At 61.4% G+C, this 40,615-nt stretch carries 39 protein-coding genes, 1 tRNA gene and 1 pseudogene; 27 read left to right on the top strand and 14 right to left on the bottom strand.

Annotation, left to right across the window (positions count from 1 at the left end):
* The first annotated feature begins 359 nt into the window (after positions 1 to 359).
* Positions 360 to 1,754, top strand: a complete 1,395-nt coding sequence (gene glgA, locus NW848_RS14315; RefSeq protein ID WP_049749844.1) for a glycogen synthase GlgA — start codon at positions 360 to 362, stop codon at positions 1,752 to 1,754.
* 126 nt (positions 1,755 to 1,880) lie between these two features.
* Complete coding sequence (locus tag NW848_RS14310) at positions 1,881 to 2,498, top strand: hypothetical protein (RefSeq protein WP_011431432.1); 618 nt, start codon at positions 1,881 to 1,883, stop codon at positions 2,496 to 2,498.
* Here the strand turns inward: NW848_RS14310 and rsmD are convergent.
* The 4 genes from rsmD to NW848_RS14290 all read right to left on the bottom strand — a co-directional run bounded on the left by rsmD (position 2,495) and on the right by NW848_RS14290 (position 7,694).
* A complete protein-coding gene (gene rsmD / locus NW848_RS14305) occupies positions 2,495 to 3,046 on the bottom strand; it encodes a 16S rRNA (guanine(966)-N(2))-methyltransferase RsmD (RefSeq protein WP_011431433.1) in 552 nt (183 codons plus the stop codon). The genes NW848_RS14310 and rsmD overlap by 4 nt on opposite strands.
* Before the next feature lie 5 nt (positions 3,047 to 3,051).
* The gene (locus tag NW848_RS14300) at positions 3,052 to 3,942 is read right to left on the bottom strand and encodes a Sll0314/Alr1548 family TPR repeat-containing protein (protein ID WP_414508983.1); all 891 of its coding nucleotides are present in this window, start codon (positions 3,940 to 3,942) and stop codon (positions 3,052 to 3,054) included.
* 60 nt (positions 3,943 to 4,002) lie between these two features.
* Positions 4,003 to 4,767, bottom strand: coding sequence for a HEAT repeat domain-containing protein (locus NW848_RS14295; RefSeq protein ID WP_228375357.1), 765 nt, complete (start codon positions 4,765 to 4,767; stop codon positions 4,003 to 4,005).
* Between the two features lie 515 nt (positions 4,768 to 5,282).
* Entirely contained in the window at positions 5,283 to 7,694 is a 2,412-nt protein-coding gene (locus tag NW848_RS14290) for a DEAD/DEAH box helicase (protein WP_414402509.1), read from the bottom strand.
* 195 nt (positions 7,695 to 7,889) lie between these two features.
* On the opposite strand from NW848_RS14290, the gene NW848_RS14285 reads away from it, so the two are divergent.
* The 3 genes from NW848_RS14285 to NW848_RS14275 are packed head-to-tail and all read left to right on the top strand — an operon-like array spanning position 7,890 to position 9,923.
* Positions 7,890 to 8,543, top strand: coding sequence for an anthranilate synthase component II (locus NW848_RS14285; RefSeq protein ID WP_011433980.1), 654 nt, complete (start codon positions 7,890 to 7,892; stop codon positions 8,541 to 8,543).
* Complete coding sequence (locus tag NW848_RS14280) at positions 8,540 to 9,358, top strand: MBL fold metallo-hydrolase (RefSeq protein WP_414402510.1); 819 nt, start codon at positions 8,540 to 8,542, stop codon at positions 9,356 to 9,358. The genes NW848_RS14285 and NW848_RS14280 overlap by 4 nt, the downstream gene beginning before the upstream one ends.
* Positions 9,359 to 9,362: 4 nt before the next feature.
* Positions 9,363 to 9,923, top strand: a complete 561-nt coding sequence (locus NW848_RS14275; RefSeq protein WP_414402511.1) for an ankyrin repeat domain-containing protein — start codon at positions 9,363 to 9,365, stop codon at positions 9,921 to 9,923.
* 7 nt (positions 9,924 to 9,930) lie between these two features.
* Here the strand turns inward: NW848_RS14275 and NW848_RS14270 are convergent, their stop codons facing one another.
* Complete coding sequence (locus tag NW848_RS14270) at positions 9,931 to 10,926, bottom strand: deoxyhypusine synthase family protein (protein ID WP_011431440.1); 996 nt, start codon at positions 10,924 to 10,926, stop codon at positions 9,931 to 9,933.
* A gap of 124 nt (positions 10,927 to 11,050) precedes the next feature.
* Here NW848_RS14270 and bioB point away from each other — a divergent pair, with 124 nt between their 5' ends.
* The 4 genes from bioB (at position 11,051) to NW848_RS14250 (ending at position 14,834) form a co-directional block, all read left to right on the top strand.
* A complete protein-coding gene (bioB, locus tag NW848_RS14265) occupies positions 11,051 to 11,983 on the top strand; it encodes a biotin synthase BioB (RefSeq protein WP_011431441.1) in 933 nt (310 codons plus the stop codon).
* Between the two features lie 132 nt (positions 11,984 to 12,115).
* Entirely contained in the window at positions 12,116 to 14,197 is a 2,082-nt protein-coding gene (locus NW848_RS14260; RefSeq protein WP_414511343.1) for an ATP-binding protein, read from the top strand.
* A 38-nt stretch (positions 14,198 to 14,235) separates the two neighbouring features.
* A complete protein-coding gene (locus NW848_RS14255) occupies positions 14,236 to 14,724 on the top strand; it encodes a DUF4126 domain-containing protein (RefSeq protein WP_414511342.1) in 489 nt (162 codons plus the stop codon).
* Positions 14,622 to 14,834 (top strand): hypothetical protein, encoded by a 213-nt coding sequence (locus NW848_RS14250; RefSeq protein WP_240531069.1) that lies wholly within the window; start codon positions 14,622 to 14,624, stop codon positions 14,832 to 14,834. Before NW848_RS14255 ends, NW848_RS14250 begins: the two co-directional genes overlap by 103 nt.
* A gap of 9 nt (positions 14,835 to 14,843) precedes the next feature.
* Here NW848_RS14250 and NW848_RS14245 read toward each other — a convergent pair whose 3' ends face one another.
* From NW848_RS14245 to petG, 3 genes are all read right to left on the bottom strand, one after another.
* Entirely contained in the window at positions 14,844 to 15,881 is a 1,038-nt protein-coding gene (locus NW848_RS14245) for a hemolysin family protein (RefSeq protein ID WP_414402512.1), read from the bottom strand.
* Between the two features lie 196 nt (positions 15,882 to 16,077).
* Positions 16,078 to 17,700 carry a bifunctional pantoate--beta-alanine ligase/(d)CMP kinase gene (locus tag NW848_RS14240; protein ID WP_011431446.1) on the bottom strand — a complete coding sequence of 541 codons (1,623 nt, stop codon included), beginning with the start codon at positions 17,698 to 17,700 and terminating at the stop codon, positions 16,078 to 16,080.
* A 71-nt stretch (positions 17,701 to 17,771) separates the two neighbouring features.
* Positions 17,772 to 17,885, bottom strand: a complete 114-nt coding sequence (petG, locus tag NW848_RS14235) for a cytochrome b6-f complex subunit V (protein ID WP_011431447.1) — start codon at positions 17,883 to 17,885, stop codon at positions 17,772 to 17,774.
* 222 nt (positions 17,886 to 18,107) lie between these two features.
* On the opposite strand from petG, the gene NW848_RS14230 reads away from it, so the two are divergent.
* Positions 18,108 to 19,514: a 2-succinylbenzoate--CoA ligase gene (locus NW848_RS14230; protein WP_011431448.1), complete on the top strand. Its 1,407-nt coding sequence runs from the start codon at positions 18,108 to 18,110 to the stop codon at positions 19,512 to 19,514.
* Here NW848_RS14230 and NW848_RS14225 read toward each other — a convergent pair.
* On the bottom strand, positions 19,511 to 20,092 hold the full coding sequence (locus tag NW848_RS14225; protein WP_011431449.1) for a DnaJ domain-containing protein: 582 nt from the start codon (positions 20,090 to 20,092) through the stop codon (positions 19,511 to 19,513). The two genes, NW848_RS14230 and NW848_RS14225, sit on opposite strands and share 4 nt — an antisense overlap.
* Before the next feature lie 350 nt (positions 20,093 to 20,442).
* Here NW848_RS14225 and NW848_RS14220 point away from each other — a divergent pair, with 350 nt between their 5' ends.
* The 5 genes from NW848_RS14220 (at position 20,443) to NW848_RS14200 (ending at position 25,953) form a co-directional block, all read left to right on the top strand.
* Positions 20,443 to 21,198 (top strand): ankyrin repeat domain-containing protein, encoded by a 756-nt coding sequence (locus NW848_RS14220; RefSeq protein ID WP_099812733.1) that lies wholly within the window; start codon positions 20,443 to 20,445, stop codon positions 21,196 to 21,198.
* Positions 21,199 to 21,928: 730 nt separating this feature from the next.
* The gene (locus NW848_RS14215; protein WP_011431451.1) at positions 21,929 to 22,279 is read left to right on the top strand and encodes a hypothetical protein; all 351 of its coding nucleotides are present in this window, start codon (positions 21,929 to 21,931) and stop codon (positions 22,277 to 22,279) included.
* A 282-nt stretch (positions 22,280 to 22,561) separates the two neighbouring features.
* Positions 22,562 to 23,482 (top strand): L-lactate dehydrogenase, encoded by a 921-nt coding sequence (locus NW848_RS14210; protein ID WP_414402519.1) that lies wholly within the window; start codon positions 22,562 to 22,564, stop codon positions 23,480 to 23,482.
* A gap of 157 nt (positions 23,483 to 23,639) precedes the next feature.
* Positions 23,640 to 24,272 (top strand): tRNA (guanosine(46)-N7)-methyltransferase TrmB, encoded by a 633-nt coding sequence (gene trmB, locus NW848_RS14205; protein WP_041439245.1) that lies wholly within the window; start codon positions 23,640 to 23,642, stop codon positions 24,270 to 24,272.
* 67 nt (positions 24,273 to 24,339) lie between these two features.
* Positions 24,340 to 25,953 (top strand): CPBP family intramembrane glutamic endopeptidase, encoded by a 1,614-nt coding sequence (locus NW848_RS14200; protein WP_011431455.1) that lies wholly within the window; start codon positions 24,340 to 24,342, stop codon positions 25,951 to 25,953.
* Positions 25,954 to 25,965: 12 nt separating this feature from the next.
* Here NW848_RS14200 and NW848_RS14195 read toward each other — a convergent pair whose 3' ends face one another.
* From NW848_RS14195 to NW848_RS14185, 3 genes are read right to left on the bottom strand one after another with little or no spacing between them, the layout of a single operon-like run.
* On the bottom strand, positions 25,966 to 26,991 hold the full coding sequence (locus NW848_RS14195) for a J domain-containing protein (protein WP_011431456.1): 1,026 nt from the start codon (positions 26,989 to 26,991) through the stop codon (positions 25,966 to 25,968).
* Positions 26,949 to 27,875, bottom strand: a complete 927-nt coding sequence (locus tag NW848_RS14190; RefSeq protein ID WP_414402514.1) for an ABC transporter substrate-binding protein — start codon at positions 27,873 to 27,875, stop codon at positions 26,949 to 26,951. The genes NW848_RS14195 and NW848_RS14190 overlap by 43 nt, the downstream gene beginning before the upstream one ends.
* Before the next feature lie 30 nt (positions 27,876 to 27,905).
* Entirely contained in the window at positions 27,906 to 28,760 is an 855-nt protein-coding gene (locus NW848_RS14185) for an inositol monophosphatase family protein (RefSeq protein ID WP_414402515.1), read from the bottom strand.
* A gap of 297 nt (positions 28,761 to 29,057) precedes the next feature.
* Between NW848_RS14185 and NW848_RS14180 the strand changes: the two genes are divergently transcribed.
* From NW848_RS14180 to coaD, 6 genes are all read left to right on the top strand, one after another.
* Positions 29,058 to 29,660 carry an FHA domain-containing protein gene (locus tag NW848_RS14180; protein ID WP_228375359.1) on the top strand — a complete coding sequence of 201 codons (603 nt, stop codon included), beginning with the start codon at positions 29,058 to 29,060 and terminating at the stop codon, positions 29,658 to 29,660.
* 20 nt (positions 29,661 to 29,680) lie between these two features.
* Positions 29,681 to 29,752, top strand: a tRNA-Gln gene (locus tag NW848_RS14175).
* Positions 29,753 to 29,963: 211 nt separating this feature from the next.
* The gene (locus NW848_RS14170) at positions 29,964 to 31,445 is read left to right on the top strand and encodes a cobyric acid synthase (RefSeq protein ID WP_414508985.1); all 1,482 of its coding nucleotides are present in this window, start codon (positions 29,964 to 29,966) and stop codon (positions 31,443 to 31,445) included.
* Between the two features lie 68 nt (positions 31,446 to 31,513).
* A complete protein-coding gene (gene galE, locus NW848_RS14165; RefSeq protein ID WP_414508986.1) occupies positions 31,514 to 32,524 on the top strand; it encodes a UDP-glucose 4-epimerase GalE in 1,011 nt (336 codons plus the stop codon).
* A 71-nt stretch (positions 32,525 to 32,595) separates the two neighbouring features.
* On the top strand, positions 32,596 to 32,931 hold the full coding sequence (gene cutA, locus NW848_RS14160; RefSeq protein ID WP_414401745.1) for a divalent-cation tolerance protein CutA: 336 nt from the start codon (positions 32,596 to 32,598) through the stop codon (positions 32,929 to 32,931).
* Positions 32,932 to 32,956: 25 nt separating this feature from the next.
* Positions 32,957 to 33,439 (top strand): pantetheine-phosphate adenylyltransferase, encoded by a 483-nt coding sequence (coaD, locus tag NW848_RS14155; RefSeq protein WP_414401744.1) that lies wholly within the window; start codon positions 32,957 to 32,959, stop codon positions 33,437 to 33,439.
* On the opposite strand, the gene psbQ is transcribed toward coaD, so the two are convergent.
* Complete coding sequence (gene psbQ / locus NW848_RS14150) at positions 33,428 to 33,850, bottom strand: photosystem II protein PsbQ (protein WP_414508987.1); 423 nt, start codon at positions 33,848 to 33,850, stop codon at positions 33,428 to 33,430. The genes coaD and psbQ overlap by 12 nt on opposite strands.
* Before the next feature lie 163 nt (positions 33,851 to 34,013).
* Between psbQ and NW848_RS14145 the strand changes: the two genes are divergently transcribed.
* The 4 genes from NW848_RS14145 (at position 34,014) to NW848_RS14130 (ending at position 38,804) form a co-directional block, all read left to right on the top strand.
* On the top strand, positions 34,014 to 35,192 hold the full coding sequence (locus NW848_RS14145) for a TRC40/GET3/ArsA family transport-energizing ATPase (RefSeq protein ID WP_414390718.1): 1,179 nt from the start codon (positions 34,014 to 34,016) through the stop codon (positions 35,190 to 35,192).
* A gap of 342 nt (positions 35,193 to 35,534) precedes the next feature.
* Positions 35,535 to 36,890 (top strand): FADH(2)-oxidizing methylenetetrahydrofolate--tRNA-(uracil(54)-C(5))-methyltransferase TrmFO, encoded by a 1,356-nt coding sequence (gene trmFO / locus NW848_RS14140; RefSeq protein WP_414347011.1) that lies wholly within the window; start codon positions 35,535 to 35,537, stop codon positions 36,888 to 36,890.
* A gap of 57 nt (positions 36,891 to 36,947) precedes the next feature.
* Complete coding sequence (locus tag NW848_RS14135) at positions 36,948 to 38,159, top strand: acetate kinase (protein ID WP_099812726.1); 1,212 nt, start codon at positions 36,948 to 36,950, stop codon at positions 38,157 to 38,159.
* A gap of 174 nt (positions 38,160 to 38,333) precedes the next feature.
* Entirely contained in the window at positions 38,334 to 38,804 is a 471-nt protein-coding gene (locus NW848_RS14130; protein ID WP_099812725.1) for a hypothetical protein, read from the top strand.
* 227 nt (positions 38,805 to 39,031) lie between these two features.
* Here the strand turns inward: NW848_RS14130 and NW848_RS14125 are convergent.
* Positions 39,032 to 39,248 (bottom strand): annotated as a pseudogene (locus NW848_RS14125) (RNA-guided endonuclease TnpB family protein); the annotation flags it as partial.
* Between the two features lie 107 nt (positions 39,249 to 39,355).
* Between NW848_RS14125 and remA the strand changes: the two are divergent.
* Positions 39,356 to 39,625 carry an extracellular matrix/biofilm regulator RemA gene (gene remA / locus NW848_RS14120; protein ID WP_011431477.1) on the top strand — a complete coding sequence of 90 codons (270 nt, stop codon included), beginning with the start codon at positions 39,356 to 39,358 and terminating at the stop codon, positions 39,623 to 39,625.
* A gap of 94 nt (positions 39,626 to 39,719) precedes the next feature.
* On the top strand, positions 39,720 to 40,373 hold the full coding sequence (gmk, locus tag NW848_RS14115) for a guanylate kinase (RefSeq protein ID WP_011431478.1): 654 nt from the start codon (positions 39,720 to 39,722) through the stop codon (positions 40,371 to 40,373).
* Positions 40,374 to 40,615 lie beyond the last annotated feature (242 nt).

Genomic DNA, 40,615 nt, shown 5'->3' with positions numbered 1-40,615 from the left:
CGACGATGTCGAACCATCCTCGCTCCTGGCGCGCGCGCCCTACTGCGATGGTCATAGGACAATTTTCTCCAGAAAAAGACAACCAACCAAAAATGCAGTGCAGCACCGCCCCCAGCATTTCTGAGCGGCACCGCCCTTCTATCTTACGAAAAATTAATAAATTGCAACACTTCTCAGGATGAGGCTCTGCCCCAGCTTGGCCGGCACAGGGATCCCTTGTGTTTTAGGATGGGAAGGGTTTTGCCGGGATCCGCTTGCCTCAGCAGGACGAGGGTCATCGCAACACGGAGGGCATTGTGGTGCAAGCCAGGATTTTGTTTGCAGCGGCGGAGGCTGCCCCCATTGCCAAGGTGGGGGGTATGGCGGATGTGGTGGGATCCCTGCCCGTCGTTTTGCGCAAGCTGGGGCAGGATGTGCGCATCATCATGCCCCTGTACGGGTTTCTCTGGGACAAGTTCGGCCCGGAACCGGGGCAATACCCCCGCTCCAAGGATCCCATCTGGTCTAAACAGGTCATGGGGCAGGTGGCCGATATTTACGAAAGCGTTTTGCCCGGCACCGATGTGCCCCTCTACTTGGTCAGCCACTATTGTTTTGCTCCCCACCGCATCTACTACGGCGAGGACGAGTTCTGGCGCTTTACTTTTTTTGCCAACGCCGTGGCTGAATTTGCCTGGACCTACTACCCTTGGAAACCCAACATCATCCACTGCCACGACTGGCACACCGGCATGATCCCGGCCTGGATGCACCAGGCTCCCGATATCGGCACCGTCTTTACCATCCACAACCTGGCCTATCAGGGGCCTTGGCGTTGGCAACTGGAACGCATGACCTGGCTGCCCTGGTATTTTTCCGCCCACAACACCATGGCTGCCGGGATCCTCTACGCCGACCAAGTGAATACGGTTTCGCCCACCTACGCCATGGAGATCCGCACCAGCCTCCATGGAGAGGGCCTCCAGGATCTGCTGGCCTGGAAAGGGGAGCGCCTGCGGGGGATCCTGAACGGCATCGACACCGAGAAGTTCGATCCCCGCACCGATCCCGCTCTCGAGGCCAACTTCAGCATCGACGACCTCAGCGGCCGGGCGGTGAACAAGGCGGCGCTCCAGTCTCGCTTGGGTTTGACCGTTAACCCCGACGTGTTCTTGATGGGCATGGTAGCGCGTTTGGTGGAACAAAAGGGGATCGATCTGCTTATCCAAACCCTGGATCGCTTTTTGGCCTATAGCGATTCACAATTTGTCTTGCTGGGCAGCGGGGAAGCCTACTACGAGGGGCGGATCCGGGAGATGGCCGAGCGGCACCCGGGCAGAATGGCCTATCAACAGGGTTACCAGCCGCAACTGGCTCAGTTGATCTATGGAGGAGCAGACGTCTTTTTGATGCCCAGCCGCTTTGAGCCCTGTGGCATCAGCCAGATGATCGCCATGCGCTACGGCTGTGTGCCCATTGCCCGCCGCACGGGAGGGCTGGTGGATACGGTCAGCCATCACATTCCCAGCAAGGGGATCGGTACGGGCTACTGCTTTGATCGCTACGAAGCCCTGGACTTCTACACCTGCTTGGCGCGGGCTTGGGAGGCCTTTCAGCACAAAGACACTTGGCAGGCGCTGCAAAAGCGGGGCATGGCCACCGACTTCAGTTGGCAGCGCTCGGCGCTGGAATACCTGCGCCTGTACGAGCTGATTATGAACTTGCCGCTGAGGCCGGAAAAGACCTCCTCTGAGAATCAGCCCGCCCCCACTTAGCTCTACTCCGTCCAAACAGCCAGCCTCCCAGCAACTTCTGGCTGAGGGGATCCCTGAGCTGCGGCGGAGGCACCCAGAGTGAGATAAAGTAGAACGGGTTAACGAGGTTTTGAGGACTGCCTGCCAATGTTCGGACGACGTCCCGCTGTTATTGGCCAAGGTCGGCGCCAAGACGCCACTGTCCAAGGGCTCAACTTTCTGCGCCGTTCTTGGGCGCGGTTGGCTTTCGGCTTGTTGCTTGGCCTTGTCCTGGGCGTCGGCTCGACTCTCTGGGCCACGGCTCAAGAGCTGCCCCCTGGCCAGCAGCTCATTCCCAACCCGCAGCAGTTTCGGGCCCTAGAACAGCCCAACAATGCCCTCAGCGTGTTGCGGGCTGAACAACTGGCCGCCGAAGCCGATGCCGCCATCCAAGCGCAAAACTACGACCGGGCCATCGAGCTGCTGCAACAGGTGTTCAACGCCTACAACCAGCGCTCCAACTACCACCAAGATCTCTCCCGGGCTTTTGCCGGGATCCAAAACCGCATCTCCGAAGAGCAGCGGGAGCTGGCCCGGGTTGCCGCCCAGGCCCGAGATGAGGCTGCCTACGATCTGGCCGTGGTCTATCGGGCTGCCGGGCGCCCCGAGGAGGCCGTAGCCTGGCTGATTCAGGTCATCAAGAGCCAGACCCCAACCCGGGAGCTAGGCACCCAGGCCTACCAGCAGCTTCTGGAGATCGGCTTCGTCAGCACCCCCTTCCCCTAGCGCTCCTCTCCCAGATGCCGGTAGAAAGCCAGCGCTGTTTGCCCGTAGGCCCGCTGGTCAAAGCGCAGCAGGGATCCCACCTGGTCGGGCAGCTCGTGGCTGCTGCGGTGCTCGACGATCAAAGTTCCGCCTGGCTTGAGGAGGGGCGGGATCAGCGGCAGCAGGGGGGCATACAGACCCGCCTCGTAGGGGGGAGCAAAGTAGACGTAATCAAAGGGATCCAAACCCAAGCCTCGGCTGAGCAGCTTGCGGGCATCTCCCTGGATGACCTGGAAAGATTGCCCCGGCTGCGCCACCTTGGCCCAGTTGGCTCGGATGATGCGACAGGCAGGGGCGGCGATCTCGATCCCGGCCACAAAGGCCGCCCCATGGCACAGGGCCTCTGCCCCCACTGTGCCGGCTCCACAGCAGAGATCCAGCCAGCGACAGCCCTCCACCTGCCCCCGCAAGATGTTGAACAGGGCCTGCCTCACCCGCCCAGGGGTGGGTCGAGTGCCCAGGCCGGCAGGGGTCTGCAGCGCTCGTTTGCCGCTGATACGCAGGCCCATTAGTGTTAGGGGGAGGGAGTCGGTGTAGGCAACTGGCCGGTTAACCCGCTGCGCTGGGCGGCACGATCCCGTTCCATCTGGATCTGCTCCACCAAAGCTTCAGGCAACTGGGCAGCAGCCTGCAGGGCTTGGTCGAAAAGGGGAACTGCCTCCCGGTCTTGGCCCTTGGCAACCAAAATTTGCGCCTTGAGGTAGTAGAGCTCAGGGTTGTTGCAGGAAGCAGCAATGGCCCGCTCCACCGCCTCCAGCGCCTCGTCAAAGCGTTTCATATCCCGATAGGCCAGGGCTTGGCCGCGGTAGGACAAATAGTCAGGCGCTGCCAGGCGAAATTGATTCAACGCTTTCTCCCGATAGGTCAGCAGCAAATCCATATAGCCGTTGAGGAGATTCAGCTCTGGGTCGCTGCTGTCCACGGCCTGGGCGGCCCGGATGGACGCAAACAATTGATTGAGGGTGGGCAATGCCTTGGGCAGCCCGATCACCACCCCCTCCCGCACCACAGTGTTGGCCGCCTCCAGCCCATAGCCCACGCCCTCATACAGGTTGCCGCGCAAGGGATCCGTCTTTTTCAGCTCGGCAGCCACTTGTCGGGTTTGGGTGGCCAACTGGGCAAAAGCATCCAGATCCCCCTCCTGGTAGGCCAGCGCCCCCAACAGGGCATAGACCATTGGCTCGTCGGGGGAAGCTTTCTTGGCTATTTCCAGCTTCTCTCGGCTCTGGGTGTAGCGGCCTGCGCAGAAAAACTCCTCAAACGCCGCAGCCACCTCAGGGCTGATGGGGCGGGCATTGGCCCCGCTGCGAAAAGGATCCTGCGCCCAAACCGGCAAGGCGGATCCCCACACCCAACACAGGATCCCTGCGAGCTTGGCCCCTCTGCCGAACTTGTCGCTTCTCATCCCCTGGCCTCAGCACCCACTACGAACTTTTAGCGAATCGACGCGTCCTTGACCTGCTCTTCAGCGCAGCATTTGCGCAATCGCAGCAATGGCTGCGTCCTGAACCAACTCATTGGTCTCGTGGGCCAGGAGAGCGTGCAAGGGATCCAGGGCGCGCGGATCCCCGATTTGGCCGAGGGCGCGGGCTGCCGCCTCCCGCACCGCCGGTTCGCCGTCAGAAAGCTTGGTCAGCAAAGCCGGCACCGCCTCAACTGCACGCATTTGACCCAACTGATAGATGGTTTGCAGTTGGGCCTCAAGAGGGGTTGTCGCAGCTGTAGGAACAGAGCCGTACACAGAGATGCCAGGAGAGTAGCCGTAGGAGCCCCGGCCCGCCATGGCGATGGCCGAAAGGGCCTGCAACGCCTCTAGGGCATGATACCGCTCTGCCTCGTTCATATGCGGCAATTGGGCCACCAGGTTGTCAAAGGCTTGCTGTACAGGGTCAGCAGCCGCAGCCTGTTGGACAATGCGAGCAAGGTTTTGGTCGGCCCGCATCTGTTGCCAAGACTGGAGCATCGCCAAGCCGGCAACCACCAAAGCAGCATCGGCCAAAACAGCCAGCAGTGCCATCCCGCCCCAAATCTTGCTGCGACGGCTGAGCTTTCGCATCTGCTTATCCAGGTAGACGAAAGCCTGGTGCTGCCGCTCCCAAAAGTCAGGGGCCACCTGCAGAGTTTGGGCGCTCAGATCAGGAGACAGAAGGTTTTCCTCGCGGGCCACCTCCAAGCTTTGCAGCCTCTGGTTTAGGCGAGAAAAGTGTTTCGTCCAGAGCCAAGTAAACATCAGATCCCATCCTCTCTCCGAGCCTGCCAATGGAGCCAAATCTCCCTGACACAGCAATCTAGGGACTCGTGCTTGCATCCGTTAAGCGACAGGATAACAAAAGCCTCGGCCCCCCACCACCCGCTCTCGAGCGAAAAAGCGCAGCGCGGAAGCAAGCCATGGCTGCGGTGAAGCGCTCGGTGGTGACCCCCCCATAGACAGCCGCCCGCACCTTAGGCAGGCGGGAGCATAATCCGCTCCGAAAGACCTAGGAACACCGGGTACTGAGCACAGCCGAGCACCGTTCAGCGCTGCATCGAGATCGTCATCCTTCTCTAAGCGATCTTTCTGGCAACGAAGCAATTTTCGGCCCGGCGGCATTTCCCGCCGGAGCAGCATCGCGTTTGCGCCAGCAGACTGTGGGCCCTACGCAATTGGCTGGACGGACAAAACAACCTGTCTTGTCCACTTCCAGTTCCCCAAACAGAGGATTCCCAGGGGCAACCGAATCCTGGCAGATTCCTTACAATCTACGCTCAGATCAGCTCGCTTACCGGGAAGCGATCCAGCAGTTTTTGGGCTTCGCGAGCGTTTTCCCGCAACTCGGCTGGCAGATGGGGTATGTAGGGAATCTGGGAGAGCAAATCCAGCGTGCGGCGAATCAGGCGCACAATATCCCCAGCATCCAGGTTGGTGCTGGCCTCTAGCTGTTCCCAAGGGATCCCTTGCGCCCAGTGTTCCACGATCCCGGCCAAGCCAGGCTCAAACCCAATCGGCACGTGAAACACCTGGTGTTGCCGCTGGCTGCGGAACAGTTGCCGCCGCAAGCCTCGTAAGCCATGCAGCACATCCTCGACTAGCCCGGAAGTACGCAGCCGGCTGTAGGTACCCGAACGGGGAGGCTCGGCCACCAGGGCAGCGATCACCCCAGCGAAGTGATGGGGAGCACAGCCTAGACATTCGCCAGAGAGCAGAGCTAGACCCAGCCAGAGCTCGTTATCCCCTCGCAGAGCAGCCACCACCTCCCCACTAACTGTTGGCTGATACCCTTGCAGACAGTCGAACTCCTGCAGCACGCCCACCAGGGCCATAAATTGCTGCCAGCGCAACTCCTGCACAGACTCACTCTGGCGCTCCAAGTGCTGGAGGCGCTTGAGCAGACGCTGGCGCTTTTCCTGTAAACCTAGCAGCTTTTTCCCGACCCTATGGGCAGGGTTGACGCGGATGCGGGCTTCTAGGGCGCGGATTTTCTCCTCTTGGGCTTGGATGTGGGGAAAGGCCAATAGGCGCAGGGTGGGATCCGGCTCGGCTTCTCGCTGTTTGAGCAGGTAGCGCAAGATGCGCCGCTCTTCCCGCCGTTGCGCCTGCATTTTCTCGTAGCGGGCGATATCTTCGTCGGAAATCCCCTCCAGGAGGCGGTCAATTTCCTCCAGCTCGGCGCGAGTGCGCTGGAGCTCCTGTTGTTCGGGCAACCTTTGCAGCGAGAGCAAATACTGGCCAAAGCTGCGGTTAATGAGATCCCGGGCCGCCTCCAGAGAGTGCTTCTGCAGCAAGTTCAGCACCATGCCATAGGTGGGGGTAAACTGGCTCACCAGGGGATCCGCTCCTGCCGTGGCCAGCCGCGCTGCCTCCTGCGCCCCCTCAAAGGGAGATTGCAAGGTCACCACATGCCCAATCACATCTTTGCCCCGTCGTCCGGCCCGGCCCGACATTTGCATAAACTCAGAGGCAGTCAGGAGGCGATGGCCGTCGTCGGTGCGCTTGGAGAGGGAGGAAATCACGGTCGTGCGGGCGGGCATGTTGATCCCGGCGGCCAAGGTCTCGGTGGCGAAGACCAGCTTCACCAACCCCTGCTGAAAGAGGTGCTCCACCAGGCCCTTCCAGGCGGGCAACATGCCGGCATGGTGGGCGGCAATCCCCCGGTAGAGGGCATCCAGTTGATCCCGACGCACGGCTTCCGGCGTTTCCCGGCAAAAGCGGTCGATCTGCTCGGCCAACTGCTGCCGTTCTGCCTCGCTGGCGATCAAGTCCAAGTTCCCCACGCTGGCCACCGCCAGGTCGCAGCCTTTGCGGCTGAAGATGAAATAGATGGCCGGCAACATGTCCCGCTGGCGCAGGTTTTCCACCACCTGCACCATATCCGGCACCCCCCCATAGGAGGACTGGCCGGACTTGGGGAGTTTGCTTTTTAGGCGGCGATTGCAAACCCACTGGCCCGACTCCGTTTGTTCCAGCAGGGGGAACAGCCCTTTGCGATTGGCAAAGTGAAATTGCAGCGGCACCGGGCGATGGCTGGAGTCGATCAGTCGCGTGGGGCCATGCACCTGGTTCATCCAGTCGGTGAGCTGGTCGCTGTTGGCCAGCGTGGCCGAGAGGGCAACAAGCTGGATGTGGGCAGGGCAGTAGATGATCGCCTCTTCCCAGACGGTGCCTCGCTGCTGGTCGTTCATGTAGTGGCATTCGTCCAGGATCACCGCCTGCACGTCTTGCAAGGGATCCCGGCTCAGGGCCTCCGCCTCCTCCCAAGGTTCCATCCCATCGCCAGAGGCTCCTCTCTGAACGGCCAGAGAGAGCGGCGTGCCATAGAGCATGTTGCGGAAGATCTCGGTGGTCATCACCAAGATCGGCGCCTCCCGGTTGATGGAGATGTCGCCGGTGAGCAGGCCAACCTGTTCTGGGCCGAATTGCTGGCCAAAATCCCGGAACTTTTGGTTGGAGAGGGCCTTCAGGGGCGTTGTATAGAAAACCCGCTTGCCCTGGGATAGGGCCCGATAGATGGCATACTCTCCGATCAGGGTCTTGCCGGATCCCGTGGGAGCACAGACCACCACCGATTCCCCAGCAGCCAGAACCTGAATGGCTCGGATCTGAAAGTCGTCCAGCTCGAAGGGGAAAAGCTGCCGCAACTCGTCCAGCAAATCGGTTGCCGGGGAGAGAAGCGCACTCATGGGATCCAAATCAACATTGGGAAACCTGGAAACCCGCCCAATTCACTGCTTCCTGTGGGTTGTACCTTCTAGGATACAAGCTTTCTTGGGGCGTCGACTGCTCCCCTGCAAAAAGCGCCAGTTACTCTGCTTCTTTGGATCAAGAACAGCAGCTCAAGCAAGTGCTAAAATGGGGTGCCGTTGCCGGATGCTATCGTGCTGGTCGTCATCGACAACTACGACAGCTTTACCTACAACTTGGTGCAGTACCTGGGGGAGTTGGGAGCTCAGCTTCAGGTTTTTCGCAATGACCAGCTCTCCGTTGACGACCTGCGCCGAATGCAGCCGCAAGCTGTAGTTATCTCTCCTGGGCCAGGGCGGCCGGAAGATGCCGGGATCTCCCTGGAGTTGATTCGGGAGCTGGGGCCAGAGCTGCCGATTTTGGGGGTTTGTCTGGGGCACCAGTGCATTGGCCAGGTCTATGGTGGTCAGATCGTGCGCGCACCTGAGCTGATGCATGGCAAAACCTCGCTCATTTACCATCGAGGGGTGGGGGTGTTTGAGGGGTTGAGCCAGCCTTTCACGGCCACCCGCTACCACAGCTTGGTGATCGAGCCTTCTACGTGTCCTGATGAGCTGGAGGTGACGGCTCAAACAGGCGATGGGATCATCATGGGGGTACGCCACCGCCGCTATCCCCACGTTCAGGGCGTGCAGTTCCACCCGGAGAGCATCTTGACTGCAGAGGGCAAGCGCTTGTTGAGCAACTTCCTGCGCAGCGCCAAAGCCTCAACTGCTGCTCAGCCCAATGTTTCGCAGAAACCTCAGGAAACCGTTGCCGTTGTTACATCAGGGATCCCCACTCCATGAAGCGTCGCCAGCTTCTGCAAGCCAGCGCTGGGCTGCTGGGATCGATGGCCGTGAACCTGGCCAGAGGGCGCAAAGCGGGCGCTCAGACAGCGCCGGCACAAGGTTCGGAAACGCCAACAACCCCAGGGTCTATAGAGTTCACTCCCGGCTCCAGCTCGCAGGGGCTGCAACTGACTTGGCTGCACCACAGTTGTGTTTTGTTCGAGGGGGAGGGCCGACGGTTTCTGGTCAACCCGTTTCGGCCGGCGGGCTGTACGGCTGGCTATCCTGCCCCACGAGTTGCTGCCGATCTGGTGTTGCTCAGCAGCCGCTTGTTGGATGAAGGGGCTTTGGATGTGGTGCCCGGCAACCCCAAGGTGCTGTTTCAGCCGGGAGACTATCTGATTGACGGGATCCGGGTGCAAGGAGTACGCATGCCCCGTGGCCCTCGCTTTGGCGTAAACGTGGGTTGGCGCTGGCGCATGGCTGGGATCGACATTGTCCATTTGGGAGGGGCGCTGCAGCCAATTACGCGGGAGCAGTCCATCCTGCTTGCTCGTCCCGACCTGTTGCTGGTGCCAGTGGGGGGTGGGCCGAAAAATTACGATCCTGCTGGGGCCAAGGCGGCCATTGAAGCGCTGCAGCCGAAGTTGGTCATCCCCACCATGTATCGCACCGTCGCCGCCGCCGACTCCCAATGCGATCTGGTGCCGCTGCAGGAGTTTTTGCGTCTCTTCCCCGCTGCTGCCCCGCAACCTGCCCTCAGCAACCCGTTGCTGCTCTCGGCCCAGGCTCTGCCCAGGCAGGGGCTCGCCATCCTTTTCTTTGAGGAATAGGGCTATGCGAGGTCAGGTCCTAAAAATCGCTGTCGGACTGGGATCCCTGCTAGTGGGGGGTCTGGGATTCTATGGATACTCCCTACCAGAAGATCCACAAGCCTTGGCCCAAGCCAACCCGCTGCGGCTGCAACTGGCTCTCTGGCTGGGGAAAGACGCCAACGCTGTCGATGAGCGGGGCAAGACAGCCCTGTTTTTCGTGGAGAGCGGCCTCAACGCCCGTCTTTTGCTGGCAGCGGGGGCGGATCCCAACCGGTTGGATCGCGGCGGGGCCAGCCCCCTGCACCAGGCTGCCCGCCTGGGCAACGCTGAGGTCACCCAAGCCTTGCTGGAGGGAGGGGCTGACGTCAACGCCTGCTTCGGGGCCGGCGGCTTGGCCCTGCATTTTGCCGCTTGGTCGGGCAACCCTGAAGTGGTGCGGCTGCTGCTGGAACATGGCTCTGAGATCGACGAGCCGGACGGCTACGGCCTCACCCCTTTGCAAATTGCCCAGGACATGCGCCGCTGGGAAGCGGCGATTCTGCTTTCCCAATGGCCCCGCCCCAACCATAAGGACAATCCCTGAGCCAGCCCTACCACCCCAGCACCCAGGCGAAGATCAAAGGCGCCACGATGGTGGCATCCGACTCGATGACGAACTTGGGCGTGTCGACCCCTAACTTGCCCCAGGTGATCTTCTCGTTGGGCACCGCCCCCGAGTAGGAGCCGTAGCTGGTGGTGGAGTCGCTGATCTGGCAGAAATAGCCCCACAGAGGGATCCCCTTGCGGCCCAGGTCTTGGTGCAGCATGGGCACTACGCAGATGGGAAAATCCCCGGCAATGCCGCCGCCAATTTGGAAGAAGCCGATGGAGCACTCTGCCGAGGTGCGCGTGTACCAGTCCGCCAGGTGGATCATGTACTCGATGCCCGTGCGGACGGTATGGACATGGCGGATCTCGCCGCTGATGCAGTGGGCAGCGTACATGTTGCCGGTGGTGGAGTCCTCCCAGCCCGGTACGTAGATGGGCAAGTCGGCCTCCATGGCCGCATAGACCCAAGAATCCCGCGGATTGATCTGGTAGTAGGGCTCCAGCCGGCCGCTGCGCAGGATGCGGTAGATGAACTCGTGCGGGAAGTAGCGCTCCCCCGCCTGATCGGCAGCCGTCCACTCTTCCAGCAGAGCTTTTTCCAGGCGCCGCATCGCCTCTTCTTCGGGAATGCAGGTATCGGTTACCCGGTTCAGGTGCCGCTCCAGCAGCTCCTGCTCCTGCTGCGGGCTGAGATCGCGGTAGTGGGGCACCCGCTCGTAGAAGTCGTGGGCGATGAGGTTAAAGATGTCTTCCTCCAGGTTGGCGCCGGTGCAGGAGATGGCGTGCACCTTGTTCTGCCGAATCATCTCGGCCAGAGAAAGGCCCAGCTCTGCCGTGCTCATGGCGCCGGCCAGGGTCACCATCATCTTGCCGCCTTTCTCCAGGTGAGCAGCGTAGCCCTTGGCGGCATCCACCAGGGCGGCGGCGTTGAAGTGGCGAAAGTGATGCTTAAGAAATTGGCTGATAGGACCTTTGGCCACTGCTTCTGCGGTTATCATGGTTGGGTTTCTAAGCAAGGCGGGTTCGCCTTCCCAAGGCACAGACTCCGTATCATAGCCAAACCTAAGAGCGCTGGCAAGCTTTTAGGGATCCCTTCAACCTTTTGTTTTGGACATTGCCGGCATGGCCATTGCTCTAGAGTACGTTCGCGAGATCTACTATCGGCCGCTGCTGCAGTTGGTGTACGAGGCGCAAACGGTGCATCGGCAGCACCATCCGCCTGGCCGGGTTCAACTCTGCGCCCTGGTCAACATCAAGTCGGGCCGCTGCCCGGAAGACTGCGCCTATTGCCCCCAAAGCGCCCGCTACTCGACAGGGATCGAGACCTACCCCTTGATCTCGCTGGAGTCGCTGCGTCAGCAGGCCATGGCCGCCCAAAGGGCCGGCGCCACCCGGCTGTGTATGGGCGCTGCCTGGCGGTCGGCCCCGGCAGGGGAGGCGTTTGAGCGGGTGTTGGAGATGGTGCGCCTGGTGCGCAAGCTGGGGATGGAAGCCTGTGTCACCCTGGGGATGGTGTCGGCTGCCCAGGCGCAGCAATTGGCGGCGGCGGGTCTGACGGCCTACAACCACAATCTGGACACCTCGCCGGCGTTCTACCCCCGCATCATCACGACGCGCACCTATCGGGATCGCCTGGAGACACTGGCCCATGTGGCGGCAGCCGGCCTGCAGATCTGCTGTGGCGGCATTGTCGGCCTTGGGGAAAGCGACGAAGACCGCATCGGCCTGCTGCACGTTCTGGCCAACCTGACGCCGCCCCCCACTTCAGTGCCCATCAACGCTTTGGTTCCCGTGGCCGGCACGCCCCTAGGCCAGCTTCCCCCGCCCGATCCGCTGCTGCTGGTGCGCACCATCGCCACGGCCCGCCTGCTGCTGCCCACCGCCCAGATCCGGCTCTCGGCAGGGCGAAAAAACCTGTCCGAGAGCGAGCAGGCGTTGTGCTTCTTGGCGGGGGCCAACTCCATCTTCACCGGGGAAAGGTTGCTGACCACGCCCAATCCGGGCCAGGCTGCCGATGCGGCTTTGCTCGAGAAGCTGGGCCTGCAACCTCTGTAGAGGCATCTCCCCTTGCCCTTTCGGGATCCCTGCTTGTAACAATCTTTGCAGAAAATCGAACCCTCTTAACCCTGTCGGCAGCCATGCCAGAATGGTGGCGACAGTGTTCTTCAGGGTTGTCACGTCGGGTTCATGTCTCCTGTCAGCACTGCCGAGCCCCTTGCCGAAGTCCAATCCCCTGAGGCGGCTGCTGCTTCTCCTCCCCAGCCCTTGCCGGGGGAGACTGGGGAGCCGTCAAGGGGGGGGTTCTTTTGGGGATCCCTGCGGCGCTGGTGGTCTCGCTGGAAACAAAAGCTGCGCCTGGAGACCCAGTTGCTCTTTGTGGCCACGCTGGTGGTCTCGCTGGTGGTGAGCAGCTTCACCTTCTGGGCCGTCAGCACCGTGCAGCAGGATGCGCGCTTTAACGAAGCCCGCTTTGGCCGGGATCTGGGGCTGCTGTTGGCGGCCAATGTCGCCCCCCTGATCGCAGAAGATCGCATTGGCGAAGTGGCCCAGCTGTCGCGGCAATATTTTGAGAGCACCAGCAGCATTCGCTATTTGCTCTATGCCGACCCGGAGGGGAACATCTACTACGGGATCCCGTTTTCCAACCAGGAGGTGAAAACCTCCCTCAGCCTTACCCGTCGCATCCAACTGCCGGACAACCGCCCGCCTGCCGAGGGTCAGCCGCTGGTGCGCGCCCACCTCACCCCTGCCGGGCGGGTGACGGACATTTTTGTCGGCATCTATCATCAGGGCCGCTTTTTGGGCACCCTCGGCCTTGGCATCAACCCCAACCCCGCCCTCGTGCGCTCGACGCAACTGGCGCGGGAGGTCGCGATTGGAGTGTTCTTGGCGGTGTGGGTTCTGGCCATCCTGGGAGCCGTGGTCAACGCCCTCACCATTACTTACCCCATCAAAGCACTGGTCAAGGGCGTCCAGGAGATCACCAAGGGCAACTTCAAGCAGCGCATCGACCTGCCCTTTGGGGGAGAGCTGGCCCAGCTCATCGACAGCTTTAACGAGATGGCGGAGCGGCTGCAGAGCTACGAGGAGCAGAACATCGAAGAACTGGCCGCCGCCAAGGCCAAGCTGGAGACTTTGGTTTTCTCCATCGTCGATGCCGCCATTTTGCTGGACGCTGAGTTTCGCGTACTCTTGCTCAACCCGGCGGCTTCCCGCATGTTCGGCTGGGAGGGCGAGCCTGTTTTGGGCAAGCCCTTGCCGGAGCTGTTGCCCGAGGATCTGCGGCAGCAGTTGGCCCGCCCCCTGATGCAAATTGCCCGCGGGGATCAAGAGGCAGAGGAAATTCGCGTCAACCTCAGCGGCCCCACCAAGCGCGTCATCCGCATCCTGCTGTCGCCGGTGTCGGATCCGCGGCGGCAAAACCTCAAGGGGATCGTGATGACGGTGCAGGACATCACCCGCGAGGTGGAGCTCAACGAGGCCAAGGCCCAGTTCATCAGCAACATCAGCCACGAGCTGCGCACCCCACTCTTTAGCATCAAGTCCTTCATCGAGACCCTCTACGAGTACGGCGAGCAGATGTCGCCAGAGGAGCGGCTGGACTATCTGGAAATTGCCAACCGCGAAACCGATCGCCTCACCCGCCTGGTCAACGATGTGTTGGATTTGTCCCGTCTGGAGTCGGGGAAACAGTACCACTTCGAGGCTGTCGATATTGCAGCGGTGATCGAGCAAACCCTGCGCACCCACCACCTGCAAGCCCGCGACAAAGGGATCCAGTTGCGCAAGTTCGTCGATCCGGATCTGCCCCTGGTGTGGGGCAACTACGATCTGCTGCTGCAAGTGATGACCAATCTCTTGGGCAATGCCCTCAAGTTCACGCCCTCGGGAGGGCTGGTGACGGTGCATGCCCACCCGGTCGTGCAGGCGGATGGATCCCCGCAGGCGGTGCGGGTGGCGGTGGCCGATACGGGCATCGGCATTGCCCCGGAGGATCAGGAGCGGATCTTCGACCGCTTTTTCCGGGTGGAGAACCGCGTCCACACCCTGGAGGGCACCGGCCTGGGCCTGGCCATCGTGCGCAACATCCTGGAGAAACACCACACCCGCATCTGCCTGGAAAGCAAGCTGGAACAGGGATCCACCTTCTGGTTCGACCTGCACCTCTACACCGAAAACGGGCCGCTGGAGTTTGCCGCCCAGCCAGGCGAAACGGATCCCCCCAGTTGCCGCTGGCGGGAGGACTCCCGTCACACCCATCAATCTTGAGGAGCAGAAATGGACAGCCTACCGGCAATTTTTTGGGATTGGGCCTCAGCGCTGCCTGCGGCTTTCGCATTTTTGTGCCGCTGTTGGTGATGAACCTGGCAGCTCGCTCCGGGCATCTGCCGTTGGCTCCCGATCTGCAGTGGATTGGGTCGGAAGAGGCGCTGTCGGTTTTTGCGGTGGCTACCTTTTTCGAGGTTGCTGCCTACTGTGTACCCTGGGTGGATAACCTGCTGGACGTGGTGGCAACGCCGGTGGCGGTAGCGGCCGGGATCCTGGTGATGTCGGCGGCAAGGGATCCCTCTACACTGGAGAAGGTTTTGAGTTGTGAGGGGTTGCTGCCATGCCGCCTCGCTGGCCCCGGAAGCCCTCCCGTCGGGATCCTGAGTTTCGCAAGCTGGATGACCGCTACACCTACGCGGCGCATCTGGCTGTTTTTCTCTGCAGCGCGTCGGGGCTGGTGTTTTTCCAGCAGCTGTATCGGGCGGATTGGCCGTGGCTGCTGCCGCTGTTGGGCGGGTGGGGCCTAGGCCTGGGGATCCACAGCTTCTGGATCTTTTTTGTGGCCCGCTATCCTGCCGATCCGGGTTTGGTGGAGCTCCCCCCCGAAGCCAACGAAGACTCTGCAGAAGCCGGCTAGCGGCCTCCTTCAAGGGGAGCCAGAAGAGAAGAGGCGCTGTCGTCGTTGCCGCTGCAGCAGCAGGGGGGAAAGGTCGCTCTCGTCGTAGATATCCCCCACCAGCTCTTCCAAAATGTCCTCCAGCGTAATGAGGCCGGTGGTGCCGCCAAACTCATCCACCACGATCCCCAGGTGTTGGCGGGAGCGCAGCATCTCTTTGAGCAGCAGGCTGACGCGCTTGGTCTCGGGCACAAAAAAAGGCGGGGACATGGCCTTGGTCACCTCGGCATTGCCCTTTTGCTCCAGGTAGCGCAGGGCCTGCTTGAGGTGGATGACGCCGACGATCTCGTCCTTGGATTCCCCCTGCACGGGGATGCGGGAGTAGCCCGTCTCCAGGCAGAGCTTCACCACATCCTGCAGCGTTTTGTCGTGGGAAATGGTCTCCATTTTTACCCTTGGCTTGGCCACATCCCCAGCCTGGAGCAAATCCAACGCCAGCGCCCCGCGAAACAGGCGCCGTTTTTGCCAATCCAGTAGCCCTCGCTGCCCCAGCACATCGATCAACAGCTCCAAATCCTTGAGGGAAGCGGTGGCTGTCAGCGGCGAGAGCTCCAACAGGTTGAACAGTCTGCTGACAACCCACTCAGAGGCAGCGGTAAAAGGGCGCAGCAGCACCGAGAGGACATGGACAGGCCGCACCACCCAGCGGAACACTGCCAGCGGATGGCTCACCGCCAAAGACTTGGGCGCCACTTCCCCCACCAGGAGCACCAGGATCGTGGTGGGCACGGTGGCGGCCAAAGCTCCAAACTGGGATCCCAGCAGCTCAATAGAGATGGTGGTGGCCAGGGCGGCAATGCCGATGTTGACAAAGTTGTTCACCAACAACAGGGTGGTGATCATCCGTGAGCGCTGTTGTTGAGCCAGTCGATAGAGGCCTTGCGGATCCCCTTGTTCTTCGATCAGGGACTCCAAGCGCAGGTTGTCCATAGCCGTGATGGCGGTTTCCGCTCCGGAGCAGGCCCCTGAGAGGAGAAGCAGAAAAGCCAGGAGGAGGACATTACCCATAGTGCTCGCGGCTACCCAGAGCCGGATACGAGTGATTTGGGCCGAGGGGGAGCAGGGCAGGCCAGTATCTCTTCGTCAACAGGATTCCTACCTTAGCGGTTCTGGCCAAGCGCATCGCCCCCCCAAGGCTCAACACCTCAGAATTGAATTGGCCCCATCTCGCAAGCTTGAGAAAATCTTCAGGGTTCAGATAACTTCAGATAATATCGAAATGGGCTGCCCCGGATCGCTCCAAAAGCTGCCGGTACAGCCTCACAATTTTGTCTTCCACCTCAGCTTGGCTCAGGTGATCCGTGTCGATCAGAATGGCATCGGGGGCAGGCCGCAAGGGAGAGATAAGCCGCTCGCTGTCGCGGCGATCCCGCTGCTCGATCTGAGCTTTTAACTCTTCGAGGGACACCACTTGTCCTTGGGCTTGCAGTTGGTGTTGCCGGCGCTGGGCCCGCTCCCCCACCGAGGCGGTCAAAAAGACTTTCAGCTCGGCATCAGGAAAAACATGGGTGCCGATATCTCGCCCCTCCAGGACGGCCCCCCCATCCCGTCCAATGAGGCGTTGCCGCTTCACCAGCTCCTGCCGTACCCCCGGCACTGCCGCCACCTGAGAAACCCAGCGGGTCACCTCTGGGGAACGAATGGCCTGGGTAACTTCCTCACCGTCGGCCCAGATGCGGGTGGGTTCGTCGGCCGAGGGGCCACTTTGTAGGGTTAGTTGGGTTTGGGCAGCCAGTTGGGTCAGTTGCTCGGCGTCGTCCAACGGGATCCCCCGCTGCAGCGCCAGCCAGGTGATGGCCCGGTACATCGCCCCCGTATCCAGGTACAAGAGCTGCAGTTGAGCGGCCACTGCCCGCGCTACGCTGGACTTCCCGGCCCCTGCCGGGCCGTCGATGGCAATCAGCGGGCGACGCCCCCTTTTCGGGGAAGGAGGCACTGCACTCTGCTGTTCTTGGGGCAAGGGATCCACCCCTTCCGGGGAAAGGAGCAGGTTGTCGATGAGGCGAGTTTGCCCTACATAGGCGGCGATGGCCAGTAGCCCCTTATCTTTCACCTCCGATAGGGGCTGGAGGGTTTGCGGATCCACCAATTCCAGATATTGCACGCGCAGCTCGGGGGTGCGCTCCAGCTCAGCACGGGCGGCGGCCAGGATCCCTTCGGCGGAGGGATCCCCGGCTTGCCAGTGGTCGTAACCTCGGCGCAGGGCGCGGTACAGGCTGGCGGCCACCTGCCGCTCCACTGCCGAAAGGTAGCGGTTGCGGGAGCTGTAGGCAAGGCCGTCGGCTTCTCGCACGGTGGGGCAAGGGACAATGGTGGTGGGAATTTGCAGATCTTGAACCAGCCGCTGGATAATTGCCAGTTGCTGGGCATCCTTTTGGCCAAAATAGGCCCGCTGCGGCTGCACCAGGTTTAGCAGTTGCAGCACAATGGTGGCCACGCCGCGAAAATGCCCCGGTCGGTGGGGGGCGCAGAGGGTCTGCAAAAGGGACTCAGGAGGCATGACCCAGGTGCGATCGCCGGCAGTGGCCGGGTCGGCCCCCATCTCCTGCGGGTCGGGGGCAAACACCACATCCACGCCCGCGGCTTCACACAGAGCCCGATCCCCTTCCTCGTCGCGGGGGTAGCGATCCCAGTCTTCGTTGGGGCCAAATTGGAGGGGGTTGACAAAGATGCTGACCACCGTGTGGTCACACTCTTGGCGGCAGCGGCGAATTAGGCTGAGATGTCCTTCGTGCAGGGATCCCATCGTTGGCACCAGGCCTATGGTAGATCCCCGCCAGCTCGCTACCTGCTCCCGCAAAGCCGCCACCGTGCGCAGCCACTGCATCGCCATGCCACCTCACCTGCTGAGCCACTCTCTTGCCGACGGTTTGGTGCCAGCTTTTTCCTCCCTGGCTTTCACAGACCCATCTTATTGCCGCGCTGATACTGTCTGTAGGCGGCCACAAACAGGCCTGCCAAGGTAACCAGCACCATCCCCAAAACGATCCCCAGCAAAATTGGCTCGATCACAACCTAGGCCTCCTACTTCAAACCTAGATCATGATAAGCCAAGCCCAAACTCTTCCTCACCTTGCCCGGGGGGATCCCTGCCAAAAGTCAAAACAACGAAGGTACAGGGGACGCCCCCAATTGCCTCGGTGGAGGGTCAAGTCTCCACGGCTATGGCTTGCTCTTTGATCGCTTTGATCGCTTCGTTGAACCTGCAACTGTCCCGCCCGAACTTGCCGAAAGATGTTTCCCAACCACAACTGCTCTCCCGCTTTGAAGGAGTGTCTGGCTGGGCTGGAAGAGCAACTGCGCCCTCTGGCGGACAAGGCCGTTCCCCTGTTGGTGGCAGACTCGGATCCGCTGCAAGTGTGGGCTGCCGTTTTGGCCTGCCAACACCTGGGGATCCCCCTCTTCTTGGCCAATCCCCACTGGGGAGGACGAGAGTGGGGGCAGGCTCTGGCCAGCCTGGGATCCGCTTGGCGCTGGCGGCGAGGGCAGTTGCAGGAGGGTTCTGCCTCCTCCCACCCCCCTCTGCAGCATTGGCAACAGATCCTACCCAGCGCCGATTGGCCAGTAATCGGGATCCCTACCGGTGGCTCCGGCGGCCAGGTGAAATGGGCAGTGCACTCCTGGCGTACCCTCAGCGCCTCTGCCAGAGCCCACCAGCAGCACTTCAGCGTGGATTGCGTCCATAGCTATTGTGTCCTGCCCCTGTACCACGTCAGCGGCCTGATGCAAGCTGTTCGTTCCTGGCTGAGCGGCGGCCAGTGGATTGTCTGGGATTGGAAACGACAGCAGCAGGCCGAGGCCTGGGATCCGCCTTTGCCGGGCAGCTTTCTGTCGCTGGTGCCCACCCAGTTGCAGCGGCTGTTGCTCAACGCCCAGCCGGGAGTCTTGGAGAGCCTGCGCCAGTTTCGAGCCATTCTGGTTGGCGGCGGCCCCACCTGGCCCAGTTTGCGGCAACAGGCCCGGCAACTGCACCTGCCCTTGGCCCTCACCTATGGCATGACCGAAAGCGCCTCCCAGGTGTGTACGCTCCTGCCGGAAGCCTTTTTGCAGGGGAGCGATAGCCTGGGGCGGCCCCTGCCCCACGCCACCCTGGAGATCCGCGGCGAAGCAGGGGATCCCTTGCCCGCCCAGACGGCGGGCCACATCCACGTGTGGGCGGAATCCCTGGCGCTGGGCTACTACCCTTTGGCGAGGGAGGCTGATGGCCTGGGCAAGTGGCAACAGCGGGGCTTCACCCCTGGAGATTGGGGCTATCTGGACTCAGACGGCTATCTCTACTGGCTGGGCCGCGCCGACGACCTGATCCTGACCGGCGGGGAAAAGGTGATGGCGGCCGAGGTAGAAGGGGAGATCCGGGCCAGCGGCTGGGTGGAGGATGTGTGCGTGCTCGGCCTGCCCGACGGCGAGTGGGGCCAGCAGGTGGTGGCGGTGGCCGTGCCCAAGGCTGGGATCCCTGCCCTCCCCGTAGAGCTGGAGAGGCACCTAAAGCAACACCTGAGCCAACAACTGAGCCCCTTCAAGCACCCTAAGCAATGGCTATGGTGTGCCGGGATCCCGCGCAACGCCCAGGGCAAAGTCAGCCGCCAACAGCTGCGGCAGTGGGCGGCCCAGCAGTTGAGACTGGCAACGCCAGGCAGCTAGCCGGATCCCTCCCGGATGCCCAGACGGGCCAAGTCTCGCCAGATTTCAAAGGCCAACTCGCGGTTGTGTGGCTCTGTGGCCAAAGCTTTTCTCAAGTAAGCCTCTGCCTGCTGGTAGCGACCCTCGCAGATTAAATGATTGCCGAAGCGCTGATAGGCCAAAGCCAAGATGTGGATGGCTTCCTTGGAGTTGGGAAACCGCTTCAGCAGCGCCTCCGCCAGAGCCACTGCCGTGGGCAACTTACGCTCGCGCCAAGCCGCCTTGACGCGGGCAATCCCTGCCTCAAGGGATTCCCGAGCCGGTGGTTCTGCTGAGATGGAGCCTGACCCAGTGGTGCGTACAACCACGCGCCTTTCCCCCCTCACAGAACTGGGTGGAGAGTGTCGTTGGGCGTCGTAGCGCCGCCGCTCTTCAGGGTTGCTCAGCACTTGGTAGGCCTGGTAGATCTGCTCAAATCGTTCTCGGGATCCCTCTCCTGCCACATCGGGGTGAAACTGCCGCGCCAACCGGCGAAAGGCTCGCTTGATATCTTCGCTGTTCGCTTGGGGAGAGAGGTTCAGGATTGCATAGTAGTCCATGAGCGGCAGCAGAAGAGAGGGTGAGGGGCTGCTGAACCTGGGCGAAGAGTCAGCTCTGGCTCGGAGCTACGCCGATCATGCCATGCCAACCTGGGCTGAACCAAGGGATCCCCTCGGCGCTCATGCAATTTAGATCCAATCTAGTAGAGAATCATTCTCATGTTGAGGCATGGTGCTGCATTGACCATTCTGACTGAGCGCTAAGAGGCATCTCTTCGCACAGCTACCTCAGAGGCAGGGATCCAGTGCTAGACTTTGCCCAAGTTGTAAATTCCAGACTTTGCCTAACTCTACTCCTAACTGTTCTCAAAGTACTTTTAGCTGTCTCTAAGTCCTATTTCTGAGTGACTATGAGCGAAGCACTGCACCGCGCCCTTGCCAATGAAGACCCGCAAGGATTGCTGGCTTACTTGCAGCAAGGGGGAGATGTGAATGCTCCCGATTCGCAGGGGTTCACCCCGCTTCACAAAGCAGTACTCATCGGCAATCTGGAGCTGTTGGACTTGCTTTTGGCTTATGGCGCTTCCGTCGACTCGATGGATTCCACAGGGGCTACGCCGCTCCATTTGGCTGCTGCCAGCGGCCAGGTGGAAGTGGTGGAGCGGCTTCTCAAGGCAGGCAGCGATATCGATCTGCTAGATCGCTATGGATACACTCCTCTCCATCGGGCTGCCCTAACCGATCAGGCAGAAGTTATTGGTCTGCTGATCCAAAAAGGGGCAAAAACCTGTGGCGTTCTCCACTGGGCTACAGCTACGGGTAGGAAAAGCGTTCTCGCCCGCTTGCTCTCCAAGGGGGCACCGGTGGATGCCGTTGATGAGACGGGGCGAACTCCTCTGCACGAGGCGGCCACACAAGGACACTTGGGCATCGCTCGCTTTCTCATTTTGTACGGGGCCGATGTCAACGCGCGCAACCGCTTCGGGGCGACACCCATGCACTGGGCTGCCTGGGAAGGGCATATCCAGATCCTAGAGCTGCTGTTGGAAAATGGGGCCGAATTAAACCCCCGCAATCACGATGGACACACTCCCCTCGCCTATGCCCAGAAACGTCAGCACAGGCTAGCTGCCCAATGGCTGCAAGACCGAGGCGCAACCCTTTAGTTTGGCTTAAGGGATCCCTACTTCTTGGGAGACGGGAGATAGAGTTGGAAGGAATTCCACAGAAAAAGGAGAGAGGATGTTAGATTTCCCCTCTCCGATCTCTTCGTCGCGGTTAGCGTTAACGCCATCTAGATTCTAATCGATAACTCGCATCTGGTTCAATTCCTTTCTCCAGATTTTAATCTTCTTCCAACATCATTTTTTAGAGAACAAAACAAAGACGGAACAGCTAGCTTGTTCCGAAAACATCCGTTTATCTCCTTACTTTCTAGAGGATTGGTAGCCATTCCAAATAGCTCAAGATACTTCCCCAGCGCTTCACGCCGCTTTCGCTTGCTGGCCCGCCGACGCAAGCGCGATCACCCTCGACTGCTACCTCCTACTTCAACACGATGTTGGCGGAAAACCTCCCCCTCTCCCATTAATTGATATTTAGTCTCATTAACTTTGTGGAGAAAAAGGGATCCCTGCCAAGCGCAGGATGGCCAGTTCCGCCGGCGCGGGATCCCTGCTGCGTCCAAGACAAGAGAGGAAGACTGATGGATATGACTCCACCACTCAACCGGGTGACAGTATAGCACTATTGAGATTAAGTTGCAATATATTCCATGACACATCGGTTCCTCTTTGATAAAGACTTGCATCAAACCGAGTGAGTCTGGTAGAGTACCTAGCTAAAGTAGTTGGAAAAATTTGCAGCTAGGTCTTCGCAGGTTGCGGAGTGGTGAGCATGACATGGCAACAGGTTCAGGCGGGCGTGTGGTGTCGGCAGTTGGGGCAATTGGCGCCCCAGTGGTGGCTGGGGTGGAGTCCTGAGCAGGGCTTCCGGCTCTATCGCCAAGAGTCCCTACCTTCTCTCTCTGCTTTGCGGATTCGCTGCCAAGAGCGAGATGGCTGGCTGGATGTGTTTTTGGGAGAAGCGGAGCAACATCTCCAGCGGCGGCGCAGTCTCTTAGACGCAACGGCGCGGGTGGCTTTGCACTACTTGCCGGAAGAGCTGGTTCAGATTCGGTCTCTTCCACGTCCTCATGAGCGCATTCCTCTGGAGCTTTGGCAGCGGCTAACCCAGCAACGGAGTTGAGGTCTACCCAAGAATTCTTAAAAAACCATTAAAACCCTTACTGAGCTGCATTCAAAGTCACTTCACCCCGCGGGGATCCGAGGCGACCGGGAAGGCGGAAGTTCTCTTCCCTTCCAGCCTTTCTTGCTCTGGGGAGCGATAGCCCCTCTGCTCTTTTTCTCTCCGCCTGGCCAGGCTTAAGCTGGGAAGGGAAGTGCAGCGGCTGAAGCCATGACCGTTTCTGAGCACCAACCCAAGCCACGCTTTGAGCAGCAAGCCGGTGGGCTGACTGCTCGCCGCCTTTTGAAGGGATCCATCATCGGCGCCGGGCAGGTGGGCATGGCCTGCGCCTACGCGATGCTTATCCAGAACACCCTCGATGAGCTGGTGATCCACGACATCGACCGCGCCAAGCTGGAAGGGGAAGTGATGGATCTGGTGCATGGGATCCCCTTTGTCGAGCCGACGCGGATCTGGGCAGGGGAGCTGGCTGACTGCGCCGGGTCTGATGTGGTGATTTTAACGGCAGGGGCCAAGCAGCGGCCTGGAGAAAGCCGCTTGGATTTGGTCCACCGCAACGTCGAGATCTTCAAAAGCCTGATCCCGGCCCTGATGGAGCATTGCCCCAGCGCCATTTTCCTGGTGGTGAGCAACCCCGTTGACGTCATGACCTATGTTTCCCTGAAGTTAGCGGGGCTGCCGGCGGGGCAGGTGCTGGGGTCGGGAACGGTTTTGGATACGGCTCGCTTTCGCTATCTGTTGGCCCAGAGGCTGGGGGTGGATCCGCGCAGCCTGCACGCCTACATCATCGGCGAACATGGGGATAGCGAGGTGGCCGTCTGGAGCAAGGTGAACATCGCCGGCACGCCGATTGGCCAGCTCTCGCCGGAATGGGATCCCGCCCATTTGGGCGATATCTTCGAGCAGGTGCGCAATGCCGCCTATGAGATCATCCGCCGCAAAGGGGCCACCAGCTATGCCATTGGTCTGGGGGTGGCACAAATTGTCCAGGCCCTGGTACGGGATCAGCGGCGCGTTTTAACCGTGAGCAGCCTCACCCAGGGAGAATATGACCTGCCGGAGGTCTGCCTTAGTTTGCCGAGAGTGGTCGGTCGGCAAGGGGTGGAGCGCACGCTGGCCATGTCCCTCACCGAGAGCGAGCGGCAGCAACTGCACCGCTCTGCCCACATCTTGCGGCAAGTCATCGACAGCATCCGGTGGTAGAGCTGGGCTGCCGGATCCCGTTTGTTTTGGATCCACCGTTGGGTTCGCTACGGCTGTGGCTGACGGCAGGAGGTGGTCTGTGGAAGCGGACGTGCAGCGAGCACAGCAGGCCCAACTTGAGAAAGGCTCCTCTGTTCCCCCCTGGACAGGGATCCCGCTGCAGAAGGGTCTCGGCCAGCGACTGCGGCAACACGTCAACCCCCTGCAGGCTCAGTACCAACAACCCACCCCCCCACCCCACTGGGAACGGGTGTATCGGCGACTGGGGCAGCCCTTGCATTTGGATATCGGCTCAGGGAGCGGACGCTTTTTGCTGCGCATGGCCCAGGAGCAGCCCGACTGGAACTTTTTGGGGGTAGAGATTCGACAGCCGCTGGTGGAGCGGGCCAATGCTTGGCGGGACGAGCTGGGGCTGGATAACGTCCATTTTCTGTTTGCCAACATCAACGTCTCCCTGCGGCATCTGTTTGCGCCGGGAGATCTCAGCCGGGTCACCATCCAATTTCCGGATCCCTGGTTTAAAAAGCGCCATCACAAGCGGCGGATCGTCCAACCGCGACTGGTGGCGGATCTGGCCCTGCTGCTGCAACCGGGCAGCCCCGTCTTCCTGCAGTCGGACGTGCGGGAAGTGGCCGAGGAGATGGTCGATCGTTTCCTAGAGCATCCGCAGTTTTGGAATCCCTACCAGGGGCCCATCGATGACAACCCCTTCGGCATTCCCACCGAGCGGGAGTGGCAGTGCCTGCAGTTGGGTCTGCCCATCTACCGTTATTGGCTAGAGCGACGCTGACCCCTTTATCCGGCTGAAGCCAATAGAAGCTAGGATATAACCCGCTGGAGTTGCCTCGGTTGCTGCCATGTCTCCCTCTGAAGCCACGGCCTCTGTCGATCCCTTTTCCGCTTGGCTTTCTGTTCGCCGAGGGATCCTCAACCTGCTGAGCCTATTGGCCCTTTTGATTGTCGGGCTTTCGCTTTCCAGCAGTTGGTTTCAGCCGCCGCCGCAAACGCAGTTGGATCTGTTGCAAACCAATCTCGCCCTGCAGGCTGCCCGCACCCTCGACGATCCCCGCTATCAGGACCTGGCGCGGGCTCTGCTGGGGCAGAACGTTTTCGAGCTGGCCCACAATCGCTACCAGCAGGTGGCCGACAACTACGCCGAACGCCTGCAGCGCCTCAAACGGATGGCACGGCTGGAAAGGGCGACTTCCTCGGCAGGGGGCAAACCCGAATTGGCCAGGGTATCAGATGCGGTGGGGCCGGCCTCAACCCCAGAAGAAGTGGATCCCGTCCTCCTGGCTTCTGTCCAGGATCTGCAGGCGGAGCTGGACGCCCTGCGGCTGCGCCTGGGTCTGCTCTACGTCTACCAGGAGGATCTGGAGGCAGCCCAGCAGCAGTGGCAAGAGGTAGTCGATCCAGAACGTCCCTTGGAGCTGGAATCCGGCCAGAAGAGGGTGGCACAGGTTTTACAAGGGCTGTGGGGAACGCCACGGCGCATCTTGCCAGAGGCCGAGGTGCAAATCCGCAACCACCTGGACGGTTGGTTTGAGGCGGTGGCCCTGCAGCAGCTCTACCGGCTGCAACAGCGCAGCGACAGCCTCAATGCCCTCAACCAGCAGCAGGAAAAATTGGCCTTGGCAGCCCTGTTCCGGCTGGCGGTGGTGGGCGGGATCCCGCTGCTGGGGGCGCTGCTGGGGCTGGTGCTCTTGTTGGGCTGGCTGGGCTGGAGCTTCTGGCGCCAACGTCCTCTTGTGGGCCCGCCGTGGGAGGTGCCTTGGCCGGGGATCGGGGCGCAGGCGGTCCTGACCGGTTGGTTTTTGGGTTTCATTCTCCTCAATGCGCTGGTGCCTCGCCTTTACACGGTCGGGCTCGGCCTGGGGACGCAGCAGCTCAGCCCTTGGCATCAGGCGGTGGCCCTGTTTCTCACCTACAATGCGGGCGCTCTGCTGGGGGCGGCGCTGTTGTACCGGCTTCTTCGGCTCTATCCCGGTTGGCAGAAGGTGCTGCAGGTGCGGCTGTGGGGCCCTTGGATCCTCTGGGGCCTGGGCGGCTACTGGGCGGCCCTGCCTTTGGTGGTGCTGGCAGCGGCGCTGTCGCAGTTGCTGCTGCCCCAGGCAGGGGGCGGGAACCCCATCTTGCCTCTGCTGCTGGAGAGCCATGGCTGGGGGGCGCGCTTGGTGTTTTTGGCCGTGGTGTCTGTCTGTGCCCCTGTTTTTGAGGAGGTGCTGTTCCGGGGCTTTTGGCTGCCGACGCTGAGCCGCTACTTGCCGATGGGGGCTGCCATCTTGCTCAGCGCCTTCACCTTTGCCCTTGCCCACCTCAACCTTTCCGATCTGTTGCCTTTGACCATGCTGGGGGTGGTGCTGGGGGTGGTGTACAGCCACAGCCGCAACCTGCTGGCCCCCATCCTGTTGCACAGCCTCTGGAATACGGGATCCCTGGTCACGCTGCTGGTGTTGGGGGGCGCTTCCTGAGGGGAGTTTGGCCTACTTTTTCTTGCCGAAGAGGCGGCTCCAGAAGCCGCCGCTATCCTCTTTGCGCGGCGGTGGCACGATTTTCTGGGCCTGGGAGGTCTGACGGCTGGCCGAGGGAACGGGAACCGGCTGTTGGGTGGTGACCTGCTGCAGCCAGCGGCGCACCTCGGCCATCAACTCGGCGTTGGCCGGCTCGAGGCGGCTCGCCTGCAGGAAGTCGGCCTTGGCCATGCCAGCGTTGCCCTGCTTGAGGTGGGCGATACCTCGGTGCAGATAGTAACGGGCCACGTTGGGCTGGGCGCTGATGGCGAAGTTTAAATACTGGATGGCAACCCGGTACTGCTTGCGCTCGATCATGTCCAGCGCCTGCAGGAAACGGGTCTCAGCGGGGCTAAGTTGCGGGGTTGGGGGCGAAGGAGGGGCGGGCTGGACAGGGGGAGCGGTGGGTGGAGCAGCCGGGATCCCGCCCAAGGTGGTGCGGCTGGGGGAAGGGGTTGGGATCCCCGTCGGGGTGGTGGTTTTGGCAGCAGGGGCGGGGATCCCTTTGTAGCCGGCCTTGAGCAGCAGGTAGGCTAGGTTGAGCTCGCTCAACTGCTCGGTTTTCTCCAGCAGGGTGGCCATAGAGCTGTATTGCTCTTTGGCCAGCTTCTCCACCCGCCGGACATATTCTTCCTGCCAATCGGCGCGCTCGGCCAGGTCTTTGACAGCTTCTCCAGTGGGCCACAGATCGGGGGGTGGCGACTCCAGCAGGCGTTGAACGCGCAGCTTGAGCACAGTCTCATATTCTGACCGCTCTCGCTCCTTGGCCAGCACCTCGTTGGCCGGGCTGACCAGCTTGGCGAAGAGGACGTTGGCCCGCTCTGCCCCTTCCGGATCCCCGACAAAGCGATCCGGGTGCAGAGCCTTGGCCGCCTGCAGGTAGCCGCGTCGGATCCCTTTGGCATCGGCGGTGAGGGGCACGCCCAAGATGGCGAAATGGTCGGTCTCGTAGCGGGCTAGCCCTCGGGTGAGGCGGGGGACATCAGAGTTGGATCCCATAGTTGCCACTTCTCCAAGATGCGTTGCAAAGTTCCGTTTTCGGTCAGGACTGCGATCGCCCCATCCACGGCTTCCTTCAGGGAAGGATGCTGTGAGGATACCACGCCCACCAAAGGAATCGGGAACAGAGGCGGCCCCGCCAGGCGCAGCCGGGATCCCGCCTGGCGCAGGCTCAGGGCGGCAACGGGCTGATCGACGAGCACCGCATCCAACTGGCCAGCCTGGAGCTGGGCAAACAAGCGATCCGGGTTGCTGGTGGCAAAAAGACGAATGGCGTTGCCCCGCCTCTCGTTGTACGCCTCCAACAGAGCGGCTCCCGTACTGTTAACTACAATGCCCACTTTGCGGCCAAAGAGTTGCGACAGCGCCTCAATGGGAGCTTCCTCTGGCCCGGGATCCCGTACCACCAAGCGCTGCGGGCTGAGGTAGTAGGGTCGGGTGGCGAGAAACTGCTGCGGATCCAAGCCCAAAGCTTCCCGCGCCCCCCAGATGAGATCCACCTCATCCGCTTGCAAAGCCGCCAACTGCTCGCTCCAAGCCACATAGACGGGCTCCACTCGCACCTGCAGCGTCTGGGCAAGCGCCTCCAGGATATCCCACTCGAAGCCGGCGTAGGTTTGCCGCTCCAGGTCGGTGTAGAGGTAAGCCGGGCCCAGGCTGGGATCCAGGCCAACCCGGATGCGCCCCCGCGCCTGAATCTCGGCCCAACGGGAATCGGGAACCTGTGCTCGCTCGCTGGCAGGAGCGGGCAGGGTCGGCTTTGGGGCAGGCTGAGGGTAGGCCGGGATCCCCAAGAGCAGCGCCAGGCCAAACCCTGCCGCCCAACAACGACGCCGGAGTCTTTTCCCGACTAAGTTGCCTCCCTTGCTTTGCAAAAGCGCCATGACTTGCTGGCCTTTACGTAGACTTTGACTTTAGCTGCTGCGCTCTCCGAGCTGGCGATTCCGCCGCAGCGGGAAGGAAACCGGCAGGGGGCTGACCTGGGCCAGTTCTTCTTGGAGAGCAGCATGGAGCCAGCCGTTGCTGGCCAGCAGGCGGCCACTGTACACATCCACCGGGCTGCCATCGTAGGCGGTGACCTTGCCGCCCGCCTCTCGCACCAAGACAATCCCGGCGGCAATGTCCCAGGGGGAGAGGCCCCGCTCCCAATAGCCGTCCAACTGGCCGGTGGCCACGTAGGCCAAGTCCAGGGCAGCCGATCCACCTCGCCGCACTCCCTGGGTGAGGTGGGTGAAGTGGCAGAACTCGGCGTAGTTGTTGTCGGGGGTTTCGCGGCGGTCGTAGGCAAAGCCGGTAACTAAGAGGCTGTGGGAGAGTTCAGTTGTGGAAGAGACGCGGATGGGCTGGCGGTTGCGGGTGGCGCCCATCCCTTGTACGGCGCGAAAGAGATCCCCGCGAAAGATGTCGTAGATCACCCCCAGCACCGGCTCCCGCCCCTCCAGCAGACCAATAGAGACGGCAGCAAAGGGATAGCCATGGGCAAAGTTGGTGGTGCCATCGAGGGGATCGATCATCCAGGCGTAGGCGCCCTGCGGGGATCCCTGCTGGCCGGATTCTTCCGTCAAGATCACATCTTCGGGGAAGTGCCGCCTTAAGATTTTCAAGATAAGCTCCTCGGAAGCGCGATCCGCTGCTGTTACCAAGTCGCCCGGACGTTTCTCCTCAATGGCAAGGGTGCCCCCCACGTAACTGCGCAGCAAAGCCCCTGCCTCCAGGGCCGCCTCTGTGGCCACATCTAACCGACGCAACAGGGCCTCCGTCACACCCACACCTCAAGGCTACAAACCTGCTACCCAGAATAGCCCGCCCGCGGCCAAGGCTGTGGCTCCCAAGGGATCCCTTAAAACGGGAATAGCTCCGACCTGAACCCAAACCCAATTTTTCCAATTTTTTTTAGGAAAAGGGAGTATCTCCAAGGCTGCCTGTGGTGTATAGTAGTGTACATTAAGGCCTATGAGTTTTCCACTAGCCCGCCAACGCCGGGGGGATGTTGGGTGTCTCCTAGTTTCTGGGAACTCTAGGGTTCAGGGAGTTGGACTGGAAGAGCCAGGCTGCCGGGCAGGTAGTTGAGCGTCGAGGAGGAAACGCTGTTGCCCCAGAGCTACGACGATTTTTTTACCTCTACTACGGCAGTGGGCAGAGGCCATCTGTCCGGCAGTCAGGACTTCGATCTGCCGTTGGATCTGTTCGACCAAGTCCCGCAGCAGCCGGTGTCTCACCCGGAGTTCACCCTGTCCGTCTGCCATCCTGTGCGGCCCTGCAGCTACATCCTGCGGGAGAGCATTTACACGATCGGACGGGATCCCTCCAATGCCATCCAGATTGTCAACCGCTTCGTCTCCCGCCGCCACGCCTATTTGGTGCGAGTGCCCACCAAGTCCAATCGCACAGGATTTACGTATTGTCTAGTCGACGGCAACCGCAAGGGGCAGTCCAGCACCAATGGGGTGTTCGTCAACGGCACGCGGGTAGCTACCCACTACTTGAGGAGTGGCGATGTTATCTACTTTGGGCCGGAGATCCGCGCCTACTTCTTCGAGGTGGCCCGCATTCCCCCTCTGCCCAACCCTTTTGAGGTCAACCCTGACCTCGGCAAAGGATCCAACTTGGTTCCTGAGGAGATGAGAGGTGGCCGCAGCCCGTTGACAGATCCAAGGTTGCATCGCTAAAGTAGTCAAGCAGTGTAAATTGGGGCATCGCCAAGCGGTAAGGCAGCGGGTTTTGGTCCCGCCATTCGGTGGTTCGAATCCATCTGCCCCAGTCTTAAGCTGGGCTAGGTCTGCTTGAGACAGCAGAAGGCTTTTTTGGGCAGTTCCCCTTCGCTGATTCGGGAACTTCCCGCTAGGCGCAAGGGTACGCTTTTTGCATTGCTGGCGCGAAGACTTTGGCCAGCAGAGGGCCAATCCGTCAACCTAGCGCAGTCGGCTTAGGGGAGAGGGTGGACAATCGGCCTGGGAGGGAAAGGGAGCCGAATGAGCAGTGCTTGCCGATCCTTGATGGTCGTGGGGACTTCTTCCCACGTGGGCAAAACCCTTTTGGTAGCTGCCCTCTGTCGCCTTCTCAAAAAGGCGGGGAAGAAGGTTGCCCCTTTCAAGGCCCAGAACATGTCGCTGAATGCCTACGTCACCCCGGAGGGCCATGAGATTGCCTATGCGCAGGCTCTGCAGGCTTGGGCCGCCGGGATCCCGCCCGCGGTGGAGATGAACCCGATTTTGCTCAAGCCGCAGGGCAACCTGACTTCCCAGGTCGTCCTCAACGGCGTGGCAGTAGATACCTGTCGCGCCGGCGAGTACTACGAGCGCTGGTTTGCGCCGGCCTGGGAGGCGGTGAAAACGGCCCTGACCCGCTTGCAACAGCAGTACGAGTGGATTATCTGCGAGGGGGCAGGCAGCCCGGCGGAGGTAAACCTCAAACACCGGGATCTGGCCAACACGCGGGTGGCTTTGCATCTGGGATCTCCCACCTGGCTGGTGGCGGACATCGACCGGGGTGGGGCGCTGGCCCATGTGGTGGGCACCCTGCAGTTGCTGGAGCCGGCCGAGCGGGCCCTGATTCGCGGCATTGTTATCAACAAGTTTCGCGGCGCACGGGAGCTGCTGCAGCCCGGCCTGGATTGGCTGGAGAACTACACCGGGATCCCCGTGGTTGGAGTTCTGCCCTGGCTGGACTGGGCGCTGCCGCAGGAAGATTCGCTGGGCCTGGAGGCCGGCCCCCACCTCTGGGAAGTTCGCCGTCCCCGGCGGGGAGACCGGCTGGAGATTGCCGTGGTTCGCCTGCCCCAGGTGGCCAATTTCTCCGACTTCGACCCCTTGCTAGCAGAGCCCAGCGTCCATCTGCGCTGGGTTGTCCCTGGCCAGAGCCTGGGATCCCCCGATGTGGTCATCCTGCCCGGCAGCAAAACCACCCTCAAGGATCTGTTGGCATTGCAAAAGACCGGCCTGGCCGACCAACTGCGCCTCTATTCCGGCCACATCGTCGGCATCTGCGGCGGGCTGCAGATGTTGGGGCAAACCATCGCCGATCCCGCCGGCCTAGAGGGAGTTGCCGGCACCTACCCCGGGCTGGGCTTCCTGCCGCTGACTACTGTCTTGCAACCCACCAAGGTTACCCAGCAGGTGCAGACGCAAAGCCGCTGGCCCGCCCCCGCTCCCGTCCAGGGGTACGAAATCCATCAGGGATCCACCCAGGCCGATCCCGCTGGCTGCCTGCCGATCTTCGAGCAAGAAGGCCTGGGCTGGCGGGATCCCACAGGCCGGGTCTGGGGCAGCTATCTGCACGGCCTCTTCGACAACCACCGCTGGCGGCGCCACTGGCTAAACGAGCTGCGCCGCCAAAAAGGCTGGGATCCCTTGCCGGAGTTGGACGGCCACTATGCCCAGCAACGCGAAGAACTGCTGGATCGTCTGGCAGAGGCCTGGCGGCCTCATCTGGATTGGCATCAGCTCCTGGAATAGGCCGGGGCCATTGCCAAGGTCTGCAAGAGTAGCTGTATTCTAGACAGGAATTTCCTTCCCCCTGACCTATGCGGCTTCTGGTTACCGGCGGCGCGGGCTATATCGGCAGCCACACCTGTAAGGCCCTGGCAGCCCACGGCCACCTGCCAATTGCCTACGACAACCTGGTTTACGGCCACCCTTGGGCCGTTCGCTGGGGGCCTTTGGAAATCGGCGACATTGCCGACCGCCAGCGGCTGGATCAGGTCATTCGGCAGTATCGGCCCGAAGGGGTGATTCACTTTGCCGCCTATGCCTACGTGGGCGAGTCGGTCAAGGATCCGGGCAAATACTACCGCAACAACGTGGCCGGATCCCTGACCTTGCTGGAGGCCATCCGGGATCACGGGATCCCCTACCTTGTCTTCTCCAGCACCTGTGCCACCTACGGCGTGCCGGAGCAGATCCCGATCCCGGAAACCCACCCCCAGCGCCCCATCAACCCCTACGGCCAGAGCAAGCTGGTGGTGGAGCAGATGCTGCGGGACTTCCAGACCGCCCACGGGATCCGGTTTATCAGCCTGCGCTACTTCAACGCCGCCGGCGCCGATCCCGACGGAGAAATCGGCGAAGCCCACGACCCCGAAACCCACCTCATCCCCCTGGTGCTGGAAGTCGCCGCCGGCCAACGCCCCCACATCACTGTTTTTGGCGACGACTACGACACCCTCGATGGCACCTGTATCCGCGACTACATCCATGTCGCCGACCTGGCGCAGGCCCATGTGTTGGCCTTAGAAGCGCTGGCGTCTGGCCAGCCTGTGCAGGCAGCCTACAACCTGGGCAATGGCCAGGGCTTCTCTGTTCAGGAGGTGATCGCCACGGCAGCAGCGGTAACTGGAAGACAGATCCCGGTGCAAGTTGGAGCCCGTCGACCGGGGGATCCCCCCTGCTTGGTGGGCGATGCCACGGCCATCCAGCGGGATCTCAACTGGCAGCCCCGCTATGCCGACTTGGCCGAGATCCTGCAGACAGCTTGGCGCTGGCACCAAAGGCGGCCCTATTTTGCCAAGGCCACACCGCCGCTCCGGGGGGCTTGACCCAACTGGGATGGCGATCCGAGGATCCAGCGGTACGATCAGGGGAGGTCGACGCCTAGAGCTTGCTTCCGATGGAGGAAAAGACCGCCCCCGATACCCTGGCGGTTGTCATGACCACCGTGGGATCCGAAGCCGACGCCCATCGTTTGGCACACACTCTGGTGGCCGAGCGCTATGTGGCCTGTGCCCAGGTGCTGCCGCCGATCACCTCCTACTACCGCTGGCAGGGATCCCTGCAGAGGGAGGCCGAGTTTTTGCTGTTGCTCAAATTGCCCTCCACTGCTTATCCCCGCCTGGAACAGCGGCTGCGGCAGCTCCACCCCTACCAGGAGCCGGAGATCCTGGCTATCCCGGCCAGCCACGTGAGTGCAACCTATTTGGCTTGGGCGCGAGAGCAGGTAGGGTAAGGAAAAGCGGTACTCCCCTTAGACCATGATCGCCCTCTATCCTGGCAGCTTTGACCCGATCACCCTTGGGCACCTCGATATCATCGAGCGGGCCAGCCGCCTGTTTTCCAAGGTGATCGTCGCCGTCTTGAAAAACCCCAACAAGACCCCTCTGTTCAGCCCGGAGCAGCGGCAGGCTCAGATTAGCCTTTCTGTTGCCCACCTAAAAAACGTTGAGGTCGATACTTTTTCCGGCTTGACAGTGGCTTATGCCCGCCAACGGGGGGCAAAAGTTATCGTGCGCGGCTTGCGCGTCTTGTCCGACTTTGACGTGGAGCTGCAGATGGCCCACACCAACAAGCTGCTGGCCCCCGAGCTGGAAACCCTTTTCCTTGCCACCGCCAGCGAACACAGCTTCGTCAGCAGCAGCCTGGTCAAGGAGGTGGCCAAGCTGGGCGGCCCCATCGATCACCTGGTGCCCCCGCCGGTAGTTCAAGATCTGCGGGAGCGTTTTCCCTTAGCTGGATGAAGGGATCCCTGCCTGGGAAAACAGGGCCTTCAGCTCTTGCAACGTCTTTCTCACCTTGGCCTGGGCCACCTCCACCTCCGGCTGGTCGTAGGCTTTGGCGGCAAAGTCCAGTTGCTCCAAGCCGCGGCCCATCTCCTTGGCCAAGCGCAGCATCTCCCGCTTTTGCTGCTGGGGCAAGGTGTTTGCCAGGCTAGTTAGGGTCTTGCGGGTCAGGCCCATCGGCCCGTGAATGTAGGAGCGGATCTCGAGCCAGTCCTCGGCATCCACCAGGCTCTGCAGCTGCTCCACCTGTTGCTCCAGCTGCTGCAGCTCTCGGGGCAAGGCGGCAGCCGCCTGGACGGGAAGGGATCCCAGCCACAGACCCAATGTGAGGATGGCAATCAGCAGCAGATTGGGCCAACGACGCATCATCTTACACCTCCCATCCGCCTTCACAGGCTTGCTTTCTGGCCGTTACTTCCTTGGCCAGCCATAGGCAATCAATAGTGTACCTGGTAACTGCCCTCCAGGCCGCTGTGGGCAGAGGGGCAAATCGGTTAGCCTAGAGCTGTAAAAGAACGTAAAGAGCGCTCCCATGCAACGCATCATCCTCATGACCGGCAAAGGTGGGGTCGGCAAGACCTCGATGGCGGCAGCAACCGGCTGGCGTTGTGCCGAGCTCGGCCTGAAGACCCTGGTGTTGAGCACGGATCCGGCCCACTCCTTGGCCGACAGTTTCGACCAGCCCCTGGGCCACGAGCCGGTGGAGGTCAAGCCCAACCTCTGGGGAGCAGAGCTAGACGCCCTGCAGGAGCTGGAGCTGAACTGGGGATCCGTCAAGACCTACATCACGCAGGTGTTGCAGGCCCGCGGGCTGGATGGCGTGCAGGCCCAGGAGCTGGCGGTGCTGCCGGGGATGGACGAGATCTTCGCCCTGGTGCGGGTCAACCGCCACTACGACGAGGGCAAGTTTGATGTGCTGATTATCGACTCGGCTCCCACCGGTACGGCCTTGCGCCTTTTGAGCCTGCCCGATGTTTCCGGCTGGTACATGCGCAAGTTCTACAAACCTTTGCAGGGGTTGGCGCGGGTGCTGCGCCCCATTGCCGAGCCGATTGTAAAAGGGCTAACCGGGATCCCCCTGCCGGATGACCAGGTGCTGGATGCCCCCTACGAGTTCTACCAGAAGATCGAGCGGCTGGAGCGCATCCTCACCGACAACCGCATCACCTCGGTGCGCCTAGTCACCAACCCCGAAAAGATGGTGATCAAGGAGTCGCTGCGGGCCCATGCCTACCTCAGCCTCTACGGCGTCGCCACCGATTTGGTGATTGCCAACCGCATTTTGCCGGAAGGGGTGGTGGATCCCTACTTTGCCGCCTGGAAGGCCGCCCAGCAGAAATATCGCCAGGAGATCCACGAGAACTTTGCCCCCCTGCCGGTGGTGGAGATCCCGCTTTACCCAGAGGAGCTGGTGGGGTGGGACGCCCTGGCCCGCCTGAAAAAGGATCTCTGGGGGGATCGCAACCCGGCGGAGGTGTTCTACGCCGAGCAGACGATGAACGTGGCTAGCGACAACGGCCAGTACCGCCTGGATCTGTACTTGCCCGGGATCCCAAAAGAGCAGGTGGAGCTGAGCAAAACTGGCGACGAGCTCAACATCCGCATTGGCAACCACCGCCGCAACCTGGTGTTGCCCCAGACCCTGGCCGCCATGAAGCCGGCCCGTGCCAAGATGGAGGAAGATTACCTGCGCATCCATTTTGCCGCCTGAAGCCGCAGGGCAGTGTCCTGCTTGCCGTTTGCCAAAAAGTAGGCTTGTTGGAGTTGTTCCTGGTCGAGAGTGGGCATATTTGCAGGACGGGAGGAACTCTGGCTGGAAGAGAGCCCACGGAGGGGTGGGGAAGCGCCTTCATCTAGCTGTAGCCCTCTTCGGGCAAGGAGTTGGGCAGCAGCCTGGTTGGCCTCCATCGGTGGGGCCTATTCTCCAACCGCTTGCCCTACACCGTCTAGCTTGAGCCATGCTGATCATCAAGGTCACCTCCTTGGGAGGTTGCTCTTCTGGCCCAGCGAGGGCCCCTTTTTCGCTTCCTGAGGACTGTTGCGGGAGGTCATGATGCCCCATTCCATGAGCCGAGCAGAGACCCTAGCTCCCATCCATGTGGTGGGTGGGGGGCTGGCGGGGACAGAAGCCGCCTGGCAGATTGCCCAGTTGGGGGTGCCCGTCATCCTGTCGGAGATGCGCCCTGTGCGGCAGAGCCCGGCCCACCACACGGATCAACTGGGAGAGCTGGTGTGCAGCAATTCCTTCGGGGCCCTAGCCAGCGACCGGGCGGCAGGCCTGCTCAAGGAAGAGCTGCGCCAACTGGGATCCCTGGTCATCGCCACCGCCGATCGCCACGCCGTGCCGGCAGGGGGAGCCCTGGCCGTGGATCGGGCCCGCTTTAGCCAGGCCCTAACGGAAGCCATCGCCAACCATCCCCTCATCACCCTGCGCCGGGAGGAGGTGACCGGGATCCCGGAAGGGATAGCCGTCCTCTGCACGGGCCCGCTGACCAGCGAGCCCTTAGCTAAGGCGCTGCAAGCTTTTACGGGCCTGGAATACCTGAGCTTTTTTGACGCTTCCAGCCCCATTGTTACCGGGGATTCCCTCAACCGGGCGGTGGTGTTTCAGGCTTCCCGCTACGACAAGGGGGAAGCGGCCTACCTCAACTGCCCCATGACCGAGGCGGAGTACGAGCGCTTCTGGCAGGCGCTGGTGGAGGCCGAGCAGGTGCCCCTCAAAGACTTTGAAAAGGAGGAGCGCAAGTTTTTCGAGGGCTGCCTGCCCATTGAAGAAATGGCCCGCCGCGGCAAAGATACTCTCCGCTTTGGGCCCCTGAAGCCGGTGGGGCTGGTGGATCCCCGCACGGGATCGCGGCCCTATGCGGTGGTGCAGTTGCGCCAGGAGGACAAAGCGGGCAAGCTGTGGAACCTGGTGGGCTTTCAAACCAATTTGAAGTGGGGAGAACAGCAGCGGGTCTTTCGCCTCATCCCTGGCCTGGAGGCGGCGGAGTTTGTCCGCTTTGGCGTGATGCACCGCAACACCTTTTTGAATTCGCCGCAGCTTCTGTTGCCTACGTTGCAATTTCGCCGCCGGCCAACGCTGTTGGCTGCCGGCCAGTTGGTGGGCACCGAAGGCTACGCCTGTGCCGTGGCAGGAGGGTGGCTGGCCGGACAGAACGCCGCCCGCCTGGCCCTGGGGCTGCCTTTGATCACGCTGCCGCCGGAGACGATGATGGGATCCCTATTCCAGTTCATCAGCAGCGCCGATCCCAAGCACTTCCAGCCCATGCCGGCCAATTTTGGCCTCCTGCCGGAGCTGGAGGGGCAAAAAGTTCGCAGCAAACAAGAGCGCTACGCCCGCTACCGGGATCGCGCCTTGGCTGCTCTGGCGGCCACAGGCCTGGTGCGCCAGGCGCAAACTGCCTGAGTTCCCAACCCTGCAGGCGCAAACGGCCAGCTAGCCTGGAATAAAAGGAGGGATCCCGTGCCCATCCTGGTCGTCAACGCCGGCTCCAGCAGCCTCAAGTCCTCTCTCTTTGCAACCGTTGAGGGCAAGGTGGAGGCCACCCCCCTCTGGCAGGCGCAGGTGGACTTTGCCTACCAGTCCGGCCAAGTCTTGATTCAAACTCGGCGGCGGGGCGGCCCCTGGGAATCTTTTCCCCCCCTTGCCCCAGAAGCCGGCATTAGCGGTTTGGCTCCCCTCTTTCAAAGCCTCTGGCAGGGGGAGGGATCCCCGTTGGCCACAGCGGCTGAGATCAAGGCCATTGGCCACCGGGTGGTGCATGGGGGATCCCTCTATCGCCAGCCCACCTTGATTACGCCCGAGGTGGAACAGGCCATCGAGCAACTAAGCCCCCTGGCACCGGCTCACAATCCCCCTGCTCTTGAGGGCATTCGCCTCCTGCGCCAACTGTTGCCTGGGATCCCGCAGGTGGCTGTCTTCGACACCGCTTTTCACCAGCAGATGCCTGCGGCAGCCGCCCTCTATCCTCTTCCCTACGCCTGGGCCGAGCAAGGGATCCGCCGCTACGGCTTCCACGGCATCAACCACGAGCACTGCGCCCGCCGCGCCGCTGAGATCCTGGGCCGGCCCCTGGAAGAGCTGCAGCTCATCACCTGCCACCTGGGCAATGGCTGTTCTCTGGCGGCCATTCGCGGGGGCCACAGCGTCGACACCACCATGGGCTACACCCCCCTGGAGGGCCTGATGATGGGATCCCGCTCCGGCTCGGTGGATCCGGGGATCCTCATCCACCAGTTGCGCCGGGGCATGGACGTGGAGGAGCTGGATCGGATCTTGAACCGGGAATCGGGCTTGCAGGGCGTGTCCGGCCTCAGCAGCGACATGCGAGTGATCCTGGAAGCCATGCAGGCAGGCCATGCCCGCGCCGAGCTGGCCTTTAACCTCTTCATCCACCGCCTGCGCAGCCAGATTGGGGCCATGCTCATGAGCCTGGATCGGCTGGATGCTTTGGTCTTCTCCGGCGGCATCGGGGAAAACGCGGCGCCGGTACGGGCCGCAGCCTGTGCCAACCTAGGCTTTTTGGGGATCCAGATCGACCCAGTTCTCAACGCCGGATCCCCGCGCAACTGCGACATCAGCACCTCTGATGCTCCGGTGCGGGTGTTGGTCATCTCAGCCCAGGAAGACTGGGCCATTGCCAATGCCTGCCAAAAGCTCCTGCAAGAGGAATAGGCGAAGGAGCTCAGGCTGCTTCTAGCCAGGTTTTCTCCTTTCCAAGGACTGGCTCCGTCGAGACCCTCCCGCCACAATGGAGCCAAAGCCCTGGGCAGGGGAGGATAGGAGGAACCCTCCCTTTCTGCCAAGAGAAGACTTGCAACCCAGCTCATTTGAAGGTAACGGAAACCTATGCAGCCTGCCCAACTCCTGAACAGACGGATCCCCCTGCTGTGGCTCCTGGGCGTCGTTTTGGCGGGATGCGGGGAGACGACCAGCAGCAGCCCCCTGCCCCTGCCGACGCCCCTCCCTCCTCCTTCTCTCACCATCACCGATCTCTCGCCCCGCACCGTCCCCGTAGGGCAAACCCCCACCTTTGTCGTCTCCTTCCGCGTCGAGGCTCCTGCCGGGATCCGCGGATCCAACGCTTTCTTGGCTGCCGTCACCACTCCCCTGGGCAACTTTGTAACCCTAGGGGCTTTCGACGCTTCCCAATTGCCCGGCTGCTTCGTTGGAGCCACCGCCTGTACCGTAACAGGGCTTACCCTGCCCCAGAGCCGCTTTACCGTCACCCAGACGGGATCCCATCAACTCACCATCAGCGTTTTCGATCGCCAGGAGCGGCTGGGCAGCGGCAGCTTTACCTTCAACGGCGTGCTCTAGAGCTCAAAAGCGGAATCCAGCCTTGCTAAGCAAAACGCCACCGAGAATTTGCAAACGCAAGGGGCCTCCTCGTCGCCAGCGCAGACGTTGACAAGGCTTTGCTTCTCTGAGGAGAAAGCCATTTCCAGTAGCCATAGAACGGCTTGCTGCCTAATACCTGCACTTTCTTGGGAAAAAGGGTAAACTACCCGGCTCCAACCGCCCTCCACACCCCCCGTATACGGGGGGATGGACCTACATACCTGCACAGCCAAGTTGCTGGACAGCCCAAACCGTGCATGGATTTCGCGGTCGCTCAGAGACTGAAGCTGAAGAGCGTTGGTTATCTTCTCTGGCGTGTTTTGGTTGGCAGGCCTGGGCAAAGGCATCCAAAGTTGCATCCAGCTTTGTGGCTTGCGAGGCAGATACCTTGAGCTTGCAGAAGATAGTCAGGACTTGGGTCATGCTGGTTATATTAGGCGCTATCGCTCCCCACCGTATAGACGGTGGGGTGTCCCGCGCATTCAGATGAAGGCTGCTGGCCGGACAGGCGCTAGATTGGCTGATTAACCATGGATACTCGCCTAATCAACATCGGCTTTGGCAATATCGTCGCCGCCGGGCGCGTTATCGCCATTGTCAGTCCTGAGTCAGCTCCCATCAAACGCATCATTAGCGACGCCCGCGAAAGAGGCCAGTTGGTGGACGCGACCTACGGTCGCCGCACCCGCGCCGTAATCATCACCGATTCCGGGCACGTCATCCTCTCGGCCATTCAGCCGGAAACCGTTGCCAACCGCTTCCTTACTGCCAAAGTCGGTGCGCCGGAGGAACCTGAGTAAGGGCCTCACAAGCAGCCTGCGAGGCCGAGAGTGAGATATCCTAAAACAAACCAAACCAGCCAACTGTCCAGCCGTCCTTTGTCGCTCTCCGCCTATGGCAGTTTCTTCCACTACGCTCTCCTCGCCAACTCCCCCTGAGTGCCTGCAGCAACAGGAAGCCCCTCGGCCTCCTGCCACTCGCGGTCGCCTGGTGGTTTTGACAGGGCCCAGTGGGGTGGGCAAAGGCACTCTGGTCAGCCAATTGCGCCAGCGCCACCCTGAGCTGTACTTTTCTGTCTCGGTAACCACCCGCCCCCCCCGCCCTGGGGAACAGGAAGGCGTCAACTACTACTTCCGCACTCGCGAGGAGTTCCTCAACCTGATTGAAGCCGATGAGTTGTTGGAATGGGCCCAGTACGCAGGTAACTTTTACGGCACTCCCCGCGAGATCGTGTTCCAAAAACTCAGCCAGGGTCAGGATGTGCTTCTGGAAATTGAACTGGCCGGGGCCCGCCAGGTGAGACAACAGTGTCCCGATGCCATTCGCATCTTCCTGTCTCCTCCCTCGCTAGAAGAGCTCGAACGCCGCATTCGCGAACGCGGACAAGACTCTGAAGCCAGCATCCAACGCCGTCTGCAACAGGCTCGCAAAGAATTGGATGCCAAAGACGAATTCGACTACGTGATCGTCAACGACAATCTAGAGCAGGCTCTACAGGAGCTGGAAGCCTTGCTTTATCCTCCCTCTCCAGGGAAGGGGCAATCCTAGGAGCTCTGCGACTCTACGCGCTTTTTTCCGAGAGCTCGCGTCTTTTTCTTAACTAAAAAACGGCGACACAAGCCTCGGCATCCACGCCAAGTGCTTTTTGACACTCCCCCGACTCAAGTCGGGGAATTCTCACGCAGTCCACAACCGGAATCGCGAAGGCGCTGTCAAGACGCCCCTACACACAAAGGGATAGCTTGGTAGCCCCGCACTTGAGTGCAGGGCGGAAAAGCCCGCTAGCCACT

The sequence above is a fragment of the Synechococcus sp. RC10A2 genome (genome assembly GCF_047502605.1).
This window is presented reverse-complemented; position numbering and strand designations above follow the sequence as displayed.

Coding starts and splice junctions, on each gene's coding strand:
- glgA (WP_049749844.1), top strand. CDS start 360: ATGGCGGATGTGGTGGGATCCCTGCCCGTCGTTTTGCGCAAGCTGGGG.
- NW848_RS14310 (WP_011431432.1), top strand. CDS start 1,881: ATGTTCGGACGACGTCCCGCTGTTATTGGCCAAGGTCGGCGCCAAGAC.
- rsmD (WP_011431433.1), bottom strand. CDS start 3,046: ATGGGCCTGCGTATCAGCGGCAAACGAGCGCTGCAGACCCCTGCCGGC.
- NW848_RS14300 (WP_414508983.1), bottom strand. CDS start 3,942: ATGAGAAGCGACAAGTTCGGCAGAGGGGCCAAGCTCGCAGGGATCCTG.
- NW848_RS14295 (WP_228375357.1), bottom strand. CDS start 4,767: ATGTTTACTTGGCTCTGGACGAAACACTTTTCTCGCCTAAACCAGAGG.
- NW848_RS14290 (WP_414402509.1), bottom strand. CDS start 7,694: ATGAGTGCGCTTCTCTCCCCGGCAACCGATTTGCTGGACGAGTTGCGG.
- NW848_RS14280 (WP_414402510.1), top strand. CDS start 8,540: ATGAAGCGTCGCCAGCTTCTGCAAGCCAGCGCTGGGCTGCTGGGATCG.
- NW848_RS14275 (WP_414402511.1), top strand. CDS start 9,363: ATGCGAGGTCAGGTCCTAAAAATCGCTGTCGGACTGGGATCCCTGCTA.
- NW848_RS14270 (WP_011431440.1), bottom strand. CDS start 10,926: ATGATAACCGCAGAAGCAGTGGCCAAAGGTCCTATCAGCCAATTTCTT.
- bioB (WP_011431441.1), top strand. CDS start 11,051: ATGGCCATTGCTCTAGAGTACGTTCGCGAGATCTACTATCGGCCGCTG.
- NW848_RS14260 (WP_414511343.1), top strand. CDS start 12,116: ATGTCTCCTGTCAGCACTGCCGAGCCCCTTGCCGAAGTCCAATCCCCT.
- NW848_RS14245 (WP_414402512.1), bottom strand. CDS start 15,881: ATGGGTAATGTCCTCCTCCTGGCTTTTCTGCTTCTCCTCTCAGGGGCC.
- NW848_RS14240 (WP_011431446.1), bottom strand. CDS start 17,700: ATGCAGTGGCTGCGCACGGTGGCGGCTTTGCGGGAGCAGGTAGCGAGC.
- NW848_RS14230 (WP_011431448.1), top strand. CDS start 18,108: ATGTTTCCCAACCACAACTGCTCTCCCGCTTTGAAGGAGTGTCTGGCT.
- NW848_RS14225 (WP_011431449.1), bottom strand. CDS start 20,092: ATGGACTACTATGCAATCCTGAACCTCTCTCCCCAAGCGAACAGCGAA.
- NW848_RS14220 (WP_099812733.1), top strand. CDS start 20,443: ATGAGCGAAGCACTGCACCGCGCCCTTGCCAATGAAGACCCGCAAGGA.
- NW848_RS14215 (WP_011431451.1), top strand. CDS start 21,929: ATGACATGGCAACAGGTTCAGGCGGGCGTGTGGTGTCGGCAGTTGGGG.
- NW848_RS14200 (WP_011431455.1), top strand. CDS start 24,340: ATGTCTCCCTCTGAAGCCACGGCCTCTGTCGATCCCTTTTCCGCTTGG.
- NW848_RS14195 (WP_011431456.1), bottom strand. CDS start 26,991: ATGGGATCCAACTCTGATGTCCCCCGCCTCACCCGAGGGCTAGCCCGC.
- NW848_RS14190 (WP_414402514.1), bottom strand. CDS start 27,875: ATGGCGCTTTTGCAAAGCAAGGGAGGCAACTTAGTCGGGAAAAGACTC.
- NW848_RS14170 (WP_414508985.1), top strand. CDS start 29,964: ATGAGCAGTGCTTGCCGATCCTTGATGGTCGTGGGGACTTCTTCCCAC.
- galE (WP_414508986.1), top strand. CDS start 31,514: ATGCGGCTTCTGGTTACCGGCGGCGCGGGCTATATCGGCAGCCACACC.
- cutA (WP_414401745.1), top strand. CDS start 32,596: ATGGAGGAAAAGACCGCCCCCGATACCCTGGCGGTTGTCATGACCACC.
- coaD (WP_414401744.1), top strand. CDS start 32,957: ATGATCGCCCTCTATCCTGGCAGCTTTGACCCGATCACCCTTGGGCAC.
- psbQ (WP_414508987.1), bottom strand. CDS start 33,850: ATGATGCGTCGTTGGCCCAATCTGCTGCTGATTGCCATCCTCACATTG.
- NW848_RS14145 (WP_414390718.1), top strand. CDS start 34,014: ATGCAACGCATCATCCTCATGACCGGCAAAGGTGGGGTCGGCAAGACC.
- trmFO (WP_414347011.1), top strand. CDS start 35,535: ATGCCCCATTCCATGAGCCGAGCAGAGACCCTAGCTCCCATCCATGTG.
- NW848_RS14130 (WP_099812725.1), top strand. CDS start 38,334: ATGCAGCCTGCCCAACTCCTGAACAGACGGATCCCCCTGCTGTGGCTC.
- remA (WP_011431477.1), top strand. CDS start 39,356: ATGGATACTCGCCTAATCAACATCGGCTTTGGCAATATCGTCGCCGCC.
- gmk (WP_011431478.1), top strand. CDS start 39,720: ATGGCAGTTTCTTCCACTACGCTCTCCTCGCCAACTCCCCCTGAGTGC.